The following is a 57,671-nucleotide window of genomic DNA, read 5'->3' on the forward strand; positions in this document are numbered from 1 at the left end:
ATCACATTTGTTCATGAATACGATGATGTAAGGAATACCAACTTGACGACCAAGTAGGATGTGCTCACGTGTTTGTGGCATAGGACCGTCAGTTGCAGCAACAACTAGGATACCACCATCCATTTGAGCAGCACCAGTGATCATGTTTTTAACATAATCGGCGTGTCCAGGACAGTCTACGTGTGCGTAGTGACGAGAAGGAGTATCGTATTCTACGTGAGAAGTAGAGATTGTGATACCGCGCTCGCGCTCTTCAGGAGCGTTATCGATAGATGCGAAGTCTTTAGCTGTACCACCGTACACTTTTGCAAGTGTAGTACAGATAGCAGCTGTTAGAGTTGTTTTACCGTGGTCAACGTGACCGATTGTACCAACGTTAACATGCGGTTTTAGACGTTCAAATTTTTCTTTAGACACAATTGTGTTCCTTCCTAGTTAAGATACGCCCCCTACTAGGTCGGGGACGGCTCTGAAGTTTGTATTTTATGCGCCAATAGCCATTGACGCAATAATGAAATTAAATACGTTCAGCAATAATTTTATCAGTAACGTTCTTTGGCATTTCAGCGTACTCGCTAAACTCCATAGAATAAGACGCGCGGCCTTGTGTTGCTGATCGTAAATCAGTTGCGTATCCAAACATTGCTGATAGTGGAACTTGGGCACGAATAATTTTAATACCCGCGTTGCCTTCTTCCATACCTTCGATCATGCCTCGGCGACGGTTAAGGTCGCCAACAACATCACCCATCCAATCTTCTGGCGTGGTAATTTCAACTTTCATCATCGGTTCAAGCAGAACTGGAGTTGCATCAAGTGCACCTTGTCGAAATGCCATTGAACCAGCGATTTTAAATGCAATTTCGCTTGAATCAGTGTCGTGGTAAGAACCATCAACTAACGTCGCTTTAACGTCAATCATTGGGTAGCCTGCTAACACGCCACTCTTCATTTGTTCTTCAATACCCGTAGCAACCGCACTAATATATTCTTTAGGTACGCTGCCACCGACAATTTCATCAACAAAGACGAAACCTTCGCCCGGCTCTGATGGTTCAAGATTCAACCATACATGACCATATTGGCCACGGCCGCCAGTTTCACCAGCTTGACGAATAAATTTACCTTCAACTTTAGTGTTACCACGAATGGTTTCACGATAAGCAACCTGAGGTTTACCCACGTTACAGTTGACGTTAAATTCGCGCTTCATACGATCGACGATGATATCTAGGTGAAGCTCACCCATGCCAGAAATTAGAATCTGACCTGATTCAACGTCGGTTTCAACGCGGAAAGATGGGTCTTCTGCTGCTAGTTTATCTAGCGCGATTGTCATCTTATCTTGATCTGCTATAGAACGTGGTTCAACCACGATCTGAATAACTGGTTCAGGGAAATCCATACGCTCTAGAATCACTTTATGATTCTGATCACACAGAGTATCACCTGTTGTTGCGAATTTAAGACCAATAGCAGCGGCGATATCGCCAGCACGAATTTCTTTGACCTCTTCACGTTTATTAGCATGCATCTGAACGATGCGGCCTAAACGCTCGCGTTTTTCTTTAATGGTGTTGTAAACAGTATCACCTGAATTTACTACACCTGAGTATACACGCATGAAAGTCAATGTACCTACGAACGGGTCGGTTGCGATTTTGAACGCTAGTGCTGAGAATGGTTCGTCATCACTTGAATGACGCTCAACAGGGTTACCGTGTTCGTCTTCACCTGTAATTGCTTTTACTTCTGTTGGTGAAGGTAAATAATCAACAACAGCATCTAGTACGGCTTGAACACCTTTGTTCTTAAATGCAGAACCACAAGTTGCCAATACGATTTCGTTGTTGAGGGTACGTTGACGAAGACCTGCCTTAATTTCAACTTCAGACAGCTCAATACCTTCAAGGTATTTATCCATTAGTTCATCATTAGCTTCAGCTGCTGATTCAACTAAGTTCATACGCCACTCATCTGCTAACTCTTGCATGTCAGCAGGAATATCATAATAAGTAAAGCTAGTGCCTTGATCAACATCAGACCAGCTAATGGCCTTCATTTTAATTAGATCAATGACACCTTTAAATTCATCTTCAGTACCAATATTTAATTGCAGTGGTACTGGTGTTGCGCCAAGACGGTGTTTAATCTGCTCAATAACGCGGAAGAAATCTGCGCCAGTGCGATCCATCTTGTTAATAAAAACGATACGAGGAACTTCATATCTATCGGCCTGTCGCCATACAGTCTCAGACTGAGGCTCTACACCTGAAGCACCACAGAACACAACTACAGCACCATCTAGTACACGCAGTGAACGTTCAACTTCAATAGTGAAATCTACGTGTCCTGGAGTATCAATGATGTTGATTCGGTGCTCGTCGAACTGCTTGTCCATACCGCGCCAAAAGGTGGTCGTTGCAGCAGAGGTGATCGTGATACCACGTTCTTGCTCCTGCGCCATCCAATCCATAGTAGCAGCGCCGTCGTGTACTTCACCAATCTTGTGAGATAGGCCTGTATAAAACAGGATGCGCTCGGTAGTGGTTGTTTTACCGGCGTCAACGTGAGCACAGATACCAATATTACGGTAGCGCTCGATAGGCGTTTTGCGAGCCACGGTTGTATCCTCTTACTAAGGTGAACCTTAGAAAATGGTTTAGGCACAGCAGGAAAACCTGCTGTGCCCAAGCGGTATTACCAGCTATATTACCAGCGGTAATGTGCGAACGCTTTGTTCGCATCTGCCATACGGTGAACGTCTTCACGTTTCTTAACAGCAGAACCTTTGTTGTCAGCCGCATCAAGCATTTCGCCTGCAAGACGCTGAGCCATAGATTTTTCACCACGCTTACGCGCAGCTTCAACTAACCAACGCATAGCTAGTGCATTACGACGTACTGGACGTACTTCTACAGGCACCTGGTAAGTTGAACCACCCACACGGCGAGATTTAACTTCTACCGCTGGACGAATGTTTTCAAGAGCTTTTTCAAATACAGATAAAGGTTCTTCACCAGAACGCTCTACTGTAGTGTCTAGTGCAGCATAAATAATTTTTTCTGCAGTAGATTTCTTTCCGTCAACCATTAGGATGTTAACGAATTTTGCCAGCAATTCTGATTTGAATTTAGGATCTGGTAGGATCTTACGCTGACCGATTACGCGACGACGTGGCATGGATTATCTCCGTTGTCTTCTTCAGGTTATCCAAAACTTTTCAGTTTCTTCAAAATTAAATAATTTTAGTGTTTGGCCTTACTTAACGGAATCCATTAAGACTTAGGACGCTTCACACCGTACTTAGAACGACCTTGTTTACGGTCATTAACGCCTGCACAGTCAAGTGCACCACGAACAGTGTGGTAACGAACACCCGGAAGGTCTTTAACACGACCACCGCGGATAAGAACAACTGAGTGCTCCTGAAGGTTGTGACCTTCACCGCCGATGTATGATGTTACTTCAAAACCGTTTGTTAGACGAACACGACAAACTTTACGTAATGCTGAGTTCGGTTTTTTAGGTGTAGTAGTGTAAACACGAGTACATACACCACGTTTCTGTGGGCACGCTTCTAGTGCAGGCACGTTGCTTTTTACAACTTGCTTAGCACGTGGCTTACGTACCAACTGGTTAATAGTTGCCATTAAATAGCTCCTGATTGTTACTTTCGTAAGGTGAAAAATCTGCCTCCCAACAACAGGAGGACGCGAAATTTTAGGCATCGCACCCAAAGGTGTCAAGATCTAACCAACGATCAATTAAGTGATCATTTCTTAAACAATCACTTTTTTGTCCATATATCGTTACTAATAATGGCTTATTATGCCCATTTCATGTGTTGAGCGTGTTGTTCCGTTAACAAAACAAAACCCTTATAATCAACAACATGAAAATATTTATTACATTTACCCTGCAAACCGCGCGCAATAATGTCAGCTTCCAGTAAATAAATTTTTACGCCAATATTTTTTATTAAATCAAAGTAAATATTTTCACTCAAGGCGACAATTACAGCATCTTCGAGCAATAAGATCTCATCACCGGGGCAAATAAACTGTAAACATTGCGCCAAAGATTGGCTTTGAAATGGTGAGCGGGTCACAGAATGTAACATCGGCACCTCAAAAAGTGAGAATTTGACGACAACAATGTAATGCTGTCACCAACTCGGAATGGGAGCAGATAATTACGTCAATTAATAAATCATCGACGCTTAATCCACGTTCAGTTAATGACTGCTGACAAACATAAATATTTTCGATGTCATATAGCGGTAACATTTTAAATGTCGCAATATAATTACGACTTAAAATAGCCTCTGGTTGCTGATGCTTAACCAGTTGCAATACGCCATCACCAATAAAAAATACGCTTAATGCTTCAGAATAAGCAGAAGCTGCTAATAATGCGTCAAGCCCTTCACGACCACTACTGGTGCCATGAGGTGGCTGACGAAAAACAAACCCAGTGTTATTCATTTGCTAACCTCAAAATTGAATGACACGATCTGCACTAAGTAAGACTTCAGTAAGACCACCAAGTCCTGCTTGCTCAAAACCAACGGCTAAATTATGGTTGGACAATTGATGCTGTTGTGCTTCTTGTTCACCAATAACGCCACGTCGTAATGCCGCAGCAACGCAAGTCTGTAATTCAACCTGATGTGTTTTTGCTAACTGCTGCCATGCGGCAACAAGATCAAACTCATCAGATGCAGGTGCCGTTAGTATATTGCCGTTGAGAACACCATCTTGATAAAAGAAAACACGGGTTAATGTATGTCCTAGTTCCAAAAGTGCACATGAAAATTGATAAGCAGAACGCGCAGCTTGAGTACCATAAGCCGGACCATTAACCACAATGGCGTAAGTTAAACTCACTTGTCACCGTCCTCTGTTTTACGCTGACGAATATAAAGATACACGGTGTGCTTAGATATATTCAATCGATCAGCAACGCGGTTAATCGCATCTTTAATATCAAAAATACCTTTATCAAATAGCGCCATTACTATCTGACGGTTTTTAGCATTATTGGATACATTTTTATCTGCGTTAATTTCTTCAATAGTCCGCTCAACAGTTTGATCGACTAATTCATCAACATCACTAGCAAAGTTTACTTTTGATGCCGCTTGCTTAGCTTCATCTGTTGGCATAAACGATTGCAGGATTTGCGTAAAAGGCACATCAAGATTGACGTTAATACACAACAAACCAATCACTTTATTATCACCATTACGAATCGCGATAGTGATCGATTTCATTAAATCACCGCCTTTAGCGCGAGTGAAATAAGCTCGAGAAAAATTATGTTCTGACTTTTGGATATCACGTAATGAGCGTAATGCAAGATCGGTAATCGGTGATCCCACTTTACGTCCCGTGTTTTGACCGTTAGCTATTTTGATTGCCGAGGTATTTAAATCGGCTAAAGAGTGCAGAACAATTTCACAAAATGGCCCAATCAATGCGGCTAAGCCGTCAACAACAGCTTCATATGCACGCAGAATATTATCATCGTGTTCAGAAAAAATTCGTCTGTCAACGATGTCACTATCAACAATTATCTCTGTTCCAAGATTATCTACTGAAATCACGATACCACCTTCCATTTTGCTGCTTATCTACAATGCGATCTCGCCCAGATCTATCACCACAAGCATTCAATATAATTGATAAAATTTAAAATCTTCTCAGTAAGTTTATCAGATAATAGAACAAAAAAGACCCGACATATGTCGGGTCTGGATCAATGGTTGCGCTTTTTTATCACTAAAAAGTGATCAATTATTGTATTTTTGTCGCTGTAGTTGTTGTTTTTACAGCTTCAACAGCAGGCTGTTGAGTTTGCTTACCATCTTTAATGCTCAATAATTCCACTTGGAAAACTAAGGTAGAATTAGCAGGAATGCTTGGGTTCGCTTGCGCGCCGTAAGCAAGTTGTGGCGGAATAACAAATTCAAATTTAGAACCAACAGGCATCAATTGTACGCCTTCAGTCCAACCTGGGATCACTTGGTTTAATGGGAAAGTGGCAGGTTGATTACGTTGGTATGAGCTATCAAATACAGTACCGTTAGTTAGCATGCCTTTGTACTGCACTTCAACAGTATCAGTTGCTGCTGGTTTTGCACCTGTACCTTCTTTTTCAACTTTGTACATCAAACCAGATTTAGTTGTTACCACACCGGCTTCTTTAGCGAATGTCGCGCGGAAATCTTCACCAGCTTTAATGTTCTTTTCAGCCTCAGCTTTTGCTTTCTGCTCAACAATCTTAGCAACACGTTGATCTAGAGATTGTAGTGCTTGTTGAGTTTGCTCTTGTGTCATGCGGCTCTTACCAGCAAACACATCTTCAACACCTGCAAGTACATCTTGACGATTAAGGTTAAGACCTAGCTCTTTTTGTTGATCAAGGTTAGCTGATAGGTATTGTGCTAGTGATGCACCAATAGCATATGCTGCTTTTTGATCTTCAGTTTTAAACTGAACCTTAGCAGCATCTGTTGTTGCAACAGCTGCTGAAGTGGTTGTTTGTTCAACTTTTGCAGGCTCAACCGGCTTATTGGTGTCTGCTTTATTATCGTCCTGACAACCCACAGCAAGGAAGATTGTTGCTGCTAATACAGACATCTTTAAAATAGGCTTCATGTATTTCTCCATCAGTCATTGAGGTCATGCCTCACTTTTACACTGTGTTTATTAGTATGAGTATGAAAACAAAATTATATCAATATACTACTACCACTCTGATTAAGTAACTGTAAATACTTAGTGCTACAGTTATTTAAGCAGATTCATTTCTTCTATCTAGTTACCCTAATAAAGCGGAACCAGAGCTTAATGTACAAGAAATTTTTGTCAGTTAGTCTACTTTTCTCTGCTTTTGCCTTAAGCGGTTGTTTTCCCTTTGATTCAGAAGTTCAACGCTGGCATCTTGCTCAACAAGGTAGCACGAGTTTAAGCCTTAGCCGTGATGGCCGTTTTGCACTTATTAGCACAAACATACAAGGTATCGCGCTATGGGATTTACAGCAAAACAAAAAGTTAGCTGATTTTGGTTCTCAAGATCAATATCACAATAGCGTGATAACAAGTTATATATCTGATAACAATCGTTATGCCATAACCGCAACAACTCAAAATTTTGCAGTATGGGATTTAGGATGGTCACAATCCCATGGTTTATGGTCGATTGATTACGCAACAATTAAAGATGTCGCTATCGCCAATAATGGTACTGACGTGCTATTAGCATTAAGTAATGGTAAAGCACTGTTTATTAATCTCACCAGTGGACGACGACTAGAATTTTTAGCTCATCGAGACAAAGTTAATAGTGTTGCCCTTGCGGCTAATGGCCGTTATGCGCTTTCTGGAGGTAATGATCACCATGCCTATTTATGGGATACCCGCAGTGGGCAGATTATTTATTCATTTAAGCATAGCAGTCGTGTCAACCAAGTCGCACTGCAACGGGATGGAAAATTCGCTTTTTCTGCTACCGACAATAATGACAATATTATTTGGGACTTAACTACGGGGAAGAAAATCACCCAATTAGCAATGAAAGTACGTTATCAAACACTTTCTAGTGCGCGTTTTTCTGATGATGGACAATTTTTGGTAACGGGATCACCGTCACGCCGAGTCGAATTATGGCGCACAGATAATGGTGAAAATATTAAAGATTGGCGAGCGGAAGTACAGCCAAAGACTCGACCCACCACAGCAGTGGTGTATGATGTCGCTATTAGCCCTACAGGTAATGTTGTCGCTGGCTCTTCTGCCGGTTACGCTCAAGCCTGGTCAACCGACTGAAAAATATCCCATGAATGAGATACAACAACTACAAAGCCGTCTTGATGAACTCGAGATGAAACTCGCCTTCCAAGAACAGACCATGGATGAATTAAATGATGCGCTCACTAAGCAGCAATTTATGATTGATCGAATGGAAATACAACTTAAGTTTATGGTCGGTAAAGTTAAAGGTATGCAAACCTCTAATATGGCAGATGAATCAGAAGAAACACCGCCACCACATTATTAAATAGAGATTCGAGGTTCGACAAGATAAAAACAAAAAAGGAAGCCGAGGCTTCCTTTTTTTATGATCACAATAAATGTGATTAGTGAGAACAGCCGCAGCCGCCCTTACCTTCGCCACCGCAACAACCTTCGTCGTTACCGTGATCATGGTCGCCGCCACAGCAATCATCATCGCCATGATCACCACAACCGCCTTCACCACCACAGCAACCGCCTTCTTGGTGTAGGTGACCGTGTTCGACTTCTTCTTCAGTTGCAGCACGTACAGCAACAACTTCAACGTCAAAACCTAATGTTTGACCAGCAAGCATATGGTTACCATCAACAACAACTTCGTCGCCGTCAACTTCAGTTACTTCTACAGGGATTGGACCTTGATCTGTATCAGCAAGGAAACGCATACCAACAGTAATTTCATCAACACCTTGGAATACATTTGCAGGAACACGCTGAACCATTTCGTCCATGTGCTCACCGTAAGCATCTTCAGGAGCAACAGTGATTTCAAACTTATCGCCTGCCACGTGGCCTTCAAGCGCTTTTTCCAGACCAGGAATAAGGTTGTTATGACCGTGTAGGTAATCAAGAGGAACTTCAACTGTTGATTGATCGACAACGATACCTTCTTCAGTTTTCACTTGGTAAGCTAGGCTTACTACTGTGTCTTTAGCGACTTTCATGTTAACTCCAAAATTTAAGCTTGGGGTGATAGTTTTTGTTTTCACATCATACAGGATAATACCATTGAGATGCCATTATCACATTACTCTGGTTTGAAAATCCCTATCACTTGTTGTTTGGTTATTGAAGAAAGTTGTTCACTTTCTTTTACTGCCTGCGGCAAACGTGTATCAATATGCTGACATTGAACACATTCGATATGCTCAACATCATGCTGTTGCCACCAGCGTAATGTATCTAATGCTTGGCAGTTAGGACAAATCGCTCCTGCAATAAATCGTTTTTTGACCATGTTAATCACTCCCTGATTAATCCCAACCTTGGTAGCGTTGTTGTTCACCACGCATCTCACGATCAAAAATATCTTCTAGCTCTTTACGGGCCTCTTTTTGACGTGAAGCCAAATTGACATCTTCACTATGTTGAGGCAATAAATCACGTAACGCTTGGCTATCGATTTTACGAAAATGTGCCTGAGCACGATTCGCTTTATAGGGATGCATACCTAAAGATATGAGGGCTTGACGACCTAAATCAAGGGCGCCTTCAAATGTTTCACGTGAAAAACATTCCACCCCATAACTCAATAATTGATGCGCTTCAACTCGACTACGCGCACGTGCCATTAACTTCAATCGTGGAAAATGTTGTTGGCAAAGTGTCACTACCTCTATCACTTCACTGGGGTCATCAGTACAGATAATTAAAGCTTCAGCATTATCCGCACCTGCTGAGCGTAATAAATCCAGCTGGGTTGCATCACCGTAATACACTTTATAACCGAATTTACGCAAGAACTGAATTTGACTTGGATCGCGCTCTAATACGGTAACGCGAATTTTATTAGCAAACAGTAAACGTCCCACTACCTGCCCAAATCGTCCAAATCCTGTAATAATTACGCGCGGTTGACGATCAATAACATTTGAAGGTGGTGGTTGTTTATCTTCAGTTTTAAAACTACGGACATACCAACGCTTTTGTATTTGTAAAATCAGCGGGGTGGTCATCATTGATAAACTCACAACCACTAATAACAACGGGGTCAACTCACCTTGTAATAATCCACCCGCGTTTGCTGCGGTAAACAATACAAACGCAAATTCACCCCCTTGACTTAAAATTGCGGCCATTTGGCTGCGCGCTTTCATTTCAACACCAAATAAACGTGCTAATACATATAATATGCCCGCTTTAATCATCACTAATACAATAACTGTCGCTAATATCTGCAGTGGGTATTGCAACAATAATCCCAGATTAACCGCCATTCCAACCGAGATAAAAAATAACCCCAGTAATAATCCTTTAAAAGGTTCAATGGCAATTTCAAGCTCATGTCGATATTCACTTTCCGCCAGTAATACGCCAGCAAGAAAAGCGCCGAGAGCCATTGATAAACCGATCATCTGCATAATCAGTGCAATACCCACCACCAATAATAAAGCGGCGACATTAAACAGCTCACGTACACCACTCATAACGACATAACGAAATAGGGGCCGTAATAAAAAATGTCCTGCAACTAAGAAAATAATAATACTGCTTAGCATCCATACGCCATCAAGCCAGCTGCCACCAGCATTACCTGCCAGAAATGGTAATAATGCTAACATTGGAATAACTGCGATATCTTGAAACAACAGCACAGCAAATCCTGATTGACCCGTTTCACTACCACTTAATTGTTGTTCATCTATCACCCGTAATGCTATCGCGGTTGACGACAATGCCAACCCCATGCCGATAACAATCGCATCACGCCAACCAAGAGCAGGAAACAAACGACTACAGCCAAAAGCAATAGCGGCTATTATGATGCTAGTGATCACCACTTGGCTGCCACCCAACCCTAATATAGGTTTACGCATTTGCCACAATTTTTTAGGGTTAAGTTCTAGGCCAATTAAAAATAGTAGTAGCACCACCCCAAATTCAGAGAAGTGCAACATAGCGTCCACATCAGATATCAGTCCTAAACCCCATGGGCCAATGCCGATCCCCGCAATGAGATACCCCAGCACCGATCCCAAACCTAACCGTTGTGCTAATGGCACCGCAATAATGGCAGCGCCTAAAAAAATCACCATCACCAGTAAGAAGTCATTATTCATGGCTTACATCTCCTACGGTTAAAGGTAATAAAGGTTCATATTGATGGGGGCTAACTAACCACTGATGATAGGTTTGCGCATAATATTGCCGCTCAATGGTCGGAATACGCCGCGCCCAATGCATGACTAATGGGGGTAACCATTGCATACGACAAAGATCGGCACACAGTTCAAACGGTTTTAAAATGTCATCAATGCTGCAACGATTATAACCATCAGCACTATAAGCCTCAGCTGCACCGCCAGTAGTGATCACTGATCGCCAATATTTACCGTTGGTTGCCGTACCTTCTCCATGAGCAAAACCTTTACTCAATACCCGATCAAGCCACTCTTTAAGTAATGCAGGGCAAGAATACATATATAAGGGATGTTGGAAAATAATCACATCATGGGTTATCACTAATGCTTGCTCAGCCACTTCATCAATAAAAAAATCAGGATAGGTAGCATACAGATCATGCACAGTGACATGAGATAAGTGTTTTACTTCATTAAGTAACGCGTGGTTAGCCACTGACTCTTGTGGATCAGGATGCGCAAAGATAATTAATATTTTCAAATCGGTCATACTGTCCTTCTGCACGTCATTTGATGAATGAAGTAACGCCGTTATAAAACATTGCACGCCTAATTGTTAACTATCATACCTAATTGTTACTTAATATGATTGTTTAGTTGATATTCCTATTTTAATCAGCCTTACATCTGCACATTGCCAGTATGGTGCTAACTCAGTGTCAGGTTAGCCACTGGTTCAAGTTTGGGTTAGACTCCTCAGCATGATTTCCGTTTAATTTTGTGGAGCGGGCACGTCCCCGGCGCTATCGATGATTATCTTTTCAGATATCCAACTTCTACGTGGTGGTAAAGTTCTGCTTGAAAATGCCACTGCGACCATTAACCCAGGCGACAAAGTTGGCCTTGTGGGTAAAAATGGTTGTGGTAAATCAACCTTATTTGCATTACTTAAAAATGAACTCAGCTTAGATGGCGGTAATTGTCAGTTTCCAAGTAATTGGGAATTAGCGTGGGTAGCACAAGAAACACCAGCCCTAGAGCGAGCGGCGATTGAATATGTCATTGATGGCGATCGCGAATACCGCGAACTTGAGCGTCAATTAATCGCAGCTGAACTGGCTGACAACGGCAATAAAGTCGCTGAATTACACGGTAAAATTGATATTATTGGTGGCTATACTATTAATGCCCGTGCAGCTGAATTATTGAATGGTTTAGGCTTTTCACAACACCAAATGCAATGGAACTTAACCCAGTTCTCTGGTGGTTGGCGAATGCGTTTAAACCTTGCTCAAGCATTGTTATGTCGCTCAGATCTACTCTTACTCGATGAACCAACCAACCACTTAGATCTCGATGCGGTAATGTGGCTTGAGAAATGGTTGCAAAGCTACCGTGGTACGCTAGTGCTAATTTCCCATGACCGCGATTTCTTAGATCCTGTTATCAACCGTATTATTCACGTCGAAAACCAAACCATGAACAGTTACAGCGGTAACTACTCATCGTTTGAAGTCCAACGTTCAGAAAAGCTAATCCTGCAACAGGCAATGTTTCAAAAGCAACAGAAGCAAATGACGCACATGCAGTCATATATCGAACGCTTCCGCTACAAAGCCAGTAAAGCACGCCAAGCGCAAAGCCGAATTAAAGCTCTAGAACGGATGGAAAAAGTACTGCCCGCGCAGCTTGATAACCCGTTTATGTTTGAGTTTAGAGAGCCTACTGCACTGCCAAATCCGATTCTAATGATGGATCATGTTGCCGCTGGTTATGATGATTTACTGATTCTAGAAAAGATCCGCTTGAATCTTGTTCCAGGAAGTCGAATTGGCCTTCTGGGTCGTAATGGTGCCGGTAAATCAACCTTAATTAAGATGCTTGCTGGTGAATTGCCAGCCAAAGCCGGTGATATGGCCTTTTCGCAAGGGGTTAAAATTGGTTACTTTGCTCAACACCAATTAGAAACCTTATACCTTGATGATACGCCAATACAACATATGGCACGTATTGCGCCTAACTCAACTGAACAACAACTGCGTGATTACTTAGGTAGTTTTGGATTTCTTGGTGATAAAGCATTAGAAAAAGTCGGTCCGTTTTCTGGTGGCGAAAAAGCACGATTAGTATTAGCGCTAATTGTATGGCAACGTCCAAACCTATTGTTACTCGATGAACCGACTAACCACCTCGATTTAGATATGCGCCAAGCACTGACCTTTGCGTTGCAATCTTATGAAGGCGCAATGGTTATTGTTAGTCACGATCGTTATTTACTACGTGCAACCACCGATGATCTATACCTGGTTCATGATCGCCAAGTAATGCCATTTGATGGTGACTTAAGTGATTATCACAAGTGGCTAACTGAGCAACATCGCAACGAGCGTCGTGAACAACAAGCGGCAAAACCCGAAACCAATAAAGACAATAGTGCCGCATCACGTAAAGAACAAAAGCGTTTAGATGCCGAGTTCCGCAAGCAAACAGCACCAATTCGTAAAGAAGTGACTAAGCTTGAAAAACAAATGGATAAGCTTAATGAGATTATTACCTCAGCTGAAACGGCATTAAGTGACAGCACCATTTATGATCCGGAAAATAAAGCACAAATGAATCAACAGTTAAAACTTCAAGGGGATGCTAAATCTGATCTTGAAGACATTGAAGTGGCATGGATGGAACTGCAAGAACAATTAGAAGAAATGGAAAGCCAGCTTAACGCTGAGTAATCATTTAACGCCGTAGCGATTTTCATTGTTACGGCGTTTTTATTTAAGTATGAGTAAAGGACATCATATGCAGCCATTCACTGCCCCGATAGGATTACGCAATCCACACCTACAAACCTTATTACCTCGCTTAATTCGTCACCAGCCCCTCTTTACACCCATCACCCAGCGTCTTGAAATGCCTGATGGCGATTTTGTTGATTTGGCATGGACAGAGCAGCCCGATCTGACAAACCATCACCAACCATTAATGATTTTATTACATGGCTTAGAAGGAAGTTTTAATAGCCCTTACGCTAATGGTCTATTGATGGCAGCCAAACAACAAGGCTGGCTTGGGGTGATGATGCATTTTAGAGGTTGCAGTGGTGAACTAAATCGTCATCCGCAAAGCTATCATTCTGGTGACATTAAGGATGTACGCTTCTTCATTCAATGGTTACGTCAGCAATTTCCACAGCGTCCGTTAATGGCAGTAGGTGTATCACTTGGCGGTAATGTGCTGATTAATTACTTAGCTCACTACCCTGATAATAGCGAACTCATCGCAGCCCAAGCTATCTCACCACCGCTCAACCTAGCCTCATGTTCCCATCGTATTCAGCAAGGGTTCTCGCGCGTTTATCAACACTACTTACTAACATCACTTAAACGCACCGTTGCCCAAAAAATTGAGCGTCACCCTCATACCATGCCGATTAATCAGCAACAACTGGCATCAATTAACAGTGTATGGCAATTTGACCAAGCAGTAACGGCACCACTGCATGGATTTAAGAATGCCGATGATTACTATCAACGTTGTAGTGGTTTACTACAACTGGCTAAGATCACACTCCCCTTACGGATTATTCACGCTAAAGATGATCCCTTTATGTGTCGTGATGTCATTCCTCAGCACCCCTTACCCACCAACATTCACTATGATCTATCAGCGACAGGGGGTCATGTTGGCTTTATCAATGGCAGCTTACTCAAACCACAATTTTGGTTAGAACACACTGTGCCGACGTGGTTTCAGCAACAATTAACTTAGTATCAAGCAACATCACCACATAATGACTAAGTTTCTTTTCAGTTAAGTTTAAGAATATACTGCGGCTATTATTTTATTAGTCATTTAAGAAGTTGTAATGATTATTCCTTGGCAAGACATCGATCCAGAAACATTAACAAACCTGATTGAACAATTTATTTTGCGTGAAGGTACCGATTATGGCGAAGTAGAAATTAGCCTCAGTGATAAAGTCGCTTATGTTCGACGCCAACTAGAATCAGGTGATGCGGTGATTGTTTTCTCTGAATTACATGAATCGGTAGATATTAAGCTAAGAAATCAAATGTAATCCAATTAGTCACTGTATTATCACTCACCAAAACTTGTCTTCATCTGCATTTTTATCACTTAATACCGACATTTCAGCAAACTTGTAGTAACATTTATCACTGTCTATTTTTGTTATTCATCACGTAATAATCACAACAACAGGTGAGTTATGTCGGTAAAACACCCTATTATTGCTGTCACAGGTTCATCAGGCGCGGGCACAACCACCACCTCTGAAGCCTTTCGCAAGATGTTTAATATGATGGACATCAACGCGGCATGGTTAGAAGGCGATAGTTTTCATCGCTTCACTCGCCCAGAAATGGATTGTGAAATCCGTAAAGCTAAAGATCAAGGTCGCCACATCAGTTATTTCGGCGCTGAAGCCAATGATTTCGAGCAATTAGCCCACTTTTTCGAACAATATGCTCAAGACGGTAGTGGCAAGTTTCGGCGTTACCTACATACCTTTGATGAAGCCGTACCTTATAATCAAATGCCCGGAACATTCACCCCTTGGCAACAGCTTGCTGAAAATACCGATGTATTATTTTATGAAGGGTTACATGGTGGTGTGGTTGATGGGGAAACCAATGCAGCCCAACATGTTGATTTACTGATTGGCATGGTGCCGATTGTTAACTTAGAGTGGATTCAAAAGATCATTCGCGACACTCGCGACCGCGGCCATTCAAGAGAAGCGGTAATGGAATCGATAGTGCGCTCAATGGATGACTACTTAAATTACATCACCCCGCAATTTTCTCGCACCCATATTAACTTTCAACGAGTCCCTACGGTGGATACCTCAAACCCTGTTAGCGCCAAAGGTATTCCAAGTTTAGATGAAAGCTTTGTGGTGATCCGTTTTCGTGGCTTAAAGAATGTCGACTTTCCGCATTTATTGGCGATGATTCAAGGTTCATTTATGTCACGTCACAACACCCTTGTTGTCCCCGGTGGTAAAATGAGTTTTGCGATGGAATTAATTATGCGCCCGCTGCTCGAACAATTAATTGAAAACGGCAAAATAGCGTAATCATTACCTATATTAATTAACCATTACTTTGTTAGATTAACGGTCACTGGTATCAGCAACCGTAATCATCATCGTGTTACGCCACAACAATCTCATAACTGTGGCTCATTTCGACACCTTGACCCAGCATTAAACACACTGAGCAGTATTTTTCGAGAGAGTCTGCCACCACTTTACTCACTAGCTGATCATTTAAATCATGACCAGTGACAACAAAGTGTAAATTTGCATGAGTAAAAATTCGAGGGGCTTGTTCACGACGTTCAGCTGAGATTTCAACTTCACAACCAGTGATCTGCTGCTGTAATTCTTGTAAACCACTAACAACATCAACTGAACTACACCCTCCCGCAGCCATTAATACTAATTCCATTGGACTTGGGGCTTTTTCACCGCCATTACCATCTAACACAACACTATGACCCGATGCAGATTGACCTACAAACGTCATATTTTCTAACCACTTCACACGTGATTGCATATTTATATCCTTGAGCTATATTCTTCAGAAATTCAGTTCATTTTCATTGACAATTTCATCAATGTAAACAGTGTTTATTTTGTTTTATGTTAATAATGTTGCATATTTATATTTGTAAAATTAGAGAGTAAAACCACTTTAAAACGGCACGTTAGGCAACTAAGTCACAACGATGTGATCACGTGCACACTTATCTCTCATAAATGAGCAAGTCTGCTCGATCAATATCAAGAAAAAGCTGCAGAAAAAGGATACACTCTAAGCCAGTTCAAGTTAACTCACAGCCTAACCGCTGAGTGAGTAACCCTGCCAACACACCATTTTGTTGAGTTATATCTACAGAACATATTGTTGGGCAACATATGCAGAGGAAGTTAGTAATATGGTTCCAGGTAAACCGCAAACAGATCCAACTTTAGAGTGGTTTCTTTCCCATTGTCACATTCACAAATATCCATCAAAGAGTACGTTAATTCACGCAGGTGAAAAAGCAGAAACTTTGTACTACATCGTGAAGGGTTCTGTTGCTGTATTAATCAAGGATGAAGAAGGTAAGGAGATGATCCTTTCTTACCTAAACCAGGGCGACTTTATTGGTGAACTCGGCTTGTTCGAAGATGACCAAGAACGTACAGCTTGGGTTCGTGCAAAAAGCCCTTGTGAAGTTGCAGAAATTTCATTCAAGAAATTCCGTCAGTTAATTCAAGTTAATCCAGATATTTTAATGCGTCTATCTGCTCAAATGGCATGTCGTTTACAAGTGACAAGTCAAAAGGTAGGAGATCTTGCATTCCTTGATGTAACTGGTCGTATTGCACAGACACTACTTAACCTTGCAAAACAACCCGATGCAATGACACACCCTGATGGCATGCAAATTAAGATCACTCGTCAAGAAATTGGCCAGATCGTAGGTTGTTCTCGCGAAACAGTCGGTCGTATTTTAAAAATGCTGGAAGAGCAAAATCTTATTTCTGCTCACGGCAAGACTATTGTGGTTTACGGTACACGCTAATTATTTTAGTAATACCAAGATCACCGATGAAACCGCAGCTTATGCCTGCGGTTTTTTTTGATCATTTCCCCCTTATGGTCACACCCAAAAGCAATCATTGAGCACATCTGCATTACTGTTAAATTTTAACTTGTAATAGCATCTATTTATGCTACATTTCGCTCACAAATGGATTTTAAATCAATAATGGTCAATATGGATATTGAACGCTTTTCTGCTAATAGTTACACCACAGTACCTGGGGTATTAACCAGTCAACCAACAACCATTGAAATGACAGGGTTTAGTGATAGTCGTTGCTACCTTGAACAACAAACAGGATTACGCCGCTGCCCTGCTGATGAATCAGGAGTTTGGGGTTCGCCGCTAGATAATTAATTTTATTCTAAACAGCACTTATATGACGCAGTGCTGTTTTTTATTACGCGATAGTTCACTTTGTACCGATGAATGCTTTCTATTCACGATCCGTACTTTCAAATATCTTATTTGCTGAAGCAGTCACAAACCCTGAATATAATTCACCATTGGTTTGCGGGTAACGTTTAGCAAATTCATAAAATCCACCCGATATTTTATGAATACCATCTCTAAAACTCACTCCTACTACATCAGCCATAGTTGCTGATTGCTCTAACATTACTTCAGCATTACCTTTAATTTCGCCCCCAGCCTGATTAATCACAAACTGGTTATGACGTAATAAATGATTCACCTCCTCAAGATCAGAGAACTGCTCTAATTGATTAATATTGACCGTAAAATGATTAGCCCCAAAACCATGCGCCGCAACCCATGCCGCATATTCACTTTCAGCGGCTAAAAATTGATAGGTTGCAAAATCAAGTTGCCACGGACGACCACTATAAACAAAATCAGGTTTGCGAAAATAAGCATCATCAACCTGATCGAGCAATGTCCGTATCATTTGTTGTAATTCTGCAGAACACCCCGCTAATTGTAATTCACTGATAAAGACTTTTGGCAGTAACGGATTGGAATGAATAAAGGATTCTGCATACAACTTTTTAGCATTAAAATGATATTTCGCTTGTGGCTGGTACCCCAAGGCAATAAATGGCGCGGCAATTACCGCTAAGCCACATTTGGGTAATCCAAAACTACGCAATGCTATATGATCATTGAGTAACGCCGCGTCCTCAGTTAACAACTGCTGTATTTGCACCGCAGAGGGGCATAACCGTTGACTATAATCGCGCCATAAACTATCAAAAAGTTGGGTAATAGATTCCATAATCAGCCTGCCTATTGAAAGTATTATCACTCATTAAACCTTAGCTCAAGCTTACTCCTGGCGCTAATTGAGACGGTAATTGCACATCATCCCCCTCAACAGATGCCATCGGATAAGCACAATAATCAGCCGCATAGTAAGCACTTGGACGAAGATTACCTGATGCGCCAGGGCCACCAAAAGGCGCGTCACCACTCGCTCCCGTTAACGGTCGATTACGATTCACAATTCCAGCGCGAATATGTTCAATAAAATATTGCCATTGCTGGCTATCAGTGGAAATTAACCCAGCGGCTAATCCATAACGGGTTTGATTAGCACTCGCGACCGCTTGAGTAAAATCGACATAACGACTAACGTGTAATAACGGTCCAAAATATTCTTCATCCGCGAGTTCACTAATAGCACTAACATCGATAATCGCAGGCGTCACAATTGCGCCTTGTCCTCGAGTTGCCATTAATAAAGCAACGCCACCCGCATCCAAGAGTTGTTGTTGATGCAATATGATGTGATCTGCCGCCACAACAGAAATTAATGGTCCCATAAACGGTGCTGGGGTTGCTAATGGATCGCCCACCAGCAATTGCGAGGCGACCGCGACTAAACGGGCTAACAGAGCATCGCCAGCTTTTCCGGTGGCAATATATAATCGCCGCGCGCACGTACAACGCTGCCCTGCACTTAAAAAAGCCGATTGAATAATAGTATATGCTGCAGCCTCAATCTCACCATACTCTTGACCGACAACCAATGGGTTGTTGCCTCCCATCTCTAAGGCCAGCATGGTTTGAGGTTGCCCTGCAAATTGCTGATGCAATAAATGTCCTGTTTGTGCACTCCCGGTAAACAATACCCCAGCGACCCCAGTTGCCATGGCTAATGCTGCTCCCGTTGCTCGTCCACCTTGCACCAAATTAAGCACCCCATCAGTAATACCCGCTTGCTGCCACAACTCACACATCCGTTGGGCGGTATTGGGCGTCAATTCTGAGGGTTTAAAGACCACGGTATTACCGGCTAACAATGCAGGAATAATATGACCATTAGGTAAATGAGCGGGGAAGTTATACGGTCCAAATACCGCCATTACCCCTAACGGACGATGACGAACAATCATGGTGGTATTGGCCTGTTGACGCTGACGGGTGCCGGTTCTCTCATGATAAGCCTGCGTTGATAGCCCTACTTTGGCAATCATAGCCGCAACTTCAGTGGTACTTTCCCATAATGGCTTACCTGTTTCAGTCGCAATAATGTGTGCCAGTTGCGATTGATGTTGTTGCAGTAATTGAGCAAAGCGTTCAATGATGGCTAAGCGTTCACTAAACGTCGTATTACGCCAGCTTAAAAACGCTGTATTTGCAGCGGCAACAGCACACTCAACTTGATCAACACTCGCGGCATGACCTTGCCAAACTACATCATCATTATAAGGATTGAGTGATTGAAATTGCTCACCATCGCCCACTAGCCATTGATTATTAATCCATAAGCTCATTCGATTCTCCTTATTATGATTGCGCAACTAATCGTACTTCATCACCCATTTTCACATTAAGCGCGACTGCAACATCCGCGGTCATCATGGCTTGTCCTTGCGCCGTAATCGCAATAGGAGCCGCAACCGCTCGAAACCCAGCTAACTGGCAATTTGAAATAAGGTAATGTTGTTGGCTGCTATGTTCACCAATATCGACCGAATAGCGCTGCGAATGACGCACAGTTTCAATATTTCGAACGTCACATTCAACACTTGGACCCGCATCAAAAATATCAACATAACCGCGGCAACAAAATCCTTCTTGTTCTAACAGCTGTAATGCTGGGCGAGTATTGGTATGTACTTTCCCAATCACCGCTTGTGCTTCTTTGCTGAGTAAATTGACGTAAATCGGTAATTTCGGCATTAAATCAGCAATAAAGCCTTTGCGACCAATGCCCGTTAAATAATCTGCATAAGTAAAATCAATCGAAAAGAAATGCTCTTTCAACCATTGCCAAAAAGGAGAATTACCCTGCTCATCAGACACACCACGCATTTCAGCAAAGGCAACGTCAGCAAATCGCTGTCGATGATCCGCCATCAACAAAAAGCGCGACTTAGACAATAAGCGTCCGTTGACACCTTGTCGCCACTCGGGCAATAAAAATAAGCTACACAGCTCCGTCTCACCCGTATATTGGCTCCCCAATGTCAGCACTTTTACAGTGTTATGCACCCCTAACTGACGCGAGGCATGGGTGACAGTACTTAAATGATAATTATAAAAAGGAACATCAAGCCCAACTGTTGCCTCAATCGCAGTGGTACCAACCACTTGGCCACTGTCACTATCAACGGCGACCAATAGATAACTTTCTTGTCCTGGTGAAGTAACGTTGGCATTAAAACTGGCTTGAGAATGTTGAATACGACGACGAAGTAAATCTTCATTGATAGGCAGTGACGTAAAACCATGGCCCGAGGCTTCAGCACATTGCATCAGCGCAGAATAATCAGTGGTAGTAATAGGACGAATAATGAGCATGACATTCCCTCCTAAAGTAGGCAATGACTCCAGCCATTGCCCCGCTCGAAATCAGCGTTAGAATGGGGTTATTAGTGTTAACTAACCCCGCAATTACCATTCAATCACCGCTCAGAATGCGCGTTATATAACGTCGCAATTGCCGCTTCTAAGCGTTGCATCCCTTCATCGATGTCTTTTTTATCAATCACTAGTGAAGGTGTAAAGCGCACCACATCTGTCCCGGCAACTAATACCATCACCCCTTCTTTACCTGCTGCAACCAATATATCTCGTGCTCGACCTTCCCATTGTGGTGTAAGTACCGCTCCCAGTAATAATCCCTTACCACGAATTTCACTAAAAATAGGATAACGGCGGTTAATTTGCATTAATCCCTCACGAAACCATTGCTCGCGCTGTTTCACTCCGGCTAATACTGCGGGCTGACTAACGGTATTGATCACCGCTTCAGCAACCGCACATGCGAGAGGATTACCACCATAGGTTGAACCATGGGTACCCACTTTGAGGTGAGCGGCAAGTGCCGTCGTTGTCAGCATGGCAGCAACAGGAAAACCACCGCCTAATGATTTTGCAGTGGTGAGAATATCTGGAGTGACACCTAAACCTTGGTAAGCAAACAAGTCTCCCGTCCGTCCATTACCCGTTTGAACTTCATCAAAGATCAACAATGCATGGTGTTTATCACACAGTTCACGCACCCCTTGCACAAACTCAATGGTTGGGCTAATTATACCGCCCTCACCTTGTAAAGGTTCCATCATCACGGCGCAGGTTTTATCAGACATTAATTCAGCAATAGCTGCTAGATCATTATAAGGCAGGTGAGTAACGGCTTGGGGCTTAGGACCGAAACCATCGGAATAAGTACTTTGACCACCGACTGTCACGGTAAAAAAGGTTCGACCATGAAAACCATGATGAAAGGCGATAATTTGATCTTTATCGGCACTAAAGTTATCAACGGCATAACGACGCGCCAATTTTAATGCGGCTTCATTGGCTTCTGCGCCAGAGTTAGCGAAAAAGACTTTGTCGGCAAAAGTGAGTTGGGTCAGTTTGTCTGCTAAGCGCAAAGCAGGCTCATTGGTCATCACATTACTTAAATGCCATAACTTTTGCGCTTGCTCGGTTAATGCCGTCACCATCACTGGATGACAATGGCCCAAACAGCTAACCGCTATCCCGCCAGCAAAATCAATGTATTCCCGTTGCTGTTGATCCCATAAGCGTGAGCCTTGTCCACGAACAGGAATAATATCCATCGGCGCATAGCAAGGCACCATAACCTCATTAAATAACGAACGTTGCAGTTTCTCTTCTGTTGCCATCACACTGTCCTTCTGTGCTGTATGCCTTATCACTAGTATTTACATTTTATTAACCTTTGCCAACAATAACAGCTATTTTTATTAAAACTAAGGTGTTAAGTAATAAATACACTCGCGATAGTTATGCATTATTTACAGAAGATGATTAACCACTCTTATGACCAATATTCTTTCCGCTAAGGAAACTATTTCCATCAAATGCATAACATTGCATTTTAGCGAAAAAAAAGCGGCTCAAATAACGAAGATAATGAATGATAACAACAGAGAAGCGTACTTACTCGCGCAGCAATAAGTACGTTAGAAAAGTAGTAGCAGAAGGATTAACGCTGAAGGAAATTAGCCAATAATTGATGACCTTGTTCGGTCAAAATACTTTCTGGGTGAAATTGTACCCCTTCTAAATCCAATGTCTTATGTCGAATTCCCATAATTTCATCGAATTGACCATTTAATTCAGTCCACGCCGTGATCTCAAAACAATCAGGTAATGTCACCGCTTTAACTACCAAAGAATGGTAACGGGTAACGGTTAACGGGTTATTCAGTCCTTCAAACACACCGCGATCAGTATGGTAAATGGGGGATGTTTTGCCATGCATCACTTGTCGAGCGCGTACTACATCACCACCAAACACTTGTGCTAGCGATTGATGCCCAAGACAAACTCCAAGAATAGGTAATTTACCCGCGAAATATTCAATCGCTTGCAAAGAAATACCCGCGTCATTAGGGGTACAAGGACCAGGGGAAATGACTAAATGCATCGGTGCTAATGCTTCGATGGCTGCAATATCAATTGCATCATTGCGCACAACAACCACTTCAGCGCCTAACTCACAAAAGTATTGATAGAGATTGTAAGTAAATGAATCGTAGTTATCAATAATTAACAACATACTACAACTAAGCTCTTATTCTTAACTGCCAACGACAGTGACTAACTCGCGATAAAAAAGCAGAGCCGAAGCCCTGCTTTTTTTATAATAATTACTGTCAGCGCTTATGGGCGAGCAACAAAACCGACTGCATGGTAAGCTTTTTTCAACACTTCAGCAGCACGTGCTGATGCTTTATCCGCACCCGCTTTCATCACACTATCAAGATAAGCACGATCATGACGAATACGTTGGTATTCAGCCTGTACAGGCTCTAGCATTGCAACCAATGCCTCACCCACGTCTTTCTTAAACGGACCATACATTTCAACACCAGCATACTGCGCTTCAATCTCAGCAAATGTTTTGCCTGTCACGCCAGAATACAAACCCATTAGATTTGAAATACCCGCTTTTTGCTCACTATCATGGGCGATACGGGGTGGCATTTCTGCGTCTGTTTGTGCTTTATTGATTTTCTTTAGAATTGACTTAGGATCTTCAAGCAGCGTAATAACGTTCTTACGGTTATCATCTGACTTAGACATTTTCTTAGTCGCATCTTGTAAGCTCATTACGCGCGCGCCAATCGCTGGAATATACGGTTCAGGCACTTGGAAAATTGGGCTTTCAACGCTGCCATAGAGATTATTAAAACGGTTGGCGATATCACGTGCTAACTCTAGATGTTGCTTTTGATCGCTACCTACTGGCACTTGGTGCGCACCGTATAATAAAATATCGGCAGCCATCAGTACTGGGTAACCAAATAAGCCCGCATTAACGTCATTAGCGTGACGTGCTGATTTATCTTTAAACTGAGTCATGCGGCTTAGCTCACCCATTTGAGTATAGCAATTTAATAACCAACCCAACTGAGCATGCTCTGGTACATGAGACTGCACGAACAACGTGCTTTTCTTTGGATCAACACCAACAGCCAAACAAATAGCTAATGCATCGAGGGTTGCTTCATGAAGTGCTTTAGGATCTTGACGCACAGTAATGGCATGTAAATCAACCACGCAATACTGGCAATCATAATCATCTTGCATCTGTTCCCACTGACGCAGCGCACCAAGGTAGTTGCCGATACTCAATTCACCAGAAGGCTGTACGCCACTTAATACAATGGGTTTACTCATGATCAGGCTGTCCTGTTAATATTTGTAATTGTATTGACGAAAGGCACTAATAACATCGTTATCAGCACCTCACATTATTGTTTTTTTAGTGTACACCGTAATGTACTAGCAGCCTAGTTTAACCACATCAAGTAATTGCTTGAAGTGATCACAGACAACATCGGGCTCACTATCGCTGATTGGCTGACCATAGTTATAGCCATAAGTCAGTCCTAATGAACGACAACTTGCGGCTTGAGCTGCAAGAATATCATTGCGCGAATCGCCCACCATTAGCATTTCAGAAGCAATAAGCTGATGTTTCTCCATTAGCCAATGTAACGCGAACGGATCTGGCTTTTTCAATGGGAACGTATCACCACCAATCACATCAACAAAGTAAGCACTCAAACCATGTTCTTCAAGCAGATGAGGCACAAATTGTGATGGTTTATTAGTAACAATCGCCATTGGTACACCCGCTTGGTGTAAATGAGCGAGCGTTGTTTTCACATCGGCGTAAAGCGCACTTTTTTGATGACCGCCAGCCGCATAATAATGATCAAATAACTCACGAGCTTGACGTTGTAAAGCAGGATCTAATTGTGGATCAATATCAAAACTACGACTTAATGCACGACCAATTAAAATATCAGCACCATTACCAATCCAAGTAGTAACCTGTTCTACAGTTACCCCTTCACGGCCAAGATGACGCATAGTCAAATCAGCAGCATCAGCTAAATCAGGGACGCTATCAAGCAAAGTACCATCTAAATCAAACGCAATAAATTTAATATTTTCAATCATGTTTTCAGAGATCATTAACGCTTAGCCTCAGCTAACTGTGCACGCATCTTATCAATCGCGACTTTATAATCAGGTTCATTAAAAATAGCAGAGCCAGCAACAAACATATCTGCGCCCGCCGCTGCAATTTCAGCAATATTATTAACGTTAACACCACCATCCACTTCTAGACGAATATCACGCCCTGAAGCTTCAATGCGCTGACGCACTTGGCGCAATTTATCTAACGTACTAGGAATAAAAGATTGGCCACCAAAACCTGGATTAACTGACATGATCAAAATCATATCCACTTTATCCATGATGTAATCAAGGTGATGTAATGGCGTCGCTGGATTAAACACTACCCCTGCTTGACAGCCATGTTCTTTAATTAGCTGTAAAGTACGATCAATGTGGTCAGTCGCTTCAACATGAAATGTAATCATGCTAGCGCCAGCTTTGGCAAAATCAGGAATAATACGATCGACAGGTTTTACCATTAAATGCACATCAATCGGTGCGGTAATACCGTAGTTACGTAAGGCTTGACAGATAGGCGCACCAAACGTCAGGTTAGGGACAAAATGATTATCCATAACATCAAAATGGACCACATCAGCACCCGCTGCCAATACGTTTGCTACATCTTCACCTAAGCGGGCAAAATCAGCAGACAAAATAGATGGAGCGATCAAAAAGTCCTTCATGTTTAGCCTCTCTACACTAGCGATAAAAAACAACAGGCTCGGCGTACCAAGCATTTAAATTGCAGTCAGTCTACCCGATCCCCTAAGTGTTGTCTTACTGGATTTATAGATTGCTGTAGTTAGCTATAATTATCAGTACGGCTATCAACATAGCCACTACAATCAACAATAATATTCGTAAAAAACAAGGAATAAAAAACTAATGGATGAAAGGAAAGTCACTGTCTGGGGAATAATAAAGAGTGTATTAGCGGCGTTATTTGGGGTGCAATCACAACAACAGCACCAGCAAGACTTCAAGCATTCAAGTCCATGGCCGTTTATCATCATTGGGGGAATTATTATCGGGGTATTGGTTATTACATTGATTGCTATCGCCCAGCAGGCAACAGCAATCTAGATATCGTAATTATTCGTTATCAGTTGCACCTGGCGTTTTAAATAGTGCTAATAATTCATCGACTTTATTTCGACCACTACCATTACGACTGATGGTACGTTTAACTCTAACGACGGCCAAATCAGCCCCCGTATATAAACGACGCGTCAATGGCGTATCATGATTAGAAATCAATACCGCAATATCACGCTCGGTCGCTGCTTTTTCTGCCACATTAGCTAGTGTTGCTTGATCATCTAAACTAAAACCATTACCAGAATAAGAAGTAAAGTTAGCCGTAGTTGATAATGGCGCATACGGTGGATCGCAATAAATCACACTGCCTTTACGAGCGCGTGAAAATGTCTGGCTGTAACCTTCACACACAAAAGTGGCACGTTTGGATTTTTCAGAAAAGTAATACATTTCCGCTTCAGGAAAATACGGTTTTTTGTACGATCCAAAAGGCACGTTAAAACCGCCTTTTTTATTGTAACGGCATAAACCATTAAAACCATGTCGATTTAGATATAGAAAATAAATCGAACGCTGGTAAGGATCAGTACTGTGATTAAACTCTTCTCTGATACTTAAATACGCAGCTCTATTATTATATTCAGGCGTAAATAATCGGCGTACATCTTCAATGTAACGCTCAGGTTCTTGTTTAATAATATTATATAAATTAATCAGATCTGGATTGATATCTGCCAACAAGTAATGCTCATAATCCGTATTTAAAAATACCGATCCAGCACCCACAAAAGGTTCAACCAATTTACGCGCAGGCGGTAGGTGTCGTTTGATTTCCTCGACCAGAGAATACTTACCTCCAGCCCATTTCAGGAATGCACGATGCTTTTTCATTAAGCTAACCCACCACCACTTACAAGAATCTCACGAAAGGTCGCGGATTGTACCTCATTTACACCCTATGCTGATACCAGTTCACATAAATAACTCACATTAATGACCTTATTTTAAGCGATTTATTTCTTGCGTAATCTTACGATAAGATTTTAACCATGGTTTTAGCTGTTGTAACGATGGTGCTAATTGACGCTTCGCCGTACGGGCTTGAGTAACTGTTGCGTAATTACCAGTAACCACAATAAACCATGACTGCTGATTACGTTCTGTTTGGAAAAACATCGCATCCGTTACATTATGGGTCGTCATAAATTCTACAGCCGCAGCAAGACTCTGAGTTGCAGCCAATTGTAATGCATAATGCGTCGGCTTCACTGCGATTAATAGTTTTTTATCAGCCGCTAATTTAAGCGACCAATCTAACTTAGAGACGGGTGCTGATATAACATTAACAACCGCAGAAGATGGCATTTTAATAATTTTAGCTGCAACGATAGATGGGGTTTTAACTACTTCTGTTGCTTCTGTTGCTTCTGTTGCTTCTGTTGCTTCTGTTGCTTCTGTTGCTTCTGTTGCTTCTGTTGCTTCTGTTGCTTCTGTTGCTTCTGTTGCGGCAGGATATCCTTTCAGCGCATGGTCATCAATAATGGCATCAATTTGCTGGTCCGAGATAACAACTCGCTCTTGACCCACAGCATCGTCTTGACGCCCTACAGTTAACTCCTGAGGATTAACTTGTGGTGGTAATGGCTCTTTATCAATAGTTACCACTGCGGCCGCAGGGAGCTGAGGTATAGTTATAGTTGAAGATGCAGACTCACCACTAGAGCGTGTTGTCATAAAGAAATAACCACCAACAATTAAAACACTGATCACGCCACCAATCACAATGGGTAATAATGGTTTGTTGCTAATATTTGAATCCATGGTTATCCCTTCTTCTTGCGGAAGATTGTGCAATACGCCAGGGCGAGGAAGCGCCATCAATAAACGTTGCTTTAGCGTTCGACGACAAGACATATCGAGTCCATCGGTAGCGATTAACATATCACTAAATAAAACCACTTCTTGCTGACTAAAATCATCAATATCAAGTTCAACAGGGGTAATACCCGAACCGTGAGCAACATGGGCTAAAGTTTGATTTAATTCACCACTATTTGCAAATAACACAATATTAAGTTGTAACTCAGCATGTTGATTTGCATATTGTGCCAACGCCCATAATTCAGCAATTAGGATTGGACTCAAAAGATGGGCGTCATCAATCACCACCATTAATTTATAATGTTGGTTCGCCAATAAATGCTCAACGCTTTGACATAAGGAATCATGTTCGTTAAACATAGCGTGACTAACAAATTGCTGCAGCAGTAACGTACGATGTTGAACGTCCGTTTGTCCACGCTGACACATCAATAATATTTGATGGCAATCGGAGGCATAATCTTCAAGAAAAGCGTGTGCGAGCCAAGTTTTACCTGAGCCTTGAGCACCAGAGAGGTGAATAAGATGGGAACTAAACCGAGTAATAAATTGTACTCGAGTCAGCAACTGGATCTGGCTTTCCAGATCCAGACTTTTTCGTTTTGTCATGCTAGTCATCATTTAGCGACAGTTTAGTGACCAATAACGTCCTGAAGCACATCAAAAGGAACATCAGCCACAACTTCAGCACTACCAATCGACGTCGGTAATACTAAGCGTAGCTGACCTGACAATACTTTTTTATCTCGCATCATATGCTTAATAAAATCGTCAAAAAACATCGTTTCAGGGGCAACAACGGGCAAATTTGCTCGTTGATGTAATGCAATAATACGCGTTACATCAGCATTACTGATTAATCCCTGCTTTGCGGCAGTTTGTGCTGCGAGAATTGTACCTGCTGACACCGCTTCGCCATGCAGCCAATTACCGTAACCCATTTCTGCTTCAATAGCATGGCCAAAAGTATGACCAAGATTAAGTAACACCCTTACTCCTGATTCTTTTTCATCGGCAGCAACAACATCGGCTTTAATTTGACAGCAACGGCTAATGGCGTAACACAACGCCTCGTTATCCAATGCCTGTAACCGCTCAATGTTATTTTCTAACCAAACAAAAAAATCATGATCGGCAATAATGCCGTATTTGATGACTTCCGCCAATCCTGCTGCTAACTCTCGTTGCGGCAAGGTCTGTAAACAATGATTATCAATAATCACTGCTTTAGGTTGGTAGAAAGCACCAATCATGTTTTTACCCAGACGGTGATTAACCGCAGTTTTTCCACCCACAGATGAATCAACTTGTGCTAACAACGTGGTTGGCACCTGAATAAAATCAACCCCTCGTTGGTAACTCGCAGCAGCAAAGCCAACGATGTCACCAACAACGCCGCCGCCTAAAGCAACTAAAATCACATCACGGCCATAATTACCTTCCAATAAAAATGTCATGATGTGATTAAACGTATCAAGGGTTTTGTATTGTTCACCATCAGGTAGAGAAAGTAGTGCCACTTGGCACGATAATGAACTGATGGTTGCCATTACCTGATCCGCATATAACGGGGCAACAGTATCATTACTGACCACAACTACTCGTTTGCCTGCAGATATCACAGATGCAAACAACGCCGAGTTGTCGAACAACTCGGCGCCAATTGAAATAGGGTAGCTTCTGTCATCTAAATTGACATTGATCCGTTCCATGGTCAGCTTCTCTTTTTAATTAATTAACGCTCTTCCAACATCTTGATGATTTGGTTAGCAACTACTTTCGCACTTTGATCATCAGTACGAACTACGTAGTCAGCAACCTCTTCATACAATGGATTACGCTCAGCTGCTAGTTCTTCAAGTACTTCACGAGGTGTGTCAGTTTGAAGTAACGGGCGTTTTTTATCACGTTGAGTACGAGCTAATTGCTTTTCAATAGTCGTCTCTAGATAAACAACAATACCACGAGCAGAAAGGCGATTACGGTTCTCTTTATTAATAACAGAGCCGCCACCTGTTGCAAGAACAATACCTTGCTCTTGTGTTAGGTCATCAATTACAGCTTCTTCGCGAACACGGAAACCGTCTTCACCTTCCACATCAAACACCCAACTAATATCAGCGCCAGTACGTTCTTCGATCACAGTATCTGAATCAAAGAATTCCATATGCAGCTGTTGTGCAAGGTGTCTACCAATAGTGCTTTTGCCGGCTCCCATAGGGCCAACCAAGAAAATATTTCGTTTTTCAGCCATTTTTAGCAATTTACGCGCGGTTAATAAAACGACACCACCCGCAGGCTCTATTTAAAATAAGCCCGAGGCGCCAAGTTCCTCACATATAATTCGTGATAAGACATAAAATTATCTCAGGACTGACTACTATTTTGCAATAGCTAGTCGACATCAATCGATATTTTATTAAGCCTGTCTTACCCACAGAGGTTGCCATAATGGCTTACCCGAGGTCAGAGGTCAATCGTATTAAGCTCGTAAATATCCTAATAATTGCCGAATAACATTCTCAACGCCCACCCAAAGGGTTAAGGTAACCACCAGAAATAAAACAATTTTTACCCATACTAACCCTACTGAAGCATTGTTTTGAAGTGCTATCAGTAAGGTACTTCACTAAGTGAAAAATTATTGCGTCACAATCTTTGGAGTGACAAAAATTAATAATTCACGTTTTCCAAGTTCTTCCATTTTATGCCTAAATAATACACCAAGCACTGGAATGTCACCCAAAATAGGTACTTTACGAACCGTATTATTTACTTGGTTTTGATAAATACCACCCAATACTACCGTTTCGCCATTATTGACTAACACTTGCGTACCGATACGCTGAGTTTTAATTGCCACTGCTGTACCGACTCCTGTAGGCACTTCCTCACCCTTACTGTCTTGAGTGACTTCTAGATCAAGTACCAGCTTATTATCAGGTGTAATTTGAGGCGTTACCATCAAGCTTAAGACTGCCTTTTTAAAATCAACCGACACCGCACCACTTGATGATGCTTCGAGGTACGGTATTTCAGTACCTTGTTCAATATAAGCTGTTTTTTTATTGGTGGTCATTAAACGTGGACTTGAAATAATTTCCGCTTTACGTTCTGACTGTAACGCTGATAATTCTAAATCGAGTAGCACATTACCTAACTTTGCTACTTGAAAAGCAATACTCGAGGCTCCCGCTTGAGTGGCACCTAAGTTAACATTAAGAAAGTCATCAACGGTGGTGTCATCTAATAATCCTGAGCTACCAAGATTACCTTCAATCGAGCCACCGATCGTTGTGTCACCATCAATACTTGAGACCCCCCAACGTACCCCTAATTCATCGATATTACCTTCATCAATAGTAACAATTCTAGCCTCTATTTGTACTTGTTTAATAGGAATATCTAGCGCTAATACAATCTCTTTGATACTGGCGATAATTTCTGGTGTATCTTTAATTATCAATGCATTAGTTCGATCATCAACATGCAGAGAACCCCGTTCAGACAGCATTCCGACACCATCACTTGAACCACTCAACAATGCTGAAATATCTGTTGCTTTAGCATAATTAATTTGAATAAGTTCAGAACGCAAACTCGCTAATTCTTGCTGTTTGCGTGCAGTTTCCATTACTTGATGTTCATTCGCTGCTAGCTCAGCCTTAGGGGCCACTAATAGCACCGAACCACGAACACGCTTATCTAACCCTTTTGCTTGTAAAATAATATCCAGCACTTGTGGCCATGGCACATTATCTAAACGAAGAGTGACGTTACCACTGACAGTATCAGCAACAACCAAGTTAAAATCGTTATAATCTGCGATTAACTGTAAGACATTACGCACGGGAATATCTTGAAAGTTAATTGAAATAGGTTTGCCTTTGTAAGACACATTACCTTTGCTCGTCGTCGCGGCTGCTTTCGGTTGTGCACGTTTAATTAACGTAACTTCAAGATTGTTTCCTCGAATACGGTAATCATAGTCATAGTTACCTGTCATATTAAACACAAACCGCGCGCCACGAGGCACGTTACTGGTATCAATACTATTGACGACAGTGGCGAAATCAATCACATCTAAAGTATGTATTTGTTCATTAGTTAATTGAGTATCAAAGATATCCAACTGTAATTGTTTACCTTGGCGACGAATATCAACCAATGATTGCGGTTGTTTCAACTTTACCGTTAACACACCTCGGTTTTTGCCATCACGATGAAATTTAATATCTTGTACTTGATTAGTGATACCACTTGCTGGCGCAGCTGTTGCGCTAGTTACGGTAAATACCCCCCAGCACATTAACCATACACTGACGAAAATCTGGCGGCTAAGCCACCATGTATTCCCTTTCATAACTCATCCTTGATTAATGCTGAACTAAAGCCAGCTTTGCAGACCGTGTTAGCCAACAACCTTTGCCATCGGGTAATGTTTCTTCTATTTCAATGAGCTTATCGCTCACCTTTATGACTTTGCCACGATTAAGCCCAACAAACTGCCCTGGCTTAATTTTAATTAACTCACCTTTTGGGGTGTAAACTAATCCCCACAATTGACGCTGATGCCCAATCGCCCCTTTCATTGAAAGCTGCTCTAATGGAAATGTTTCTAATTGGGTTGGTTTGTGATCAGTTAATGGTTGCCAACAACTACTATCCGCTTGTTTAGCTAATAACATCTCGGGTCTGGGTCTTAAAAAAGGTACCCGTTTACTGGTCATCACAAACGATTCAGCAACAAAAATATAAGGATCTGCTAATGGCTTTACTTTTGCTTTCGCATTGGTGTACGTTTTTGCAATAAACTGCTCTACCGAATCAGTATTAGCCTGACACCCCATTAATCCGAGCCCTAACGGTAACAGCCATAATAGTGTTCTCATAAGATCCTCATTATTGCGGTGCTTTAAAACGATAAGTAGTTGCAGATACTGTTAGCGACAACAACTCATCAAAACCTTGATTGTCCACTCGAGCTAACTCAACATTGCGTAAATTAACAATCCGTGGAAGTTGTGCTATCGCTTCAGCAAATTGACCAATTTGTTGGTAAGATCCTGTGAGTTGCATATTAAGTGGTAGCTCATAATAAAGATCATGCTCTATACGTGAAGCCCACTTAATCGACTGAAAAATCAATCCATTTTTAACCCCAATGTCGTTAATGCTTGCCAATAAACTTGCTAACTCTTGCTCTTCAGGTAACTGCTCAATCACTTCTTGATAACGACGATTAAGCTCTGCAACTTGTTCTTTAACTCGAGGCAAGGCCGCCACTTGAGCAGCACGACTCACTAACTGACCTCGTAACGTTATTTCCTGTTGTTTTTGTTGATCTAAAGCCTCAGTCAATGGCGTTAACCAATACCAATAACCAAATACTGATAACAATAATGTCAGCACCAAAGCAATCAAACACTGTGGTAACAATGGCCACTCAGTAACTTCATCTAATTCTAATTCACGCCAATCAATCATCGGTTTTCTCCACTATTGCAGTAGTAAAGGTTGCCTTCATTGGCTGCTTAGTAATAACTGGCACAGTTAAATCAAAAGATGCATTAAATTGTGATTTTTGCTGTTTATCTGCACCTTTGGTGGTGACTAAAGAATGCATTTCAATATTTTTAAACCACAGTGATTGCTCGGCCTTACCTAGCAAAGCCGCTAAATGACCGTTAGTATCGCCAAAACCATCAACATTAACCCGTTGAATCGCTAAATTGACGCCGTCAAGATAGACCCCAGCTGGCACAACTTCAGGTAATTGATTAAGCAGTTGGGTAACTCGATTACGTGATAATTGAATATCTGCAATAACTTTCAAGCGCAATTCAATTGCATGTCGCTGTTTATCTAATTTAGGCAAAAAGGCCAACCGTTGCTCTAAATTGGTTAGCTCTTGTTGTAGTTGGTTATTTCGACTCTGCTGTTGCGATTGCTGATTTTCAATGTATTCACCAATCGCACCGTTACCCATCATTGCCACAACAACACTTGCCATCAGTAAGCCAACAAAGCGCTGTTTATGTTGTTTACGCCGTAACTCTCGCCACGGTAACAAATTGAGTTTATCGATCATGCTAGCCCCCGCAATGCTAAGCCTGTAGCGACGGCATACTGACTTGACATCATATGCGGTAATTCAACTTTCTTTGCGCAGCTAAAATGCTGAAACGGACTCACCCACACCACATCAAGACCAATTAATCGTTGCAACAATGATTCAGAGACCAAGCTTTGCCCGCCACCGCATAACCACAACCCTTTAATACCACTACGAGGGTGAGTCGAGTTATACAATTGAATTTGGCGCTTTAACTGTTCAGCCAATTGTTTAGTAAATTGTTCAGCATGATTACTACCAAGAGCAATTGACTCATCTTGATCTTCAAACAACCCCGTACCAAATCGAATTTCACGATGGTAAGCCGCACTACCTTGGGGTTTCATACAAAATTCAGTGTGTCGTTTACCGACATCAACCACACCCCATTGATTATAATGACTGCCCATATCAGCAAGATATTCCGCCAACCATAATAAAGCGTGAGTTTGTAGCTCCATTATTTTTGGTTTAAAGCCTAATTTCAGCAATGAATTAATACGGTTATCAATCGTTTCTCGACGTGAAGCAAATACTTGGAACGGTGTTGTGGACGCTGAATCACTAAAACGATCACTAATTAAAGGAAAATAATCGAACCATAGCTCTTCAACCGGAAACGGAGAAGCCGCGCCCAATGCTTGCACAATGGCAAACTCCGCCTCTTCTTCACTAAGGCTTGTACCTAATTGAACAACTTTGCTGATCACAGCACTGTCAGGTAAGGCTAAGGTAACGGCTTTAGCTTGCCATGGTAATTGCTTTTTAATTTGACGCATTGCTGACAACAGCTCAGCACTATTCACGCTATGCTGATCGTTTATAACGGATTTAGTCAGCTCAACTTCAACAAACGCAGTTAACTCAAACTGCTCTTTTTTTTGTTGCAGTACCACAGCTTTTATACTGTGATTACCAATATCTACCCCAACACTTAATGGGTTCCGAAACATCCGTGTTATGCTCCCATGTGGCGAAAAAACAAACTATTTCGAATAAACATCATCAACGGCATTAATTAATTTTTTGTTATCTTTATACTTGAAGGTAAAAGATAATAGATAATGACCGCCAGAACGATGGCGTAACGGGAAATCTCAAGTGAAGTTCATAAAGCGATTACTAATACTTGCAATAATTTGCATCACTCTTGGAGTGGGTACAATTTTTGGTTTTTATTTATATCTAAAACCAGGCCTTCCAGATGTTGCTAAATTAAAAAACATAGAACTACAAACACCATTAAAAGTGTACAGTGCCGATGGTGAACTGATCTCACAGTTTGGTGAGAAACGTCGTATACCATTAACACTAAAACAAATGCCACCACTACTAGTCGATGGTTTTATTGCGACCGAAGACAGTCGTTTTTATGAACACCACGGTGTCGATCCGATTGGTATCGCACGTGCTGCTTTTGTAATGTTAATCTCTGGTCATGCTCGTCAAGGTGCCAGTACGATCACTCAACAACTTGCACGTAACTTTTTCTTATCCAATAAAAAGACCTTCTCTCGTAAAATTCGTGAAGCATTTATTGCAATTCATATCGAGCAAATTTTAACGAAAGATCAAATTCTTGATCTTTATCTCAATAAAATTTATCTCGGTTACCGTTCTTATGGTGTTGGAGCAGCAGCACAAGTTTACTTTGGTAAAGATGTTAATCAGCTAACCTTAAGTGAAATGGCAGTGATTGCAGGCTTACCTAAAGCACCGTCAACCATGAACCCTATTTACTCTATCGATCGCGCGACAACTCGTCGTAATGTGGTACTTGATCGCATGTTTAAAGAAGGTTACATCACCCAAGCACAAATGGATCAAGCACGTTCAGAGCCGATTGTTTCCCGTTACCACCGTACTGAAATCCAATTATATGCACCCTATGTGGCAGAACGTGCACGTGCATGGATGGTTCACCGTTATGGTGAAGATGCTTACACCAAAGGCATGGATGTTTACACCACCGTTAATGCTAAGTTACAACATGCGGCTCAACAATCTGCGGTTGATAATCTACTAAGTTACGATGAACGTCATGGTTATCGTGGTGCAACAGCGGTGATATGGAAACCAGGTCAAACACCACTTAATGCGAACCAGATCGTTGAGAAGCTAAGTAACCAACCAACTTATGGTGAATTAGTGCCAGCCGTCGTCACTCAAGTTCAGCATCAATCAGTGACCGTCGTTACCAAGACTGGAGAAACCGTTGCCTTAAACTGGAATGGTATGAAATGGGCGCGTAAGTTCCAGACTAATAGCTCTCAAGGACCAGCACCAACGACAGCGGCTCAAATCTTAACTGCGGGTCAGCAAATCTGGGTCCAAAATAAAGCCACAATAGTTGCCGCTACTGCTGACACAGCAGCAATAACAACTAGCCATTGGGTATTAAGCCAAGTTCCAGGAGCCAATACCTCGTTTGTCGCAATGTCACCCGATAACGGTGCGATATTGGCAATGATTGGTGGTTTTAACTACACCCAAAGTAAATTTAACCGTGCCACTCAATCTATTCGTCAGGTAGGTTCAGGGATTAAACCGTTTATTTACTCAGCGGCAATTCAAAAAGGAATGACATTAGCAACTCTGATTAATGATGCGCCGATCACTAAATGGGATAAGTGGCAAGGCACAGCGTGGCGACCAAAAAATGCTGATGGTCGTTATGGTGGTCCGACACGTGCTCGTATTGGTTTAGCACGTTCAATTAACGTGATGGCTATTCGTGTATTACGTCTAGCCGGTTTAGATTACACCATTAACTATCTAACCCGATTTGGCTTTAAACGCTCAGATCTTCCTCACGCAGAGCCATTAGCTTTAGGTGCGGGTAGTTTAACCCCACTAGAGTTAGCGCAAGGCTATTCTGTGTTTGCTAACGGTGGTTATGCAGTCAAACCCTTCTTAATCAATAAAGTTGATAATAGTAATGGTGAATTGATCTACAGTGCTAATCCTAAAATTGTTTGTAATGATGTTTGCCAAAGCCAAAATCCACAAGCGAAAATGCAAGTAGCACTCGCAACGGCAGCAGCAACGGCCACTGAAAATGCACCTGCAAATAAACCATTACCACCTATCGCTGAAAAACCAACATTAGAACAACTAGAGCAAGTAATCACCCCACCAGCAGTACGTTATGCACCTGAAGTGATCAGTGAACAAAATGCGTTCCTTGTCCGTCAAATGTTAATCAGTAATATTTGGGGGGAACCCGGCCATCCTTACGGCACAGGTTTTAGAGCTCGCGTGCTGGGTCGCCATGATATTGGTGGCAAAACAGGTACCACTAACGACTCGAAAGATGCTTGGTATACCGGTTTTGGCCCTAATATTGTCGCTACAACATGGGTAGGTTTTGATAACCACCGTCATACATTAGGCCGCACTAGCTTTAATAAAAACCTCGGAAAAAACCAAGTTGCAGGTGGTGAGTACGGCGGTAATGCAGCACAACCAACATGGATCAATTTCATGCGTGTAGCACTGAAAAACACCCCAGAGCAGCCATTACAGATCCCAGCTGATATCGTTAAAGTACGTATTGATCGCGCAACAGGTAAACTGTCAGATCATGATGGTTCAAGCTCAATGTATGAGTACTTCATCAAAGGGACTGAGCCAACACAATCAGCTCGCCAAGTTACCTCTGAGCAGAAGTTTGATACTGAAACGGCAGAAGAGTTATTCTAATTACGGTTTCTAACCGCGATCAAAAAGAGCGCCAATAGGCGCTCTTTTTTTATCTAAAATATTAATTAACAATCATGAATATTTTATTTTTGAACGTGTTTCTCGAAAATATCAGGCATTTTAGATTTGATGGTCTCAGCTAATTTTTCATAGCGTGATTTAAGCGGTGAGCCAGGACGGTAGGCTAACGTAATCAACCGAGTTGGTTGCGGATGCTCTGCAGCAATATAACAAACGCCATCACGACAATGTTCTTTAGGTGTTGCTAACTGCGGTAGCAAAGTAATACCGCTTCCTGCAGCAACCATGTTACGTAACGTTTCAAGACTAGTGGCTTTAAAACGACCATCATCACGCGCCCCTGCGGCAAAACAGAAACCCAATGCTTGATTACGCAAACAGTGCCCATCTTCTAACATCAGCAAGGTTTCACCATGTAAACGTGACATATCAATTTCTTTCTCTTGTGCCCATTGGTGAGTTTCAGGCACAGCAAGCATCATTGGCTCATCATACAATGGCAACTCAATAAAAGGTTCGCTCTCTTTGACTGATGCTAAAATCATGCAGTCAAGCTTACCCTCTTCAAGTTGTTGAACTAATTGATGGGTTTGAGCTTCATGTAAAAAGAGTTCTAGCTCAGGGAAGGCTTCTTTAAGCGTTGGAATGATTTGCGGTAATAAATATGGACCGACGGTTGGAATAAAGCCAATATGTAACGGACCGGCCATGCTTTCTCCTTGTAAACTAGCAAGTTCGGTCAATATTTTGACCTCAAGCAACACTTTTTGAGCTTGAGCGACTAGACTCAATCCCGCATCGGTAAAAAGTACGCGACGACTGGTTCGTTCTAACAACGATACCCCTAGTTCATCTTCTAATTTACGAATTTGACCACTTAGGGTTGGCTGACTGACGTAACATGCTTCAGCGGCTTTACGGAAATGCTTATGTTCAGATAGGGCGACAAGGTACTCAAGATCTCGAATATTCATTAGCTAGGGCTACCGATAGGAATTAACTATTAAAACCATAGCAGTAAACGATTAGAACTATCAAGAGTAAAATCGCATAATTACTTCATCAATATGGAGACCATATTAACGAAGCTCCGATTGCATTAAATTAATTTATATTTTTTAAGGAATCACATTATGTTCGCATCTAAAGAAGGTCAGCCAGTACCTCAAGTTACTTTCCACACTCGTAAGGGTGATCAATGGATTGACGTAACAACTAATGAGTTATTTGCTAATAAAACTGTGGTTGTATTTAGCCTACCCGGCGCATTTACACCAACATGTTCTTCTAGCCACCTACCTCGCTACAACGAGTTAGCTTCAGTGTTTACTGATAATGGCGTTGACGACATTCTATGTGTATCGGTTAACGATACGTTCGTAATGAATGCATGGAAAGCAGATCAAGAAGCAACAAACATCACCTTTATTCCTGATGGTAACGGTGAGTTCACTAACGGCATGGGCATGTTAGTTGAAAAAGATGACCTAGGTTTTGGTGCACGTTCATGGCGTTACAGCATGCTAGTTAAAAATGGCATCGTTGAGAAAATGTTTGTTGAAAATGAAGAACCAGGCGACCCGTTCAAAGTTTCTGACGCAGACACTATGCTGAGCTACATTGCACCAAAACAAAAACTACAAGAATCAATCACTGTATTCTCTAAGCCCGGTTGTCCTTTCTGTGTTAAAGCAAAACAGAATCTGATCGACAAAGGTCTACAGTATGAAGAAATCATTCTAGGTAAAGATGCGACAACCGTTTCTTTACGTGCAATTACTGGTCGTAGTACTGTTCCTCAAGTATTCATTGGTGGTAAGCACATTGGCGGTAGCGAAGAGTTAGAAATCTTCTTAGGCTAATACCACCACTAAACCGTTAGCAAGAAGCCCTCATTTCACACTGAAATGAGGGCTTCCTCATGTTAATAAGCGAATTTTTATTATAATGAATTAAGCAACATTCACCGTTTGAATGTATTGAGATTTATCGAGCAAAACGTCTAAAGCCACTTCATCACACGCATGTTGACGAGGACAACGCTCGCAATCTTTCATTACTTTTTCAGGCAACAATGTTTTTGACGTCGGCGTAAAACCACGTTTCATAAAAAACTCAGGCACTCGGGTTAACACAAATACTTTTTTAATCGCCATTTGTGTCGCTTTATCCAGCAAATGTTCAACAATCGCTTTACCCTGCCCTTGTTGTTGCCAACCCGCTTCAACCCCTAAAGATCGTATTTCAGCCAGCCCTGAATCATAAACATACAGAGACGCACATCCTGTAACCACACCGTGATTTTCAGCTACAGCAAATGAACCAATATCACGTACTAACTCATTACGATTACGCGGTAAGTTCTCACCCAGCCCCGCCCAATACACCACCATGCCTTCGATAGCATCAAGATCAGTGAGTCGTGCGCCTCGTATTTTAACATTAGGCAAATAACGTTTATCAAGCCGCCTTTCCGCTTGACCAATGGCATAATCAACTTGATTTGGCGCAACACCACCTAAAGCACACCGTTTATCTAAACATGATTCAATGGTCAGAATCGAATAAACATCATTTTCAATTACTGTTGAAAATTGTTTCATCTCCTCAAGAGAGAGTTCTTCTAACGCGCACCCTTTCGCAATTGCAGCGACAACTGCAACCCCAACAATATGGTGAGCTTCACGAAAAGGAATGCCTTTTGCCACTAAATAATCGGCTAACTCGGTCGCATTTGAATAACCTTGCATCGCCGCTTCTAAAGTACGATCTTGATTAATCTTGATCCCTTCAAAACATAATGCAGCCATTTCCATACAATCATGCCAGCTATCTAACGCATCAAATAGCCCTTCTTTGTCTTCTTGCATGTCTTTGTTATAAGCCAGCGGTAATGCCTTAACCGTCATCATCATCGCTGCCATCGCACCATACACTCGACCACACTTGCCACGAATAAGCTCAAGTGCGTCGGGGTTTTTCTTTTGCGGCATCAACGACGAGCCAGACGTCACCGCATCATCAAGTTCAATGAAATTGGATTCGCCAGAGTTATAAAAAATTAAATCTTCTGCCATTCGTGATAAATGCAGCATTGAAATCGATGCGGTAGACAATAATTCCATCACATGATCGCGGTCAGACACCGAATCAAGACTATTACGGGTTGCTCGCTGAAAGCCAAGGTTATGCGCTAACACTTCACGATCTATCGGATACGCGGTTCCTGCCAGTGCCCCAGAACCTAATGGACAGGTATCAAGTCGCGTCATAGCATCGTCCAATCGTGAATGATCACGCTCTAGCATTTCCACATAGGCTAAACACCAATGGGCAAAGGTGACAGGTTGCGCCCATTGCAAATGAGTATATCCAGGTAGCACGGTTGCTTGATGCTGGCGCGCGACAGTAACTAACTGTTGCTGTAATTTATCCAGCATCAACAGTAATTGTTGCCCTTGCTGACGGCACCACAGTTTAAGATCTGTTGCCACCTGATCATTACGCGAACGACCCGTGTGCAATTTTTTACCCAAATCTCCGACCTTAGCAATCAATTGTTGTTCCACCCAGCTGTGAATATCTTCAGCATCAGAAGCGAGGATTTGCTCAGGATCTTCCATTACCGCTAATTTGAGTTCATTAAGTGCCAATTCAAGCTGTTGTTGCTCTGTTTCTGTTAACACATTCACTTGGCGTAGGGCTTTTGACCAAGCTATTGAACCGACAATATCTTGCTCTGCGAGTCGATAGTCAAAACGCAACGAATCATTAAATTGTTTAAATCTGATGTCAGCTGCCTGACTAAACCGCCCTCCCCATAATGCCATGGTGAATCTCCTTTTTCTGTCCAGTGAAATAGTATTGAGAAGCTTACGCTGCAACGAATATCATCGTCGATCTAGCGTAAGCTACAATCTTGAATTAATTATTTTTGACTGTTAAGCGCACGAATACGACTAGCCAAAGAATACAAACGAATAAAACCACCAGCATGGCTATGATCATAAACATCATCTTCACCAAACGTTGCAAACTCTTCAGAGTACAAACTATTGAGTGAACGCTTTTGAGTAACGGTCGCTTGCCCCTTATAAAGTTGAATCACCACTTCACCCGTCACATCTTGTGCCAGCGTATTCGCCGCGGCTAACAACGATTGACACAATGGTGTAAACCAACGGCCATCATAAATAAGGTGTGATGCTTTAAGCCCAATGGTTTGACGGAACTCAAACGATTCTTTATCAAGCACTAATTGCTCAACCGCACGCAGTGCTTCCATCATGATGGTGCCACCCGGAGTTTCATAGCAACCACGCGATTTAATTCCTACGAGACGGTTCTCAACAATATCAATCCGTCCAATACCGTGTTCTATGCCTTTACCATTCAGATAATGAAGCGCGTTATACGGTGTCATCGGCTCACCATCTACGGCAACCACCTCACCTTTTTCAACGAGCACTGACACCGTTTCAGCCACATCAGGCGCTTGCTGTGGATCTTTAGTCCACACCCAACATAATTCATTAGGTGCATTCCACGTATTTTCAAGCACGCCACCTTCAGTGGAAACATGCCATGCATTAGCATCACGTGAATAAATTTTTTCTAACGATGCGGTACAAGGAATATTACGTTCAGCCAAATAATCAAGCAGTGCTTCACGACTACGTAAATTCCACTCACGCCATGGCGCAATCACGGTCAGTTGTGGTGCAAGAGCAGCAAACGCTCCTTCAAAACGGACCTGATCATTACCTTTCCCCGTACAACCATGACACAACGCATCAGCACCAATTTCTAATGCACACTCTACTTGCGCCTTAGCGATAATCGGACGCGCCATTGAGGTGCCTAGTAAATATTTACCTTCGTAAATTGCCCCAGTTTTAAGGGATGGATAAATATAATCTTTTACCATCTCTTCTTTTAAATCAGCGATGTAACATGCAGAGGCGCCAGAGGCGATGGCTTTTTCTTCAATACCAACCAACTCTTCTTCACCTTGACCAACATCTGCCACAAATGCGACCACTTCACAGTCATAGTTTTCTTTTAACCATGGAATAATGGCTGAAGTATCTAAACCACCTGAATAGGCCAATACCACTTTATTAATTTTACTCATCTGCTGCTCTCCTTTTCAGCCTTGTCGCGGTCATCCCGTTCAGGCACTATTTTCAAAAAATATTAATTCGTCGTCATAAATCAAGTCATCTAAATCAATGCTGTTTAATCACCCGCTGATGACAGCGTAAATCGAGTCCCAATACTGTCGCCCGCTAATAAATCATTGAGCTTGTCGGGATAACGCCAACTGGCGACTTCAATCGAACGCCCTAGTGCTTTAGCCGCTGTAAATGCCGCGCGCACTTTCACAATCATGCCATCGGTGATCACCGCTTGAGCAATTAACGCTTCCGCCTCAGATTCCGTTAACTGCTTAATTAAATTACCTTTACCGTCAAGCACTCCCGTCACATCGGACAATAATACCAATTCACCACCAACAGCCGCAGCGACCGCGACCGCCGCTTGATCGGCATTAACATTCATCATTTCACCCCTATCATTAAGCCCAATAGAACTAATGATTGGCGCAAAACCTAACTGCATAATTTGACACACTAAAGCACCGTTATTAGGCTCAGCATGACCGACAGCACCAAGTTCTGGATCTAATTGACTGACAGTACATAAACCGCCATCAGCTAAACTTAGTCCTACCGCAGCCACTCCCGCTTTAACGGCTTGCCCTTGCAGCATTTTATTAGCAGTGCCCGCTAGCGCGCCGGTAATCAAACCAATTTGATCGCTTGGCGTAACCCGTAATCCTTGTTTTTTAACAGTTGGTAACTGCAATTTTTTCATAAGTTCATCAACGAGATAGCCACCACCATGAACAAATAAGATTGGACGCTGTGAACGGGATTGGTAAGCATTGATGGTTGAAAATAATCGTTCTAAGGTGAGATTACATTCCAGTGCAGCACCACCCAATTTAATCACTAAAGGGACTTGATTCATTGTGTTACTCCTACACCAATGCGGTTAACTGAGGAAAGCCATTACGAATATTTATGCATTGAACTGCTTGTGATGACGCCCCTTTCAATAAATTATCAATCGCGGCGGTTAAAATAATATGCTCACCTTGCACCTGCCAGCCGATATCACAAAAACAACTACCAACAACATCATCAAGTTTGGCGGTCTTATTTTTAAGCAAACGTACCGCATGCTGATCGGCTGCATTTAAATACGCAGATTCCATTGCGGCAGTCACCTCATCAGCGGTTACACCAATGGCTAATTTAGCGGTAATGGTAGCTAAAATACCGCGTTTAAAATTCCCGAGATGAGGCGTAAAAATAATATCGCAATTAAGATGATGGGCAATTTCAGGCTGGTGTCGATGCGTAAATAAGCCATAAGCCTGTAAGCTCACTTCACAAAAACTATTGGTCATGCTCGCTTTACGACCTGCACCCGACACACCACTAACCGCATTAATCACCGGCCATTGATCGCAATCAAGTAGACCGGCAACGAGCAATGGTTTTAACGCTAATTGAGCGGCGGTGGGATAACACCCAGGAACGGCAACTAACTGAGCTTGACGAATTTGATCATGATTCCATTCAGCTAAACCATAAACAGCATTCTCTAACCACTTATCATATTTGTGTTCAAAGTTATAATATTGACGATAAAAATCATCAGCTTTAACTCTAAACGCCCCTGATAAGTCAAACACCTGACACCCCAAATTAAGAAATTCAGCCGCAATATCATGGCTCACTTCATGGGCAGTTGCTAACAACACAATATCAATGTTTGCCGCAGCTGTTTTAATATCCGTTAGCGGCTGCAACGGTAAATCAACCACATCTCTTAACTGACCATGCAACGCACTCAATGGCTTTCCTGCATCAAGACTGGTGGCTGAAACGTACAAACCGCAAAGCGTTAACTGCGGATGACGATTCACTATTTTTGCCAGTTCTGCGCCGGTATAGCCACTGGCGCCAATAATAATCGTGTTTAACATCGCTAATTCCATATCGTAGTCGTGTTATCGAACCGTAATCAAATAATTGGATCTATGGCATAGGTAAATATAATTGTCATAACGGCTAACGGAGGTATGCTGTAAACAGCAAATAAAGGGCACGTAAAAGCGCCTAAGGCAAAAGACTTAGCGTCGTCGAAGGGAGATAAAGAGAGATGTGTAGATTGAGTCCATGATAATAACTTCCTGCATAAACAATTAACCCTGAGCGTTCCATTGCTCAAAGACAAATAAATAGTCGTAACCATTTATTCATAAATTTGAATTAATATGTTTACTGGTTAAATTACATACTGTCAATAGTATAACGATAAAAAAATATATTTTATTAGCTTTTGATTAACCTTTACGACATTAAATAATAACAGAGACAATTATTCATCTGGCCGTTTTTTGCTCTATCTCATTAATAATGAACAGAAATGTGGGCTATCACAGACTAGAATGAAACAAAATTACAAAATTCAATCAAGATTATGACCAAAATCAATATCAATAGTTTTTATTAGCTATAAATACAATCTCTGTTGACCTGTCACTAACTTCACGGCTAGATTGTGGGTAAAGGTTAAATTGGATGTAATAAAATTACGGAATGGATACTATATGAACGAGAAATACAGTGCGTTAACAAGTAATGTCAGTATGCTTGGCCATTTACTGGGCAATACGATCAAAACAGCCTGCGGAGATGAACTTTTAGACAAAGTGGAAACTATCCGCAAACTTTCGAAATCGGCTGGTACTGGTAATCAAGATGATCGTGAAAAACTGATTGCTGAATTACAAAACCTACCCGATAACCAATTACTTCCTGTAGCTCGAGCTTTTAGTCAATTCCTTAATCTCACCAATATTGCAGAGCAATACCATACTATTTCACGTCAACGTGAAACGACATTATGTAGCCCAGATGCTCTCGATGAATTATTTACTAAATTAGTGCAGCATGATGTTAACCCTGCAGATTCTTTAGTGGCGATTAATGAATTAAATATCGATTTAGTGCTAACCGCTCACCCAACTGAAATTGCACGTCGTACCATGATCCATAAATTGGTACAGATTAATAAATGTTTATCACAATTAGAGCTAAGTGAATTATCAACCGCTGAACGTGCACGTGTTGAACAACGATTAGAACAACTGATTGCTCAAGCATGGTACTCCGATGTTATTCGCCAGCAACGCCCAACCCCACTTGATGAAGCAAAATGGGGCTATGCGGTTGTTGAAAATTCATTATGGCAAGCGGTACCGGAATTTGTACGTCTGTTTGATGAAAAACTGCAACAGCATTTAGATAAAAAATTACCATTAGATGCCGCGCCAGTAACCTTCTCATCATGGATGGGCGGAGATCGCGACGGTAATCCATTTGTAACGTCTGATGTTACCCATGAAGTTTTACGTCTTTCACGCTGGAAAGCTGCAGAGCTTTACCTTGGTGACGTGCAAGAATTGATCAATGAATTATCAATGATTCAGTGTAATGATGAAGTGCGTGAACTTGCAGGTGAAGAACACGAACCTTACCGTGCAATTCTAAAACAACTACGTACCAAACTGATTATTACTCGCGATAGTTTAGAAGCACAAATCAACGGTAGCGCTCCCCTTTCTAAGCACATTATTAATGATGTTGCTGAGCTATGGGATCCACTGTTTGCGTGTTACCAGTCATTACATCAATGTGGTATGGCGATCATTGCTGATGGCTTACTACTTGATTCACTACGCCGTATAAAATGTTTTGGTGTTCATCTGGTTAAACTGGATATTCGTCAAGAAAGTACTCGCCATGAAAATGTTATTTCAGAGCTAACGCGTCATATTGGTCTAGGTGATTACAGTCAGTGGTGTGAACAAGATAAGATCGCATTCTTAGTTCGTGAATTATCGTCTAAACGACCATTAATACCACGAAAGTGGGAACCATCAGCTGACGTTCAAGAAGTGCTAGAAACCTGTAAAGCGATTGCAGAACAACCGCGTGAAGCGTTAGGTGCTTATGTGATTTCAATGGCACGTACAGCCTCTGATGTACTAGCCGTGCACCTATTATTACAAGAAGCAGGTTGCCCGTTCCGCATGGATGTGTGTCCATTATTTGAAACACTTGAAGACTTAAATAATGGTGCTGATGTTATTGAGCAACTGCTTAATATTGACTGGTACCGTGGCTTTATTCAAAACCATCAAATGGTAATGATTGGCTATTCTGATTCAGCCAAAGATGCCGGTGTCATGTCAGCGGGCTGGGCACAATACAGTGCGATGGAAAAACTGGTTGATGTCTGTGAAAAAGCAGAAGTTGAAATTACCTTATTCCATGGTCGTGGCGGTAGTATTGGTCGTGGCGGTGCACCAGCACATGCGGCGTTGTTATCTCAACCACCACGCAGCCTAAAAGGCGGCTTACGCGTAACAGAACAAGGTGAGATGATTCGCTTTAAGCTTGGGCTACCTGAAGTGGCGATTAACAGCCTCAGCCTTTATGCGAGCGCAACGTTAGAAGCTAACTTACTGCCGCCGCCAGCACCGAAACAAGAATGGCGTCAGATTATGGACCAACTTTCTAATGTTTCATGTGACGCGTACCGTAATATAGTCCGTAACACACCTGAGTTTATTCCTTATTTCCGCGCCGCAACGCCAGAATCTGAACTGGGTAAATTACCGCTAGGCTCTCGTCCTGCAAAACGTAATCCTAATGGTGGCGTTGAAAGCCTACGTGCTATTCCATGGATTTTTGCTTGGAGTCAAAACCGCCTCTTATTACCAGCATGGTTAGGCGCGGGTGAAGCGATTCAACATTCAATTGATAATGGTGATACCGCACAACTAGAAGAAATGTGTCGCGAATGGCCGTTTTTCTCAACCCGGTTAGGTATGCTAGAAATGGTATACAGTAAAACTAATCTTGGCATTACTGAATACTATGACCAACGCTTAACTGATGAAGCCTTATGGCCTTTAGGTAAGCAATTACGCTCACAATTACAGCAAGACATTAAAACAGTCTTAACCGTTGAAAATAATGATCACTTAATGCAACAAGATCCGTGGGGTGCTGAATCTATTCGCTTACGGAATATTTATGTTGAACCACTTAATATGCTGCAGGCAGAATTACTTTACCGTACTCGCCAACAGAAAGAGTTACCAACAGAGCTCGAAGAAGCATTAATGATTACTATTGCCGGCATTGCAACCGGCATGCGAAACACAGGTTGATCGACTAATCACACGAAAAAGGCTATCTTCGGATAGCCTTTTTTTTTGACTATTATTTATAATTTTGTTAAATAATATAGCTAAGTCTCAATTTTGATACAGCACTACATTGCTTATAAAGACTAAGATATAAAAGTATCAATATGATTAAAGATGAATATATTTCAATCAAATTATTATTTTTTTAGTACTAAATCAACTTGGCTATTGTTTACAAGATAATAAATTGAAACGCCTCAGTAACAGATAATTGAACTAGAAGTATCGATATTGAGCCAATTAATGATATTCTATGCGACCGCAATTAGGCAGTGCAATAGCACGATTATAAATTAAAAACGTCATTTGAAGCGTTACATAATCTAAGCCCTATTGTGTTTTTTTATTTTATATATTTAACGGATAGAAGAGATGTCACTACCACATGTAATTTTAACAGTGCTTAGCACTCGAGAAGCAACTGGTTACGATATAACCAAAGAATTTTCACACAGTATCGGTTATTTTTGGAAAGCGAGCCACCAGCAGGTGTATCGTGAACTCAATAAAATGGCAATGAACGATCAAGTAACTTGTCGTCTTGAACCTCAAAATGGCAAACCTGATCGTAAAGTGTATTCAATTACCGATCTTGGTCATCAGGCGTTATTTGAGTGGTTCCAAGAGCCAGCTCGTAATCCCACTACTCGCGATGAGTTTTCTGCAAAGCTACTGATTTGTGGTGTCCACAATTCATTGCCAATGCAGCAGCAACTTGAAGCTTTAATTGATGAATCACACATTTTGATAAGTCATTATCAAGAGCTAGAGAACATTCATTTTGGTGATTACAAAAACATGGATCGTCAGCAACGTCTCGACCGTTTAACCTTGCGCCGTGGTCTTCATAACCGCCAAGCTTGGATATTATGGGCTGAAGAAGTATTAACTGAACTTAAAGATATGGACAGTGAAGGTAGTGCAGTCGCTATCAACTAAGTTTATATCCAACAAAAAAGCCGCAGTTCAAACTGCGGCTTTTTTATTACAAACATTTCATGCCAACGCTATCAACTACAGCATTGTCACTCACCTGCTAATATCAGATATTACCCCCCTACCATCACATCCTATTTAGCGCCTGAATCACTAATGGATTCTCGCGATACCACGAGCTTTCAATCGCAAAAACACGCAAATCAACTACCACCAAATTTATGTCACTGGCATAGCTTTTTTTATCAACAGATCGCCTCGGCAGCAGCAAATGCTTGCATAAGATCGGCCATTAAATCACGAGGATCTTCTAAGCCAACTGATAACCGCAATAAAGAAGTTGAAATCCCTGCCGCTCGCTGTTCGTCATCAGTCATTGCGCGATGGGTCATCGATGCAGGATGAGCAATTAAACTCTCAGTTCCCCCTAATGATTCGGCTAACGAAAACAATTGTAGCGTTTTAACAAACAATTCCAGTTGTTGATAACTTCCTGCGAATTCAAAACTCATCATCGAACCAAAACCACGTTGCTGACGCTTAGCAATTTCATGCCCTGCATGAGTCGGTAAACTTGGATGATAAATGGTGCCAACCAAAGGTTGTTGCTGTAAATAAGCCAATACTGCCGCACCATTTTCTTCATGCATCCGCATTCTTGGTGCTAATGTGCGTAATCCACGTAACGTCAAATACGCATCAAAGGGTGCCCCCGTTGCACCAATACAATTGGCCCACCAACTTAAATTTTCAGCCGCAGCTTGGTCTTTAGCAATGAGAACACCCCCGATAACATCAGAGTGGCCATTAATATATTTAGTGGTTGAATGCACCACAAAATCAGCGCCCAGCGATAATGGCTGTTGTAATAATGGTGATAGGAAGGTGTTATCAACCGCAACTTGGCAACCAACCGTCTGTGCTTGTTGGCAGATCGCTTTAATATCGATGACACGCACTAAAGGGTTAGAGGGGGTTTCAAGCCATAACAAGGTTGGTTTTTGTGCGAACGCCGCCGCTAAGGCCTCTGGATCAGACTGATCAATAAACAGCACCTTAAAATCGCCTTTCTGCGCGCGAGTATTAAATAAACGGTAACTGCCACCATAACAATCATGGGGAGCAATCAATAAATCATCAGGCCCCAAAAGCGCTGAGACCAATAAATTCATCGCAGCAGTACCGCAACTAGTCACTACCCCACCCGCACCGCCTTCCATGTCACTCAAGGCATCAGCCAATGTATTTCGGGTCGGATTACCTGAACGGGAATAATCATATTGAGGTAACTCACCTAAAGCGGGAAAACTATAGGTTGAAGTTAAATAAATAGGCGGAACAATTGCATTGTATTGTGAATCAACATCAATACCAGTGCGAACCGCAATGGTCGCAAGCTGCTTATCACTCATAATAACGTTCCTTGTTATAAGGGGGTGAACCCTGTAAATAAATAATGATGGCTGTTAACAACCTTAACCACCTCAAAATAAGACGTCAACACATCTGGACGCCTATATGTCTTTGCTTATAGCAGTAAATCCCGCTAAAATTCAATAATTGAAAAAATAGTCGTGATCTAGTAACTGTTATATACCACGGTAGAGGACAAACTAGCGATGTTCACGTAATATCGCCGCCTATCATGACTATGTACTAACAACCGTCATCGCGACATTGTTATCATCATTAATTAAACATCGCTGAGAAGGTAAAACATGGCAAAGTGGAATGGCGAATATATTAGCCCTTATGCAGAACACGGTAAGAAAAATGAACAAGTAAAAAAAATTACAGTGTCTATTCCATTAAAGGTTCTCAAAATTCTTACTGATGAACGTACTCGCCGTCAGGTCAATAACCTGCGCCACGCTACCAACAGTGAACTACTCTGTGAAGCTTTCTTACATGCCTATACAGGCCAACCGTTACCTACAGATGATGATATCCGTAAAGATCACCCTGACGATATTCCTGCAGAAGCAAAGTTATTGATGGATGCGATGGGTATTACTTACGAAGACATTAATGAATAACATGTACATGAGATAGCAAAAAACCAGCATGACTGCTGGTTTTTTTACATCTGACAAATTTAAGCTATAAAAAAAGGGATGCTTGCGCATCCCTTTTTTGTAAATTCAGCTGGCAAATAATTACTTGCTAGCAAGCGCGCCAAAACGCTTGTTGAATTTGTCCACACGACCGCCAGAGCTAACTTGACGTTGCTTACCAGTGTAGAATGGGTGACACTTATCGCATACATCAAGGCTGATGTCTTTACTCATAGTAGAGTTAAATTCGAAAGTGTTACCGCAAGAACAACGTGCGTTTACTGTTTTGTATTCTGGGTGGATACCTTGTTTCATGGGGAAACCTCAAGTTAAGGCCGTGTCGCTCTCCCGATCCAAAGCCGGGCACCACACGTGATTAATAAAATAGTCTGCCGTAAATTTACGACAAATCAGGCGGCGTATAGTAATCAATCGTTCTCAATAGATCAACTCAGACGCTGTTTTTTTATCACTCTTTGTAGCAATCACTAAAACAGTAATTAATGATTGCTACATAGCAGCACTTATTCCATATCACGCGATCTGTTATTATTTAGTACAAGTTCAATCAAAGCGATAAAATATGAACCCCCTAATAGCGCGCGTTGCTTTACCTATCCCACTCGACAAAGTTTTTGATTATTTAATCAAACCTAACACCACCCCAGTTATCGGTGGACGCGTGCTAGTGCCTTTTGGTCGCCAACGATTAGTCGGGATTATAATTGCTATCGGTAATGATTCTGATTTTCCTGTTCAACAGTTAAAACCGATTCAACAAGTCTTAGATAGCCAACCTTTATGGCAACCCGCTCTCTTTGAGTTATTAAAATGGGCCAGTCGTTATTATCAATATCCATTAGGGGATACTCTAGCCAATGCGATGCCCGCTTTATTACGTAAAGGTCGAGAAGCATCAACCGCACCGCTAAAATACTGGCAGCTTACCGAAGCGGGTCGTGATCAGCCGCTAAATGGTTTAAAGCGCGCCCCTAAGCAAGCTCAAATTCTAAATCTATTACGTCATGGTCCACTCAGTCACGAAAGCTTACTCACTCATGACGTTAATAGTGCGACCTTAAAAGCTGTCGTACAAAAAGGCTGGGTAATCGAACAACAGCAGCAACCAAAACAACATCAATGGCAACCGAAGTTTGCGATCACAGAACAAAAACCACGTTTAAACGAAGAGCAAGCGTTAGCCATTGCCACCGTTAACAGTAATCCAGATTTTGGATGTTATCTATTAGATGGCGTCACGGGATCAGGAAAAACTGAAGTGTATCTTAATCTACTTGAACCCATTTTAGCTGCGGGTAAACAAGCGCTTATTTTAGTCCCAGAGATAGGCTTAACCCCACAAACTATTAACCGCTTTAAGCGCCGTTTTAATGTGCCATTAGAAACCGTACACTCAGGTCTAAATGATAGTGAACGCATGACGGCATGGCTTGCTGGGCGAGATAATCAAGCAGGGATCATTATTGGTACCCGTTCAGCACTATTTACCCCGTTTGCGAACCTCGGGATTATTATTGTTGATGAAGAACATGATGCGTCATATAAACAACAAGATAGCTTACGTTACCATGCCCGTGATCTGGCGGTAATGCGTGCCAATAAAGAAAACATTCCAATCATCTTAGGCTCAGCAACCCCTGCACTTGAAACCTTACATAATGCTCAAACAGGTAAATATCATTATCTGACCCTTTCAAAACGTGCCGGAAATGCTAGCGCTGCTCGTCATGGCGTTATTGATGTCAAAGGTTTATATCTAAATGCAGGATTATCAGCGCCGCTGATCGCAGAAATGCGTAAAAACCTCAATGCGGGTAACCAAGTGATGTTGTTTCTTAATCGACGTGGTTTTTCACCTGCAATGATGTGCCATGAATGTGGTTGGATCGCAGAATGTGATCGTTGTGATGCGTACTATACCCTTCACCAACAATCAGGTGAATTACGCTGCCATCATTGTGCGACTCAAAGACCAATAATGCACCAATGCCTACAATGTGGATCAACGCAATTATCACCAGTGGGTGTCGGTACCGAGCAACTTGAAGCACAATTAGCAGAGCTATTTCCTGAATTTAAAACTGTACGTATTGATAGAGATAGTACCCGTCGTAAAGGGTCACTCGAAAACTATTTAGAAGCGATTAAAAACAACGAATATCAAATTTTAATCGGCACCCAAATGTTAGCAAAAGGACACCATTTCCCTGATGTTACTTTAGTCGCATTAATTGATGTTGATAGCGCATTATTCAGTAATGATTTTCGAGCCTCTGAGCGACTAGCACAACTGTTTATTCAGGTTGCAGGTCGAGCTGGACGTGCCAGTAAACCAGGTTCAGTATTATTACAAACCCATCATCCTGAGCATCAATTGCTACAATCATTACTGCATAAAGGTTATGGCGTTTTTTCTCAAACAGCATTAACTGAACGCCGCCAAGCATTACTGCCACCCTTTACTCATTTAGTGCTACTTCGCGCTGAAGCTAATGACAGTGATTTAGTGTGTCAATTCTTACAACAAATTCGCGCAATTTTTGAAGCGAGCCCAGTTTATGATCAAGATTGTTGTGTCTTAGGCCCTAATCCCGCCCCGCTTGCTCGACGTGCAGGACGATTCCGATGGCAATTAATTTTACAAACGCCTAATCGAAATAAACTTCAACAAATGCTCAGTATTGCCAAGCCAGCGATCCAATTATTACCGCTTGCTAAAAAAATTCGATGGTCAATTGATGTCGAACCACAAGATTTAACTTAAACTAGACAATGCGATGCAGTTCACATAGCGAATGTAATTTATGCTATTGAAAGCAAGTTTCAACTTATGCATCCATTCTACAATATGCTCATGAATTGACTTTTTTCAGTCAGTTACAATTAGTTGACAAATATATTTGAATATTTTCAGTATCAACCCGTCAACTGTAAACTAGAAAAATATAGCAAAAGAGGAAAGCACTATGGCGACAATGAAGGACGTTGCCCAGCTAGCCGGGGTATCAACCGCGACGGTTTCGCGCGCACTAATGAACCCGGAAAAAGTATCGGCATCAACAAGGAAAAAAGTTGAGCAAGCCGTAATGGAAGCTGGATATTCACCAAACTCACTGGCACGTAACCTACGCCGCAATGAATCGAAAACCATTGTGACCATTGTTCCGGATATCTGTGATCCTTATTTCACTGAGATTATTCGTGGCATTGAAGAAGCAGCGATGGAAAATGGTTATTTAGTGTTACTCGGTGACAGCGGCCAACAACAACGTCGGGAAAACTCATTTGCGAATTTAGTGTTTACTAAGCAAGCTGATGGTATGTTGTTATTAGGTAATAATTTACCCTTTGACGTCAGTAAACCTGAACAAAAAAATCTACCACCATTAGTCATGGCGTGTGAATATGCGCCAGAGCTTGAATTACCTACGGTGCACATTGATAACTTAACCGCAGCCTTTGATGCGGTGAATTACCTCACCCAAATGGGCCATAAACGCATCGCCCAAATTACTGGCCCTGATAAAGCAGCCCTGTCGCAGTTCCGCCAGCAAGGTTATCAGCAAGCTCTCCGTCGTGCCGGCATTACCTTAAACCCTGCCTACACCATTAAAGGTGACTTCAGCTTTGCCGCAGGAGCACGGGCGATTACTGCGCTACTAGCTTTACCTGAACCGCCAACCGCATTATTTTGTCATTCTGATGTAATGGCTATCGGCGCAATGCAACAAGCCAAACGTCTTGGTTTACGTGTACCGCATGATATGTCTATTGTCGGTTTTGATGATATTCAATTTGCAGAATATTGCGATCCACCTTTAACGACGGTTTCACAGCCTCGTTATGAGATCGGCCGTCAAGCCATGATAATGCTACTTGAATTGCTCAAAGGTAAAGATGTTCAGGCAGGTTCACGTTTATTGGATGCAAAACTGGTTATTCGTGAAAGTGCTGCGCCACCAAGTCGCTAATTGATTTCCCCCATATTCGGCGCGTTACCGTACCAAGATCATAAAACCGATCATCTTTGTCGTAATATGGGGTTAATTATCAGTGAAACCGCGATAATAACTGGTCAGGATCAATCCAACTTTGTAACATAGCGTTCTGTCTATCTTCCCAACTAATTTGTCGATATTGTGGCCACTAAAGATTATGTAAAACGCGGGCGCTCACCGAAACCAGCGCCAATAAAGGCAAAAGCCAGCCATAAAGGCAAAAAAACACCGTCAACAGGTTTTCCAACAAAATGGGCGGCATTGGCTGTTATATTAGTGTGTGGACTAATTGTAGGTTTATTTTTCCTTTCAGGGACTGATGTGCCTGAAACTGCACCTGTCACACCAGCTGCGATTATTATCAAACCGCAACCAGTAAAAACCGATACCAACGCCCTACCTCCGAAACCTGAAGAAAAATGGCGTTATATTCAAGAATTAGAAAATAAAAAAGTCATTGTGCCCGTCTTAACGCCTAAACAAGTCGTTGCAAAAGATAAGCCCAGTAAGCCTTATTTATTACAATGTGGTGCTTACCATAGCCAAGCTCAAGCTGATGAGCGCAAAGCAACGATTGCATTTCAAGGATTAAACAGCCAAATAAAAGTATCAACCAACGATAGAGGTACTTGGTACCGCGTCGTACTTGGCCCTTATAAAGATAAGCGCTTGGCCATGAATGATCAGAACAAATTACAAAAAAATGGCATTAGCCCTTGTGCAATTTGGTTCTGGCAATAATCATCATTAAGCGTAATAACACTAAAGGATGCCTATGTGGCATCCTTTTTTATAAGTGCAATAATGATGACAACCACAATCAGCAATTGTCACCGACACCTTGAAAACCGCCGTCTCTATCCCCAGATCTAATAGCATTAAAGATCCCGGCTAACGTCGGAGCTGAATCAAAGAGAGTTTAACATGACAACTATTGTATCTGTTCGTCGTAACGGCAATGTCGTAATTGCTGGTGATGGTCAAGTCTCACTTGGCAATACAGTAATGAAAGGCAATGCACGCAAAGTTCGTCGTCTCTATAACAATAAAGTACTCGCTGGTTTTGCTGGCGGCACGGCTGATGCTTTTACTTTATTTGAACGTTTCGAACGTAAATTAGAAATGCACCAAGGCCATCTATTGAAATCAGCGGTTGAGTTAGCCAAAGATTGGCGTACTGATCGTGCACTACGAAAGCTAGAAGCTTTATTAGTCGTTGCTGATGAAACTGGCTCATTAATCATTACTGGTAACGGTGATGTAGTGCAACCAGAACATGATTTAGTTGCTATTGGTTCTGGCGGTAACTTCGCCCAAGCCGCAGCGATTGCATTATTAGAAAATACCGATCTTAGCGCACGTGAAATTGCTGAAAAAGCGTTAAATATTGCGGGTGATATTTGTGTGTTTACCAACCACAATCATACTATTGAAGAACTAGAAACTAAGTAAGGAAGTTGCAATGTCTGAGATGACTCCTCGCGAAATCGTTCACGAACTTGACCGCCATATTATCGGTCAAGACAAAGCCAAGCGAGCGGTTGCGATTGCACTGCGTAACCGCTGGCGTCGCATGCAGCTTCCTGAAGAGCTGCGCGTAGAAGTAACCCCTAAAAATATTCTAATGATTGGTCCAACAGGCGTAGGTAAAACTGAAATCGCCCGTCGTTTAGCTAAACTGGCTAATGCTCCGTTCATTAAAGTTGAAGCGACGAAATTTACTGAAGTAGGTTATGTCGGTAAAGAAGTCGAAACCATTATTCGCGACCTTACTGATGTCGCAGTCAAAATGGTTCATCAACAAGCAACAGAAAAAGTACGTGTCCATGCTGAAGAACTAGCAGAAGAACGTATTCTTGATGTGTTATTGCCACCCGCACGTGATGCATGGGGACAAAACGAAGAAGCGCCAACAGAGTCAACCACTCGTCAATCTTTCCGTAAGAAATTACGTGAAGGTAAGCTTGATGATAAAGAAATCGAGATTGATGTTGCAGCGCCACAAATGGGCGTTGAAATCATGGCGCCTCCTGGTATGGAAGAAATGACCAACCAGTTACAAGGCATGTTCCAAAATCTTGCTGGTAACACTAGCAAAAAACGTAAGATGAAAATCAAAGACGCGTTAAAAGCTGCAACT

At 41.9% G+C, this 57,671-nt stretch carries 57 protein-coding genes (1 of these 57 running past the window's edge); 19 read left to right on the top strand and 38 right to left on the bottom strand.

All coding sequences use genetic code 11. From position 1 onward, the window contains the following. From GLP24_RS09350 to fkpA, 9 genes are all read right to left on the bottom strand, one after another. A partial coding sequence (locus tag GLP24_RS09350) for a GTP-binding protein (protein WP_232613042.1) occupies positions 1–417 on the bottom strand: 417 nt, incomplete at its 3' end. Between the two features lie 100 nt (positions 418–517). Beyond that, positions 518–2,623: an elongation factor G gene (gene fusA / locus GLP24_RS09355; RefSeq protein WP_101768041.1), complete on the bottom strand. Its 2,106-nt coding sequence runs from the start codon at positions 2,621–2,623 to the stop codon at positions 518–520. An 89-nt stretch (positions 2,624–2,712) separates the two neighbouring features. Then, positions 2,713–3,183 carry a 30S ribosomal protein S7 gene (gene rpsG, locus GLP24_RS09360; RefSeq protein WP_101768042.1) on the bottom strand — a complete coding sequence of 157 codons (471 nt, stop codon included), beginning with the start codon at positions 3,181–3,183 and terminating at the stop codon, positions 2,713–2,715. 95 nt (positions 3,184–3,278) lie between these two features. Continuing rightward, a complete protein-coding gene (gene rpsL / locus GLP24_RS09365; protein WP_004399892.1) occupies positions 3,279–3,653 on the bottom strand; it encodes a 30S ribosomal protein S12 in 375 nt (124 codons plus the stop codon). A gap of 176 nt (positions 3,654–3,829) precedes the next feature. After that, a complete protein-coding gene (gene tusB, locus GLP24_RS09370; protein WP_232576078.1) occupies positions 3,830–4,123 on the bottom strand; it encodes a sulfurtransferase complex subunit TusB in 294 nt (97 codons plus the stop codon). A 7-nt stretch (positions 4,124–4,130) separates the two neighbouring features. Continuing rightward, positions 4,131–4,487 carry a sulfurtransferase complex subunit TusC gene (gene tusC / locus GLP24_RS09375; RefSeq protein WP_101768044.1) on the bottom strand — a complete coding sequence of 119 codons (357 nt, stop codon included), beginning with the start codon at positions 4,485–4,487 and terminating at the stop codon, positions 4,131–4,133. Between the two features lie 9 nt (positions 4,488–4,496). Further along, complete coding sequence (gene tusD, locus GLP24_RS09380; protein ID WP_232578834.1) at positions 4,497–4,889, bottom strand: sulfurtransferase complex subunit TusD; 393 nt, start codon at positions 4,887–4,889, stop codon at positions 4,497–4,499. Then, positions 4,886–5,608: a helix-turn-helix transcriptional regulator gene (locus GLP24_RS09385; RefSeq protein ID WP_101768187.1), complete on the bottom strand. Its 723-nt coding sequence runs from the start codon at positions 5,606–5,608 to the stop codon at positions 4,886–4,888. Before GLP24_RS09385 ends, tusD begins: the two co-directional genes overlap by 4 nt. Positions 5,609–5,798: 190 nt before the next feature. Continuing rightward, entirely contained in the window at positions 5,799–6,662 is an 864-nt protein-coding gene (gene fkpA / locus GLP24_RS09390) for an FKBP-type peptidyl-prolyl cis-trans isomerase (RefSeq protein ID WP_101768046.1), read from the bottom strand. A gap of 192 nt (positions 6,663–6,854) precedes the next feature. On the opposite strand from fkpA, the gene GLP24_RS09395 reads away from it, so the two are divergent. Together GLP24_RS09395 and GLP24_RS09400 are read left to right on the top strand one after the other, a co-directional pair. Then, positions 6,855–7,832, top strand: coding sequence for a WD40 repeat domain-containing protein (locus GLP24_RS09395; protein ID WP_101768047.1), 978 nt, complete (start codon positions 6,855–6,857; stop codon positions 7,830–7,832). 10 nt (positions 7,833–7,842) lie between these two features. Then, entirely contained in the window at positions 7,843–8,064 is a 222-nt protein-coding gene (locus GLP24_RS09400; protein WP_101768048.1) for a SlyX family protein, read from the top strand. A gap of 79 nt (positions 8,065–8,143) precedes the next feature. Here the strand turns inward: GLP24_RS09400 and slyD are convergent, their stop codons facing one another. From slyD to kefG, 4 genes are all read right to left on the bottom strand, one after another. Further along, positions 8,144–8,743, bottom strand: coding sequence for a peptidylprolyl isomerase (slyD, locus tag GLP24_RS09405; RefSeq protein WP_101768049.1), 600 nt, complete (start codon positions 8,741–8,743; stop codon positions 8,144–8,146). Between the two features lie 83 nt (positions 8,744–8,826). Continuing rightward, positions 8,827–9,036, bottom strand: a complete 210-nt coding sequence (locus GLP24_RS09410; RefSeq protein ID WP_101768050.1) for a YheV family putative zinc ribbon protein — start codon at positions 9,034–9,036, stop codon at positions 8,827–8,829. Positions 9,037–9,052: 16 nt separating this feature from the next. Beyond that, the gene (gene kefB / locus GLP24_RS09415) at positions 9,053–10,858 is read right to left on the bottom strand and encodes a glutathione-regulated potassium-efflux system protein KefB (protein ID WP_232615914.1); all 1,806 of its coding nucleotides are present in this window, start codon (positions 10,856–10,858) and stop codon (positions 9,053–9,055) included. Beyond that, a complete protein-coding gene (kefG, locus tag GLP24_RS09420; RefSeq protein WP_101768052.1) occupies positions 10,851–11,429 on the bottom strand; it encodes a glutathione-regulated potassium-efflux system ancillary protein KefG in 579 nt (192 codons plus the stop codon). The genes kefB and kefG overlap by 8 nt, the downstream gene beginning before the upstream one ends. A 259-nt stretch (positions 11,430–11,688) precedes the next feature. On the opposite strand from kefG, the gene GLP24_RS09425 reads away from it, so the two are divergent. The 4 genes from GLP24_RS09425 to GLP24_RS09440 all read left to right on the top strand — a co-directional run bounded on the left by GLP24_RS09425 (position 11,689) and on the right by GLP24_RS09440 (position 15,977). Beyond that, entirely contained in the window at positions 11,689–13,611 is a 1,923-nt protein-coding gene (locus tag GLP24_RS09425; RefSeq protein ID WP_232615915.1) for an ABC transporter ATP-binding protein, read from the top strand. A 67-nt stretch (positions 13,612–13,678) separates the two neighbouring features. Further along, entirely contained in the window at positions 13,679–14,647 is a 969-nt protein-coding gene (locus GLP24_RS09430) for a hydrolase (protein WP_232576072.1), read from the top strand. A gap of 97 nt (positions 14,648–14,744) precedes the next feature. Continuing rightward, entirely contained in the window at positions 14,745–14,957 is a 213-nt protein-coding gene (locus tag GLP24_RS09435; protein WP_101768054.1) for a YheU family protein, read from the top strand. A gap of 150 nt (positions 14,958–15,107) precedes the next feature. Further along, entirely contained in the window at positions 15,108–15,977 is an 870-nt protein-coding gene (locus tag GLP24_RS09440; RefSeq protein WP_101768055.1) for a phosphoribulokinase, read from the top strand. Positions 15,978–16,053: 76 nt separating this feature from the next. Here GLP24_RS09440 and GLP24_RS09445 read toward each other — a convergent pair whose 3' ends face one another. After that, positions 16,054–16,458: an OsmC family protein gene (locus GLP24_RS09445; protein ID WP_101768056.1), complete on the bottom strand. Its 405-nt coding sequence runs from the start codon at positions 16,456–16,458 to the stop codon at positions 16,054–16,056. A 382-nt stretch (positions 16,459–16,840) separates the two neighbouring features. Here GLP24_RS09445 and crp point away from each other — a divergent pair, with 382 nt between their 5' ends. Together crp and GLP24_RS09455 are read left to right on the top strand one after the other, a co-directional pair. Next, positions 16,841–17,473: a cAMP-activated global transcriptional regulator CRP gene (crp, locus tag GLP24_RS09450; protein ID WP_101768057.1), complete on the top strand. Its 633-nt coding sequence runs from the start codon at positions 16,841–16,843 to the stop codon at positions 17,471–17,473. 195 nt (positions 17,474–17,668) lie between these two features. Continuing rightward, positions 17,669–17,851, top strand: a complete 183-nt coding sequence (locus tag GLP24_RS09455; protein WP_152653840.1) for a hypothetical protein — start codon at positions 17,669–17,671, stop codon at positions 17,849–17,851. A gap of 79 nt (positions 17,852–17,930) precedes the next feature. Here GLP24_RS09455 and GLP24_RS09460 read toward each other — a convergent pair whose 3' ends face one another. From GLP24_RS09460 to rpe, 8 genes are all read right to left on the bottom strand, one after another. After that, complete coding sequence (locus GLP24_RS09460) at positions 17,931–18,728, bottom strand: DUF1338 domain-containing protein (protein WP_232598278.1); 798 nt, start codon at positions 18,726–18,728, stop codon at positions 17,931–17,933. A gap of 40 nt (positions 18,729–18,768) precedes the next feature. Next, positions 18,769–20,229, bottom strand: coding sequence for a succinylglutamate-semialdehyde dehydrogenase (gene astD, locus GLP24_RS09465; RefSeq protein ID WP_152653826.1), 1,461 nt, complete (start codon positions 20,227–20,229; stop codon positions 18,769–18,771). Positions 20,230–20,242: 13 nt separating this feature from the next. Then, positions 20,243–21,259, bottom strand: coding sequence for an arginine N-succinyltransferase (gene astA / locus GLP24_RS09470; protein ID WP_232615916.1), 1,017 nt, complete (start codon positions 21,257–21,259; stop codon positions 20,243–20,245). A gap of 104 nt (positions 21,260–21,363) precedes the next feature. Beyond that, the gene (locus GLP24_RS09475; RefSeq protein WP_232615917.1) at positions 21,364–22,593 is read right to left on the bottom strand and encodes an aspartate aminotransferase family protein; all 1,230 of its coding nucleotides are present in this window, start codon (positions 22,591–22,593) and stop codon (positions 21,364–21,366) included. 323 nt (positions 22,594–22,916) lie between these two features. After that, positions 22,917–23,492 carry an aminodeoxychorismate/anthranilate synthase component II gene (locus GLP24_RS09480; RefSeq protein WP_232615918.1) on the bottom strand — a complete coding sequence of 192 codons (576 nt, stop codon included), beginning with the start codon at positions 23,490–23,492 and terminating at the stop codon, positions 22,917–22,919. Between the two features lie 104 nt (positions 23,493–23,596). After that, complete coding sequence (gene trpS / locus GLP24_RS09485; RefSeq protein ID WP_101768063.1) at positions 23,597–24,616, bottom strand: tryptophan--tRNA ligase; 1,020 nt, start codon at positions 24,614–24,616, stop codon at positions 23,597–23,599. A gap of 105 nt (positions 24,617–24,721) precedes the next feature. Continuing rightward, positions 24,722–25,405: a phosphoglycolate phosphatase gene (locus GLP24_RS09490; protein ID WP_232615955.1), complete on the bottom strand. Its 684-nt coding sequence runs from the start codon at positions 25,403–25,405 to the stop codon at positions 24,722–24,724. A 14-nt stretch (positions 25,406–25,419) separates the two neighbouring features. Continuing rightward, on the bottom strand, positions 25,420–26,094 hold the full coding sequence (gene rpe, locus GLP24_RS09495; protein ID WP_101768064.1) for a ribulose-phosphate 3-epimerase: 675 nt from the start codon (positions 26,092–26,094) through the stop codon (positions 25,420–25,422). A gap of 202 nt (positions 26,095–26,296) precedes the next feature. Between rpe and GLP24_RS09500 the strand changes: the two genes are divergently transcribed. Further along, positions 26,297–26,494: a DUF2970 domain-containing protein gene (locus tag GLP24_RS09500; RefSeq protein ID WP_101768065.1), complete on the top strand. Its 198-nt coding sequence runs from the start codon at positions 26,297–26,299 to the stop codon at positions 26,492–26,494. Positions 26,495–26,503: 9 nt separating this feature from the next. On the opposite strand, the gene dam is transcribed toward GLP24_RS09500, so the two are convergent. The 9 genes from dam to pilM all read right to left on the bottom strand — a co-directional run bounded on the left by dam (position 26,504) and on the right by pilM (position 35,398). Beyond that, positions 26,504–27,340, bottom strand: coding sequence for an adenine-specific DNA-methyltransferase (dam, locus tag GLP24_RS09505; RefSeq protein WP_101768066.1), 837 nt, complete (start codon positions 27,338–27,340; stop codon positions 26,504–26,506). Positions 27,341–27,448: 108 nt separating this feature from the next. After that, entirely contained in the window at positions 27,449–28,939 is a 1,491-nt protein-coding gene (locus GLP24_RS09510) for an AAA family ATPase (RefSeq protein WP_232615919.1), read from the bottom strand. Positions 28,940–28,962: 23 nt separating this feature from the next. Further along, on the bottom strand, positions 28,963–30,042 hold the full coding sequence (gene aroB / locus GLP24_RS09515; protein ID WP_152653822.1) for a 3-dehydroquinate synthase: 1,080 nt from the start codon (positions 30,040–30,042) through the stop codon (positions 28,963–28,965). 23 nt (positions 30,043–30,065) lie between these two features. Beyond that, positions 30,066–30,584, bottom strand: a complete 519-nt coding sequence (aroK, locus tag GLP24_RS09520; RefSeq protein ID WP_045035958.1) for a shikimate kinase AroK — start codon at positions 30,582–30,584, stop codon at positions 30,066–30,068. Between the two features lie 387 nt (positions 30,585–30,971). After that, the gene (locus tag GLP24_RS09525; RefSeq protein WP_101768069.1) at positions 30,972–32,693 is read right to left on the bottom strand and encodes a type IV pilus secretin PilQ; all 1,722 of its coding nucleotides are present in this window, start codon (positions 32,691–32,693) and stop codon (positions 30,972–30,974) included. Positions 32,694–32,706: 13 nt separating this feature from the next. After that, on the bottom strand, positions 32,707–33,222 hold the full coding sequence (locus GLP24_RS09530; RefSeq protein WP_101768070.1) for a pilus assembly protein PilP: 516 nt from the start codon (positions 33,220–33,222) through the stop codon (positions 32,707–32,709). 10 nt (positions 33,223–33,232) lie between these two features. Then, the gene (locus GLP24_RS09535) at positions 33,233–33,817 is read right to left on the bottom strand and encodes a type IV pilus inner membrane component PilO (protein WP_221943697.1); all 585 of its coding nucleotides are present in this window, start codon (positions 33,815–33,817) and stop codon (positions 33,233–33,235) included. Then, on the bottom strand, positions 33,810–34,421 hold the full coding sequence (locus tag GLP24_RS09540) for a PilN domain-containing protein (RefSeq protein WP_101768072.1): 612 nt from the start codon (positions 34,419–34,421) through the stop codon (positions 33,810–33,812). Before GLP24_RS09540 ends, GLP24_RS09535 begins: the two co-directional genes overlap by 8 nt. Further along, complete coding sequence (gene pilM / locus GLP24_RS09545) at positions 34,418–35,398, bottom strand: type IV pilus biogenesis protein PilM (protein ID WP_221943695.1); 981 nt, start codon at positions 35,396–35,398, stop codon at positions 34,418–34,420. The genes GLP24_RS09540 and pilM overlap by 4 nt, the downstream gene beginning before the upstream one ends. Before the next feature lie 148 nt (positions 35,399–35,546). On the opposite strand from pilM, the gene GLP24_RS09550 reads away from it, so the two are divergent. After that, complete coding sequence (locus GLP24_RS09550; protein ID WP_232600216.1) at positions 35,547–38,147, top strand: penicillin-binding protein 1A; 2,601 nt, start codon at positions 35,547–35,549, stop codon at positions 38,145–38,147. 83 nt (positions 38,148–38,230) lie between these two features. Here GLP24_RS09550 and oxyR read toward each other — a convergent pair whose 3' ends face one another. Further along, positions 38,231–39,142 carry a DNA-binding transcriptional regulator OxyR gene (gene oxyR / locus GLP24_RS09555; protein WP_101768075.1) on the bottom strand — a complete coding sequence of 304 codons (912 nt, stop codon included), beginning with the start codon at positions 39,140–39,142 and terminating at the stop codon, positions 38,231–38,233. Between the two features lie 159 nt (positions 39,143–39,301). Between oxyR and GLP24_RS09560 the strand changes: the two genes are divergently transcribed. Further along, on the top strand, positions 39,302–40,030 hold the full coding sequence (locus GLP24_RS09560; protein ID WP_101768076.1) for a glutathione peroxidase: 729 nt from the start codon (positions 39,302–39,304) through the stop codon (positions 40,028–40,030). A 90-nt stretch (positions 40,031–40,120) separates the two neighbouring features. Here the strand turns inward: GLP24_RS09560 and argH are convergent, their stop codons facing one another. The 4 genes from argH to argC all read right to left on the bottom strand — a co-directional run bounded on the left by argH (position 40,121) and on the right by argC (position 45,225). Next, positions 40,121–41,998, bottom strand: coding sequence for an argininosuccinate lyase (argH, locus tag GLP24_RS09565; RefSeq protein ID WP_232615920.1), 1,878 nt, complete (start codon positions 41,996–41,998; stop codon positions 40,121–40,123). Between the two features lie 98 nt (positions 41,999–42,096). Continuing rightward, entirely contained in the window at positions 42,097–43,302 is a 1,206-nt protein-coding gene (locus tag GLP24_RS09570) for an argininosuccinate synthase (protein ID WP_232576066.1), read from the bottom strand. 104 nt (positions 43,303–43,406) lie between these two features. After that, positions 43,407–44,201, bottom strand: coding sequence for an acetylglutamate kinase (gene argB, locus GLP24_RS09575; protein WP_232615921.1), 795 nt, complete (start codon positions 44,199–44,201; stop codon positions 43,407–43,409). Positions 44,202–44,211: 10 nt separating this feature from the next. Next, the gene (gene argC, locus GLP24_RS09580) at positions 44,212–45,225 is read right to left on the bottom strand and encodes an N-acetyl-gamma-glutamyl-phosphate reductase (RefSeq protein ID WP_232615922.1); all 1,014 of its coding nucleotides are present in this window, start codon (positions 45,223–45,225) and stop codon (positions 44,212–44,214) included. A gap of 627 nt (positions 45,226–45,852) precedes the next feature. Here argC and ppc point away from each other — a divergent pair. Together ppc and GLP24_RS09590 are read left to right on the top strand one after the other, a co-directional pair. Further along, complete coding sequence (ppc, locus tag GLP24_RS09585) at positions 45,853–48,483, top strand: phosphoenolpyruvate carboxylase (RefSeq protein WP_232577353.1); 2,631 nt, start codon at positions 45,853–45,855, stop codon at positions 48,481–48,483. A 411-nt stretch (positions 48,484–48,894) separates the two neighbouring features. After that, entirely contained in the window at positions 48,895–49,461 is a 567-nt protein-coding gene (locus GLP24_RS09590) for a PadR family transcriptional regulator (RefSeq protein WP_232578817.1), read from the top strand. A 242-nt stretch (positions 49,462–49,703) separates the two neighbouring features. Here GLP24_RS09590 and GLP24_RS09595 read toward each other — a convergent pair whose 3' ends face one another. Further along, positions 49,704–50,870, bottom strand: coding sequence for an O-succinylhomoserine (thiol)-lyase (locus GLP24_RS09595; RefSeq protein WP_232615923.1), 1,167 nt, complete (start codon positions 50,868–50,870; stop codon positions 49,704–49,706). 306 nt (positions 50,871–51,176) lie between these two features. Here GLP24_RS09595 and metJ point away from each other — a divergent pair, with 306 nt between their 5' ends. Beyond that, the gene (metJ, locus tag GLP24_RS09600) at positions 51,177–51,494 is read left to right on the top strand and encodes a met regulon transcriptional regulator MetJ (RefSeq protein ID WP_101768084.1); all 318 of its coding nucleotides are present in this window, start codon (positions 51,177–51,179) and stop codon (positions 51,492–51,494) included. 120 nt (positions 51,495–51,614) lie between these two features. Here the strand turns inward: metJ and rpmE are convergent, their stop codons facing one another. After that, positions 51,615–51,827 (bottom strand): 50S ribosomal protein L31, encoded by a 213-nt coding sequence (gene rpmE / locus GLP24_RS09605; RefSeq protein WP_101768085.1) that lies wholly within the window; start codon positions 51,825–51,827, stop codon positions 51,615–51,617. 268 nt (positions 51,828–52,095) lie between these two features. On the opposite strand from rpmE, the gene priA reads away from it, so the two are divergent. The 5 genes from priA to hslU form a co-directional block, all read left to right on the top strand. Then, the gene (gene priA / locus GLP24_RS09610; protein ID WP_232615924.1) at positions 52,096–54,297 is read left to right on the top strand and encodes a primosomal protein N'; all 2,202 of its coding nucleotides are present in this window, start codon (positions 52,096–52,098) and stop codon (positions 54,295–54,297) included. Positions 54,298–54,478: 181 nt separating this feature from the next. After that, on the top strand, positions 54,479–55,504 hold the full coding sequence (gene cytR / locus GLP24_RS09615) for a DNA-binding transcriptional regulator CytR (protein WP_265576736.1): 1,026 nt from the start codon (positions 54,479–54,481) through the stop codon (positions 55,502–55,504). A 168-nt stretch (positions 55,505–55,672) separates the two neighbouring features. After that, complete coding sequence (locus GLP24_RS09620) at positions 55,673–56,272, top strand: SPOR domain-containing protein (protein ID WP_152653810.1); 600 nt, start codon at positions 55,673–55,675, stop codon at positions 56,270–56,272. A 183-nt stretch (positions 56,273–56,455) separates the two neighbouring features. Beyond that, complete coding sequence (gene hslV, locus GLP24_RS09625; RefSeq protein WP_101768089.1) at positions 56,456–56,983, top strand: ATP-dependent protease subunit HslV; 528 nt, start codon at positions 56,456–56,458, stop codon at positions 56,981–56,983. 10 nt (positions 56,984–56,993) lie between these two features. Continuing rightward, a protein-coding gene (gene hslU / locus GLP24_RS09630) for an HslU--HslV peptidase ATPase subunit (protein ID WP_101768090.1) crosses the window boundary here: on the top strand, positions 56,994–57,671 show its 5' portion. 654 nt of this gene lie beyond the right edge of the window; 678 of the gene's 1,332 nt are visible here — the first part of the coding sequence; its start codon is at positions 56,994–56,996; its stop codon lies beyond the right edge, outside the window.

The sequence above is a fragment of the Photobacterium carnosum genome, assembly GCF_021236965.1.
Classification (GTDB): domain Bacteria; phylum Pseudomonadota; class Gammaproteobacteria; order Enterobacterales; family Vibrionaceae; genus Photobacterium; species Photobacterium carnosum.

Coding starts and splice junctions, on each gene's coding strand:
- GLP24_RS09595 (WP_232615923.1), bottom strand. CDS start 50,870: ATGAGTGATAAGCAGCTTGCGACCATTGCGGTTCGCACTGGTATTGAT.
- rpmE (WP_101768085.1), bottom strand. CDS start 51,827: ATGAAACAAGGTATCCACCCAGAATACAAAACAGTAAACGCACGTTGT.
- aroB (WP_152653822.1), bottom strand. CDS start 30,042: ATGGAACGGATCAATGTCAATTTAGATGACAGAAGCTACCCTATTTCA.
- GLP24_RS09475 (WP_232615917.1), bottom strand. CDS start 22,593: ATGGCAACAGAAGAGAAACTGCAACGTTCGTTATTTAATGAGGTTATG.
- astA (WP_232615916.1), bottom strand. CDS start 21,259: ATGCTCATTATTCGTCCTATTACTACCACTGATTATTCTGCGCTGATG.
- rpsL (WP_004399892.1), bottom strand. CDS start 3,653: ATGGCAACTATTAACCAGTTGGTACGTAAGCCACGTGCTAAGCAAGTT.
- argH (WP_232615920.1), bottom strand. CDS start 41,998: ATGGCATTATGGGGAGGGCGGTTTAGTCAGGCAGCTGACATCAGATTT.
- oxyR (WP_101768075.1), bottom strand. CDS start 39,142: ATGAATATTCGAGATCTTGAGTACCTTGTCGCCCTATCTGAACATAAG.
- argC (WP_232615922.1), bottom strand. CDS start 45,225: ATGTTAAACACGATTATTATTGGCGCCAGTGGCTATACCGGCGCAGAA.
- GLP24_RS09570 (WP_232576066.1), bottom strand. CDS start 43,302: ATGAGTAAAATTAATAAAGTGGTATTGGCCTATTCAGGTGGTTTAGAT.
- GLP24_RS09490 (WP_232615955.1), bottom strand. CDS start 25,405: ATGATTGAAAATATTAAATTTATTGCGTTTGATTTAGATGGTACTTTG.
- GLP24_RS09535 (WP_221943697.1), bottom strand. CDS start 33,817: ATGATTGATTGGCGTGAATTAGAATTAGATGAAGTTACTGAGTGGCCA.
- rpsG (WP_101768042.1), bottom strand. CDS start 3,183: ATGCCACGTCGTCGCGTAATCGGTCAGCGTAAGATCCTACCAGATCCT.
- kefG (WP_101768052.1), bottom strand. CDS start 11,429: ATGACCGATTTGAAAATATTAATTATCTTTGCGCATCCTGATCCACAA.
- GLP24_RS09500 (WP_101768065.1), top strand. CDS start 26,297: ATGGATGAAAGGAAAGTCACTGTCTGGGGAATAATAAAGAGTGTATTA.
- crp (WP_101768057.1), top strand. CDS start 16,841: ATGGTTCCAGGTAAACCGCAAACAGATCCAACTTTAGAGTGGTTTCTT.
- GLP24_RS09480 (WP_232615918.1), bottom strand. CDS start 23,492: ATGTTGTTAATTATTGATAACTACGATTCATTTACTTACAATCTCTAT.
- priA (WP_232615924.1), top strand. CDS start 52,096: ATGAACCCCCTAATAGCGCGCGTTGCTTTACCTATCCCACTCGACAAA.
- ppc (WP_232577353.1), top strand. CDS start 45,853: ATGAACGAGAAATACAGTGCGTTAACAAGTAATGTCAGTATGCTTGGC.
- dam (WP_101768066.1), bottom strand. CDS start 27,340: ATGAAAAAGCATCGTGCATTCCTGAAATGGGCTGGAGGTAAGTATTCT.
- GLP24_RS09395 (WP_101768047.1), top strand. CDS start 6,855: ATGTACAAGAAATTTTTGTCAGTTAGTCTACTTTTCTCTGCTTTTGCC.
- aroK (WP_045035958.1), bottom strand. CDS start 30,584: ATGGCTGAAAAACGAAATATTTTCTTGGTTGGCCCTATGGGAGCCGGC.
- metJ (WP_101768084.1), top strand. CDS start 51,177: ATGGCAAAGTGGAATGGCGAATATATTAGCCCTTATGCAGAACACGGT.
- GLP24_RS09430 (WP_232576072.1), top strand. CDS start 13,679: ATGCAGCCATTCACTGCCCCGATAGGATTACGCAATCCACACCTACAA.
- GLP24_RS09590 (WP_232578817.1), top strand. CDS start 48,895: ATGTCACTACCACATGTAATTTTAACAGTGCTTAGCACTCGAGAAGCA.
- tusC (WP_101768044.1), bottom strand. CDS start 4,487: ATGAATAACACTGGGTTTGTTTTTCGTCAGCCACCTCATGGCACCAGT.
- argB (WP_232615921.1), bottom strand. CDS start 44,201: ATGAATCAAGTCCCTTTAGTGATTAAATTGGGTGGTGCTGCACTGGAA.
- GLP24_RS09455 (WP_152653840.1), top strand. CDS start 17,669: ATGGATATTGAACGCTTTTCTGCTAATAGTTACACCACAGTACCTGGG.
- kefB (WP_232615914.1), bottom strand. CDS start 10,858: ATGAATAATGACTTCTTACTGGTGATGGTGATTTTTTTAGGCGCTGCC.
- slyD (WP_101768049.1), bottom strand. CDS start 8,743: ATGAAAGTCGCTAAAGACACAGTAGTAAGCCTAGCTTACCAAGTGAAA.
- GLP24_RS09410 (WP_101768050.1), bottom strand. CDS start 9,036: ATGGTCAAAAAACGATTTATTGCAGGAGCGATTTGTCCTAACTGCCAA.
- GLP24_RS09560 (WP_101768076.1), top strand. CDS start 39,302: ATGTTCGCATCTAAAGAAGGTCAGCCAGTACCTCAAGTTACTTTCCAC.
- hslV (WP_101768089.1), top strand. CDS start 56,456: ATGACAACTATTGTATCTGTTCGTCGTAACGGCAATGTCGTAATTGCT.
- GLP24_RS09400 (WP_101768048.1), top strand. CDS start 7,843: ATGAATGAGATACAACAACTACAAAGCCGTCTTGATGAACTCGAGATG.
- rpe (WP_101768064.1), bottom strand. CDS start 26,094: ATGAAGGACTTTTTGATCGCTCCATCTATTTTGTCTGCTGATTTTGCC.
- trpS (WP_101768063.1), bottom strand. CDS start 24,616: ATGAGTAAACCCATTGTATTAAGTGGCGTACAGCCTTCTGGTGAATTG.
- tusB (WP_232576078.1), bottom strand. CDS start 4,123: ATGTTACATTCTGTGACCCGCTCACCATTTCAAAGCCAATCTTTGGCG.
- GLP24_RS09460 (WP_232598278.1), bottom strand. CDS start 18,728: ATGGAATCTATTACCCAACTTTTTGATAGTTTATGGCGCGATTATAGT.
- GLP24_RS09445 (WP_101768056.1), bottom strand. CDS start 16,458: ATGCAATCACGTGTGAAGTGGTTAGAAAATATGACGTTTGTAGGTCAA.
- fkpA (WP_101768046.1), bottom strand. CDS start 6,662: ATGAAGCCTATTTTAAAGATGTCTGTATTAGCAGCAACAATCTTCCTT.
- GLP24_RS09525 (WP_101768069.1), bottom strand. CDS start 32,693: ATGAAAGGGAATACATGGTGGCTTAGCCGCCAGATTTTCGTCAGTGTA.
- GLP24_RS09510 (WP_232615919.1), bottom strand. CDS start 28,939: ATGACAAAACGAAAAAGTCTGGATCTGGAAAGCCAGATCCAGTTGCTG.
- GLP24_RS09435 (WP_101768054.1), top strand. CDS start 14,745: ATGATTATTCCTTGGCAAGACATCGATCCAGAAACATTAACAAACCTG.
- pilM (WP_221943695.1), bottom strand. CDS start 35,398: ATGTTTCGGAACCCATTAAGTGTTGGGGTAGATATTGGTAATCACAGT.
- GLP24_RS09425 (WP_232615915.1), top strand. CDS start 11,689: ATGATTATCTTTTCAGATATCCAACTTCTACGTGGTGGTAAAGTTCTG.
- astD (WP_152653826.1), bottom strand. CDS start 20,229: ATGAGCTTATGGATTAATAATCAATGGCTAGTGGGCGATGGTGAGCAA.
- GLP24_RS09440 (WP_101768055.1), top strand. CDS start 15,108: ATGTCGGTAAAACACCCTATTATTGCTGTCACAGGTTCATCAGGCGCG.
- GLP24_RS09540 (WP_101768072.1), bottom strand. CDS start 34,421: ATGATCGATAAACTCAATTTGTTACCGTGGCGAGAGTTACGGCGTAAA.
- GLP24_RS09530 (WP_101768070.1), bottom strand. CDS start 33,222: ATGAGAACACTATTATGGCTGTTACCGTTAGGGCTCGGATTAATGGGG.